Origin of the sequence: Pantoea deleyi (assembly GCF_022647325.1) — a bacterium.
Classification (GTDB): Bacteria; Pseudomonadota; Gammaproteobacteria; order Enterobacterales; family Enterobacteriaceae; genus Pantoea; species Pantoea deleyi.
This window is the reverse complement of sequence record NZ_CP071405.1, coordinates 57,672-115,342: the sequence shown is the minus strand read 5'-3', so window position 1 is coordinate 115,342 and position 57,671 is coordinate 57,672. Positions and strand designations below refer to the sequence as shown.

The following is a 57,671-nucleotide window of genomic DNA, read 5'->3' as shown; positions in this document are numbered from 1 at the left end:
CGCTCATCCCGGACGCCGGACGCCAGAAAGTCCCCGTCGCCGTCTCTCGGGCAATGCCGTCGCGTTGCCGCCGTTTTACCGGAGTCTGCTATGTTACTGACCGTTCTCTACATCATTGGTATTACCGCCGAGGCCATGACCGGCGCGCTGGCCGCTGGTCGCCGCAAAATGGATCTGTTCGGCGTCATTATCATTGCGTCAGTAACCGCCATTGGTGGCGGTTCGGTGCGCGACATCCTGCTGGGCCACTATCCGCTGGGCTGGGTGAAACATCCCGAATACATCATGATTGTGGCGGCCGCAGCCGTTGTGACCACGTTTCTGGCACCGCTGATGACGCATCTGCGTAAAGTCTTTCTGGTGCTGGATGCGCTGGGTCTGGTGGTCTTTTCCATCATCGGTGCGCAGGTTGCGCTGGATTCCGGCCACGCCATGATTATTGCCGCCATAAGCGCAGTGATCACCGGCGTCTTTGGTGGCGTACTGCGGGATATGTTCTGCAACCGCATCCCGCTGGTGTTTCAGAAGGAAATCTACGCGGGAATCGCGTTTGCCTCGGGCTGGATCTACATCCTGCTGCTGAAAACCTCGCTGGCACATGAAGCGGTCATCATCATTACCCTGCTGTTCGGCTTTTTCGCCCGTTTACTGGCGCTGCGCTTCCGTCTTGGCCTGCCGATTTTCAACTATCCCCACCCCGAGCACTGAGCTGGCGGGGATGCCCTGCTGCTGAAGAAACGTGATCAGGGCCTGCAGCCGGGCATCATGGAACTGAGCCACCAGGCGCGTTGCCAGCGCCGCCCCCACGCCCGGCAGTGTCTGCCAGGCCTTAACGTCCCGCTGTATCAGGCTCTCCCACTTCGGGTCAGGCAGGGCCTTCAGGGCCTTGCGCGGCAGTGAAACGCCGGATGCCGCCACCCAGCGACGAAACGGCTGCTGCCGGGTAAGATTAAAACGGTGCCAGAGCTGTCCGGCACGTTCCGGCGACAATCCGGTTGCTGCGGCGATCTGCTGCGGGGTTAATACCAGCCAGCCGAACAGATGTGTCATGTTGCCGCTTTCCAGCAGGCGCAGCCAGGTTCCGCGCTCAACGCCCGGAATATTCAGTACGCTTTTCTGGCTGAGAAAGCGCAGTTTCGCCAGGAGTTGTTTCTGACAGGCCGCGCTGAAAGTAAAACAGCTCAGCGGGCTATAACGGGATGGATCAGGCGGCTGAGCATAGTGCCGCTCTGCCACGCGCCAGATCACCCGCTCCAGCCGGGGAATGCCCTGACCCGCCAGGCTCAGCGTGACGACATCCCCCGCGACGATATCGCTCTCCTGGCAGCGCCGTAGCGATCCGATGTTCACCCGCCTCACCGTCCGGTCATCCAGCTGTACCGGCTGCAGATTCAGCACCGCCGCGATTTTTCCGGTCCGGCCCACCGGAAAATCCACAGAGAGCACCTCCGTGCTGACTTCAGGCGGCTGATACTTCCACGCAACGGCCCAGGTTCCCTCGCCCGGCAACCAGCGCTCTCCCGCAGGGCGCTGGCTCTGATGGACCACGACACCATCAGTGACAAAAGGTAGCGCAGCATGGAACCAGCGTTCCCGCCAGGCGGCAACCTCCTCTTCATCCTCTACCCGGTGACTCCATCGGGCCGCCAGACCCAGTTCCCAGCGGCTGAGCTGCTGAAGGCGCTCCGCCATGGTTTCCGGACCATCCGGCCAGGCCCAGATAAAAATGCCAATCGACTTCAGCAGGGGAACACGCTGTTTACTCATCATGGCTCCGGCCACCTGCGATCGCGCATTCTTACCGCCATCGACTGCCTGCTGATGACCGGTCATCGTCAGGAAGAGCTCACCCTGCAGCACCACATTCTCAAGATCGGTGTCGATATGCAGCGGAATAGCCGGGATCCCGGCGGCTTTAGATAGCCACTCTTCGCCGCGCAATCCGTCGCCGCGACTCAGCAGCGAGACCAGTCTGCCATGACGATAAACCAGTGACACGGCGATGCCGTCGACCTTCGGCTGCACCCAGAGGTCGCGCCGGCCCTGCATCCAGTAAGCCAGAGCCAGCCTGTCGCGTAGCTTTTTAACGCCCGTATGCGCCACCGGATGCAGATGCTCGCCCTGAACCGGCAGCTGCGGCGCGTAAGCGGGCTGCTGCGGACTAAAGCAGTGCTGCCAGTGATTGAGTCGCTGCTGTAGCGCATCATAATCTGCGTCCACGACCGGACTCTGGCCCTGCCGATAGTAGGCATCATCCCAGTGCTGCAGTTGCTGCTGCAGGCGACGCATCTCTTCTGTCGCCCGCACAGGGGTCCAGACCGGACACAGGGCGCTCTGCGCAGGCCCTGCGACGATCCACAACAGCATCGCCAACAGCGATCCGCCGACTCTTTTCATGCTCGCTCTCCTGAGGTTTTGGGGCATTCCACACCCCCGCCCCTTGCCCCGCCAGCATCGAGATCCGGTTCCGCGAGAAAGCCCCACGCAATCCGCGACGATTTTCAACGTGACGACAGCGGATTGCGCGAAGATGCGCAAAAGTTGGCTGTTACCGCTGCGCAAACGCTGCGTGGCAGCGGGAAGCCGTGTATACTGGGCAGGAAATCGACTCCGCTTTTAATCAATTCAAGAAAACCATGGCTCAAGGCACGCTCTATATTGTTTCTGCACCCAGCGGCGCAGGTAAATCCAGCCTGATTCAGGCACTGTTAAAGACCCAGCCGTTGTATGACACGCAGGTCTCTGTTTCGCATACGACGCGCGGTATGCGTCCGGGTGAAGTCCATGGCGAACATTACTTTTTTGTTGAGAAACATGAATTTGAGCAGATGATCGCGGAAGATGCCTTCCTCGAACATGCCCGGGTTTTCGACAACTATTACGGCACCTCGCGCCATGCAATTGAGCAGGTGCTGGCAACCGGCGTTGACGTGTTTCTGGATATCGACTGGCAGGGCGCGCAGCAGATTCGCGCCAGAATGCCCGGCGCACGCAGCATCTTCGTTCTGCCGCCTTCGAAAGAAGAGCTCGACCGCCGTCTGCGCGGACGCGGCCAGGACAGCGAAGAGGTAATCACGCGTCGTATGGCTCAGGCCGTAGCGGAAATGAGCCACTACGCCGAATATGACTATTTAATTGTGAATGATGATTTCGATCTGGCGCTGTCCGATCTGAAAACCATTATTCGCGCAGAACGTCTGCGTATGGCGCGTCAGAAGGCGCGTCACGATGCTTTAATCAGCAAACTGTTGGCAGTCTGAATACAGTTTCAGTATGATGCGCAGTCATTTCTTCATCTGTGGAGTAGCACACCTATGGCACGCGTAACCGTTCAGGACGCAGTAGAAAAAGTTGGTAATCGTTTTGACCTGGTGTTGGTCGCTGCACGTCGTGCACGTCAGATGCAGGTAGGCGGCAAAGATCCGCTGGTTCCGGAAGAGAACGATAAGCCGACCGTTATCGCCCTGCGCGAAATCGAAGAAGGTCTGGTCACCAATCAGATTTTAGATGTGCGTGATCGTCAGGAACAGCAAGAGCAGGAAGCCGCTGAGTTACAGGCCGTTACCGCTATCGCTGAAGGTCGTCGTTAACAGCCACCTGCAGGTCGCCCTTGTATCTGTTTGAAAGTCTCAATCAGCTGATTGAAAAATACTTGCCAGAGGAGCAGATCAAGCGCCTCCAGCAAGCCTACCTTGTCGCACGTGATGCCCACGAGGGACAGACACGCTCCAGCGGTGAGCCCTATATCACCCATCCGGTTGCCGTGGCCTGTATTCTGGCGGAAATGAAGCTCGACCATGAGACCCTCATGGCCGCGCTGCTGCATGACGTGATCGAAGACACACCCGCCACGTATCAGGACATGGAACAGCTGTTCGGTAAAAGTGTGGCGGAGCTGGTCGAAGGCGTTTCCAAGCTGGATAAGCTGAAATTCCGCGACAAGAAAGAGGCGCAGGCAGAGAACTTCCGCAAGATGATTATGGCGATGGTGCAGGATATCCGCGTCATTCTCATCAAGCTGGCTGACCGCACGCACAACATGCGCACCCTGGGTTCGTTACGCCCGGACAAACGTCGCCGCATCGCGCTGGAAACGTTAGAGATTTACAGTCCGCTGGCGCATCGCCTGGGTATTCACCATCTTAAAACAGAGCTGGAAGAGCTCGGTTTCGAAGCCCTTTATCCCAATCGTTATCGGGTGATCAAAGAGGTGGTGAAAGCCGCACGCGGTAACCGTAAAGAGATGATCCAGAAGATTCTTTCTGAGATCGATGGCCGCTTGCAGGAAGCGGGCATCCCCTGCCGCGTCAGCGGCCGTGAGAAGCATCTTTACTCGATCTATCGCAAAATGACGCTGAAAGAGCAGCGTTTTCACTCGATCATGGATATCTATGCTTTTCGCGTTATCGTGAAAGACCTGGATACCTGCTATCGCGTTCTGGGCCAGATGCACAGCCTCTACAAGCCGCGTCCGGGCCGCGTTAAAGATTACATCGCCATCCCCAAAGCCAACGGCTATCAATCGCTCCATACCTCCATGATCGGCCCGCACGGCGTGCCGGTGGAAGTGCAGATCCGCACCGAGGATATGGATCAGATGGCGGAAATGGGGGTTGCCGCGCACTGGGCATACAAACAGGCGGGCGAAAGTGGCACCACCGCACAGATTCGCGCTCAGCGCTGGCTGCAGAGCCTGCTGGAGCTGCAGCAGAGTGCGGGCAGTTCGTTTGAATTTATCGAAAGCGTGAAGTCCGATCTCTTCCCGGATGAGATCTACGTCTTTACGCCTGAAGGCCGCATCGTGGAGCTGCCCACCGGCGCCACGCCGGTGGACTTCGCCTATGCGGTGCACACCGATATCGGCCATGCCTGTGTCGGCGCTCGCGTTGACCGTCAGCCCTATCCGCTGTCGCAACCCCTGACCAGCGGTCAGACGATTGAGATTATCACCGCGCCAGGCGCCCGTCCTAACGCCGCCTGGCTTAACTTCGTCGTCAGCTCGAAAGCCCGCGCCAAGATTCGCCAGCTGCTGAAAAACCTCAAACGCGAAGACTCCGTGAATCTGGGTCGTCGCCTGCTCAGCCACGCGCTGGGCGGCAGCCGCAAACTGGCGGAGATCCCGGCTGAAAATATCCGGCAGGAGCTGGATCGCATGAAGCTGACCTCGCTTGACGACCTGCTGGCGGAAATCGGTCTGGGCAATGCGATGAGCGTGGTGGTGGCGAAGAACCTGTTACAGGCTGACAGCAAGGCGATCAGCAGTAGCAGCAAACGCGGTAAGCTGCCGATTAAAGGCGCAGATGGCGTACTGATTACCTTTGCCAAGTGCTGCCGGCCGATTCCCGGTGATCCGATTGTCGCCCATGTCAGCCCCGGTAAAGGGCTGGTGGTACACCATGAATCGTGCCGGAACATTCGCGGCTACCAGAAAGAGCCCGAAAAATTCATGCCGGTCGAGTGGGATAAGGTCACCGAGCAGGAGTTCGTGGCGGAAATCAAGGTCGACATGTTTAACCATCAGGGCGCGCTGGCTAACCTGACGGCCGCCATTAATACGGCCGGTTCCAATATTCAGAGCCTGAATACCGAAGAGCGTGATGGCCGCGTTTACAGCGCCTTTATCCGCCTGACCGCACGCGACCGCGTCCATCTGGCGAATATCATGCGTAAAATCCGCGTGATGCCGGATGTGATCAAAGTCCACCGTAACCGTAATTAGTGCATGAACGATCAACGTTTTGCCCGGATACAGACGATGCTGGCCCTGCGCCAGCACGATCTCACGGTCTGTATGGAGAAGGTGCATAAGCCGCATAACGTTTCCGCTGTGATCCGCACCGCCGATGCCGTCGGCATCCATGAAGTGCATGCGGTCTGGCCGAGTGAGCGGATGCGCACCCAGGCTTCCGCATCGGCCGGCAGCAACAGCTGGGTTAAGGTCGTTACCCACCCCACTATCGGCGATGCCGTTAATCAGCTCCGCCAGCAGAAGATGCAGGTGTTGGCCACCCATCTCTCCGCTGATGCCGTGGATTTTCGCGAAATCGACTATACCCTGCCGACCTGCATCCTGATGGGACAGGAAAAAACCGGTATCACCGAGGAAGCGCTGGCGCTGGCCGACAGGCAGATCGTGATCCCGATGGTGGGCATGGTGCAGTCGCTGAACGTCTCAGTCGCCTGCGCGCTTATCCTCTATGAAGCTCAGCGGCAGCGGCAGAATGCAGGACTCTACCTGCGCGACCACAGCCTGCTGGATGACGAAGAGCAGCAGCGCCTGCTGTTTGAAGGCGGCTTCCCGGTGCTGGCAAGAGTCGCAAAACAGAAAGGCTTACCCTATCCGCGCATCAATGCGCAGGGCGAAATCGACGCCGATCCCAGCTGGTGGGCGACCATGCAGTCAACCGGTAAAAAAAGATGAAAGGCCGTCTGCTGGATGCCATCCCGCTCAGTACCCTGACCGGCGTCGGTGCCAGCCAGGCAGCAAAACTGGCCAGAATTGGCCTGCACACCATTCAGGACCTTCTGCTTCACCTCCCGCTGCGTTACGAAGATCGTACCCAACTTTACGCGATTGACGATCTGCTGCCCGGCATCTGGGCCACCGTCGAGGGCGAAGTGCTGCACACCGACATCACGTTCGGTCGTCGCCGGATGATGGTCTGTCAGATCAGCGATGGCAGCGGTGTTCTGACGATGCGCTTCTTCAATTTCAACGCGGGCATGAAGAACGCTCTCTCGCCGGGCCGTCGCGTCACCGCCTATGGCGAAATTAAGCGCGGCCAGCGTGGCGCAGAGATTATCCACCCCGAATACCGTATTCAGGGCGAACAGAGCAATGTGACGCTGGAAGAGACCCTGACGCCGGTTTATCCCACCACCGAAGGCATTCGTCAGGCCACGCTGCGAAATCTCACCGACCAGGCGCTGACGCTGCTGGAGAGCTGCCCGATTGCCGAGCTACTGCCGCAGGAGCTGAGCAGCGGGCTGATCAGCCTGCCTGACGCGCTCCGCACGCTGCATCGTCCACCGCCCGATCTCCGGCTCAGCGAGCTGGAGAGTGGCCGTCATCCGGCACAGCGCCGGTTGATTCTGGAAGAGCTGCTGGCTCACAACCTCAGCATGCTGGCGGTGCGCGCCGGTGCGCAGCGTTACTACGCATTACCGATGCCGCCGCGCCACACTCTCAGCGATCGGCTGCTGGCCGCGCTGCCCTTCTCACCCACCCGCGCTCAGGCGCGCGTGGTGACGGAGATAGAGAAGGATCTGGCCAACGATTTTCCGATGATGCGGCTGGTGCAGGGCGACGTCGGCTCCGGCAAGACCCTGGTCGCCGCACTCGCGGCGCTGAATGTGATCGCGCACGGCAGGCAGGTCGCGCTGATGGCGCCGACCGAGCTGCTGGCTGAACAGCACGCCAGTAACTTCCGTCAGTGGTTTGCGCCCCTGGGTATTGAAGTCGGCTGGCTGGCCGGTAAACAGAAGGGCAAAGCCCGCCAGGCGCAGCAGGAGGCGATAGCCAGCGGTCAGGTGGCGATGGTGGTCGGCACCCATGCGCTGTTCCAGGAGCAGGTCCGGTTCAGCGGGCTGGCGCTGGTCATTATTGATGAGCAGCACCGGTTTGGCGTCCACCAGCGACTGGCGCTGTGGGAAAAGGGCGAAGAGCAGGGTTTTCATCCGCATCAGCTGATCATGACCGCCACGCCGATCCCGCGCACCCTGGCGATGACCGCCTATGCCGATCTGGATACCTCCACCATCGACGAACTGCCGCCGGGACGGACTCCGGTGACCACGGTGGCTATCCCCGACTCCCGCCGTGATGAGATCGTGGCGCGGGTTGAGCACGCCTGTCGCGAAGGGCGCCAGGCTTACTGGGTCTGCACCCTGATCGAAGAGTCAGACCTGCTGGAAGCCCAGGCCGCAGAAGCGAGCTGGGAGTCGCTGAAAACGGCGCTGCCCGGCCTGAATATCGGGCTGGTGCATGGCCGGATGAAACCGGCAGAGAAGCAGGCCGTCATGCAGGCGTTCAAGGCCAATGAGCTGCAGCTTCTGGTCGCGACCACCGTGATCGAGGTGGGCGTGGATGTGCCTAATGCCAGCCTGATGATCATCGAAAACCCGGAGCGGTTAGGGCTGGCGCAGCTGCATCAGCTACGGGGACGCGTAGGCCGCGGTGCCGTGGCATCCCACTGTGTACTGCTCTACAAAGCGCCCCTGAGCAAGACGGCGCAGAAGCGTCTGCAGGTGCTGCGCGACAGTAACGACGGCTTTGTCATTGCCCAGTTCGATCTGGAGATCCGTGGCCCCGGAGAGCTGCTGGGCACGCGCCAGACCGGGAACGCCGAATTTAAAGTCGCTGACCTGCTGCGCGATCAGGCGATGGTGCCGGAAGTGCAGCGCGTGGCGCGCCATATCCATCAACACTATCCCGAACAGGCCAGCGCCCTGATTGAACGCTGGCTGCCAGAGAACACCCGTTACACCAACGTCTGAGTCAGATCCCGCTGTTGCGGCCGGTTTATCCCCACGGGCAAACGATTGCTTTTAGCCTGCGGATGATTACAATCGCCACACACTTTTTCGGGAAGAACAGAAGATGTCCATCACTCCGCAGCCAGACCAGCCCTCCGCCCAGCACAGCGAACTGATTTACCGTCTCGAAGATCGTCCACCGCTGCCGCAGACGCTGTTTGCCGCCGGTCAGCATCTGCTGGCGATGTTCGTTGCGGTGATTACCCCCGCGATTCTGATTTGTCAGGCGCTGGGCCTGCCCGCAGAGGATACCCGGCACGTTATCAGCATGTCGCTGTTTGCCTCGGGCGTCGCCTCGCTGCTGCAAATCAAAACCTGGGGGCCGGTCGGCTCGGGCCTGCTGTCGATTCAGGGCACGAGCTTTAACTTCGTGACGCCGCTGATCATGGGCGGGATGGCGCTGAAAAATGGCGGGGCTGACGTTCCCGCCATGATGGCTGCCCTGTTTGGCACGCTGATGGTCGCCTCCTGTACCGAAATGGTGTTGTCGCGCGTCCTCCATCTGGCCCGCCGGATTATCACGCCGCTGGTTTCAGGTATCGTCGTGATGATTATCGGCCTGTCGCTGATCCAGGTAGGACTGACCTCGATTGGCGGTGGCTTCAGCGCCATCAGCGACCACACCTTCGGCGCGCCAAAGAATCTGATGCTGGCGGGAGCCGTGCTGCTGGTGATTGTGCTGCTTAACCGGCAGAAAAACCCCTACCTGCGCGTGGCCTCGCTGGTGATTGCGATGGCGGTGGGTTATCTGCTGGCCTGGGCGATGGGGATGCTGCCTGCTGCGGGCTTACCGGACAATCAGCCGCTGATTGTGGTGCCTGCCCCGCTCTACTATGGTCTGGGCTTTGACTGGAATCTGCTTATCCCGCTGATGCTGGTGTTTATGGTGACCTCCCTGGAGACTATCGGCGATATCACCGCGACGTCCGATGTCTCCGAGCAGCCGGTCAGCGGCCCGCTCTACATGAAACGCCTGAAAGGGGGCGTGCTGGCGAATGGCCTTAACTCCTTTGTTTCCGCGCTGTTCAATACCTTCCCGAACTCCTGCTTCGGACAGAACAACGGGGTGATTCAGCTGACCGGTGTGGCCAGCCGCTACGTGGGCTTTGTGGTGGCGCTGATGCTGATTGTGCTGGGGCTGTTCCCGGCGGTCAGCGGTCTGGTGCAGATGATCCCTGAGCCGGTGCTCGGCGGCGCCACCATCGTGATGTTCGGCACCATCGCCGCATCGGGGGTTCGCATCGTGTCGCGCGAGCCGCTTAACCGTCGCGCCATCATGATTATCGCGCTGTCGCTGGCGGTGGGTCTGGGCGTTTCGCAGCAGCCGCTGATCCTGCAGTTTGCGCCGGACTGGCTGAAAACCCTGCTCTCTTCCGGCATCGCGGCGGGCGGTATCACCGCGATCGTTCTCAACCTGATTTTCCCGCAGGAGAAGTAAGGCCACGGGCAGGCTCCGGCCTGCCTGCTAATTATTCGGATTTACATCCAGGCTGTTGAGCTGTAACGGGAATTCAGGCATAACAACCTCTCACCGGATTCAACTCGGGAAGGATGCAATGAAATTTCTTGGAAAGTTTTTCCTCACCATACTTTTGCTGCTGCTGTTCACCCTGGTGGTGATCTATGTTCTGCTGCAGACACAGTGGGGTGCAGGCTGGTTCAGCCGTTGGGTGAGCGACAAAACCGAATGGCATCTCTCCCTGAGCAAAATTGAACACAATTTCTCGTCGCCCTCTCACATCATTCTGGATGACTTCAGCTTTGGTCACGACGGGCAGCCTGCGGTGCTGGTCGCCAGACGGGTCGATCTGGGCCTGGCGCTGATTCAGTTCAGCGATCCGCTGCACTTCAGCAGCCTGGAACTGCGCGATGGCGAGGTCAATCTGGCCAATCTGACGGCAGGCAGCGCGCTGCCGATTCAGGCCGATCGTCTGCAACTCAATAATATGCGTGTCGACAGCCCTGATACTGCGCTGCCGCTGTTTGCCCGCCAGGTAAATGGCGGCATCATGCCGTGGAAACCTGTTGCCCTGGATATGCTGGGCCGCGATGCCCGCTTCCAGATGAGCGCGGGCAGCATGACGCTGAATGAGGTGCCGGCTGAAAACGTCCTGATCCAGGGCAGCGTGTCCCAGGGCCGGATGCGCATCGACAATATGGGGGCCGACCTGGCGCGCGGTTCCATGACCGGTAACGGTGAACGCGACGCCCAGGGCAACTGGAAAGTGAATCAGCTGCGCCTGAACGACATCCGCCTGCAGACCGCCAGCAGCCTGAAGGATTTCCTGCACAGGTTACAGGTGGTGCCCTCTCTTGCCATTACCCGGCTGGACCTGACCGATGCCCGCCTGCAGGGGCCGGACTGGGCGGTGACGGATCTTGATCTGACGCTGAGAAACGTGAACTGGCAGAACGACGACTGGCAGAGTAACGATGGTTCGCTGGCGCTGAATGCCAGCAACTTTATCAACGGCGGCTTTGAGCTGAACGATCCCATTATCAACCTGGATTTCTCTCCGCAGGGTGTGGCGCTGACCCAGTTCAGTTCGCGCTGGGCGAACGGGGTGATCCGGGCTGACGGTGAGTGGTCACGCAGCGATAAGCGTCTGACGCTGAAAAATCTGGCGGTGGCCGGACTGGAATATACCCTGCCGCAGGACTGGCGCGACCGCTGGCAGGCCACGCTGCCCGCCTGGCTGGAGAGTGTCGAGGTGACGCGCTTCACCTCGAACCGTAACCTGGTCATCGATATTAATCCCGCGTTTCCCTTCCAGCTGACCTCTCTGGATGGCACCGGCGAAAACCTGCGGCTGGCGCAGCAGCATCAGTGGGGGATCTGGTCAGGTAAACTCAGCCTGAATGCGGCCGAGTCGACCTTTAACCGCACCGACCTGCGCCATCCGTCGATTGCGCTGAGTGCCGATGCGCAGCAGATTCAGGTGACCGAGTTGAGTGCGTTCAGTAACAAAGGCCTGCTGGAAGGCACCGCTACCCTGGGCCAGCAGCCTGCCCGGCCGCTGACGCTGCAGCTGACGGGGCGTGCCGTGCCGGTCAATGTGTTACAGAACTGGGGATGGCCGGCGTTGCCGTTAACCGGTGACAGCAATATGCAGCTGCAGCTGCGCGCGGCGCTCGCCGCAGGTCAGCCGCTGCGTCCCTCGGTTAATGGCACGTTATCGGTGGTCACCGACAGTCAGCAGGTGCAGCAGACGATGCAGGCGGGCGAAGTCCGTTAATCCCATCGGGGCCGCATTGCGGCCCCGACCTTCAGTTGATTCGCGCGCCGGACCCGCCCTCCTCCAGCGGCCCGTCGGGATCGGCAGGCAGAACGATATAGACCCCTTCAAACACCGCGCCACGCTCATCATCCCCAAAGAGTTCGACTTCAAGCTGCACGCGCGCTTTACGTCCGCGCGCCAGCCGGTCGAGATCGCCGCTTAAGGAGCCGAGGTCGGCAATGGCGCCCGGTCGTCCGCTGATGGGCTGGCTGTAGCGGATGTGCGCATCCGCCAGAATGATGGTGCCGCCCAGATGGCGCTCACGCAGCAGCAGCCAGATCAGTCCCCAGCCGGTCAGCGTAGCCAGAGAGAAGAGGCTGCCAGCGAACAGGGTATGATGAGGATTCTGGTTGCCCGCTTCCGGCATGGTGGTGATAAATTTCTGCCCGGTAAACTGCAGGATACGCACCCCCATCTTCTCGCTGAGCGGGATATGATCGTACCAGGCCTGTTGCAGCTGACCGCACCAGTCGGCGCGGTGCAGGATATCGTCAAGGGTGACGACCGGTTTGATCATCAGGAAGTGGCGTACCGGCGTGGTCTGCGGTGCGGTGATCTCGCCCTGATTGATGTAGCCGAGTTTGGCGAAGAAGGCGACGGCATCCTCACGGGCGCTGCAGGTGACCCGCTTGACCCCCTCCTGGCGCGCCACCGACTCCAGCGTCATCGCCACCAGCGTCCCCAGGCCTTTGCCCTGCACCGAGGGATGGACGGCCATAAACCGGATCGCGGCCTCGTTGTCGGCATTGATGTAGAGACGACCAATGGCGACCGGGTTTCCCTGCTCATCAACCACCATCTGATGATGCGCCAGGGCATCCCACGCGTCACGTTCCGACCCCTGCGGCTGGCGCAGCGGCTTACGTAACATCTCCCAGCGGAACTGATAATAGATATCCAGCTCTTCCGCCGTCTGTGGCACACGAAGGTGATACATGTAATGTTTCTCCCGTTCGGAGCTTGCGTGGCCTGATCCCTGCCGCTCAGCTGACGATCTCACACCTGCAACCAGAACGTCACAGGCCCCTCATTCACCAGCGATACCTGCATATCCGCAGCAAAACGGCCGTTCGCCGTGGTGATGCCCTGCTGACGACAGCAGTGGCTGAAGTATTCATACAGCCGTTCCGCTTCAGCCGGCTCGGCGCCGCCTGAAAAAGAGGGGCGCATCCCTTTCTGCGTGTCGGCGGCCAGCGTGAACTGCGACACCACCAGCACGCTTCCGCCCGTCTGGCGGAGGCTCAGGTTCATTTTGCCCTGTTCGTCACTGAAGACGCGATAGCCCAGGACACGTTCTGCGAGACGTTCCGCACGCGCGTTGTCATCGCCCTTTTCCACGCCCAGCAATACCAGTAATCCGGCATCAATTTCGCCGACCACCTGCTGGTCGACGCTGACGCTGGCTCGCTGCACGCGCTGAATCAATGCAATCATGTTTCCTCGCGTTGTTCTTCTTTTTGCTGCTGTTTCAGCTGCCGGTAATCGGCTAAGGCGACGGTGATCTCCGCGCCCAGCAACACAATACACCAGGTCCAGTAGACCCAGAGAAAGAGAATCGGGATCACGGCCAGTACGCCGTAGATCAGCTGATAAGAGGGGAACATCGTAACATAGAGCGCGAAGCCCTTTTTCCCCAGCTCAAACAGTGCACCCGCCACCAGCGCGCCAATCAGCGCATCGCGCGGCGGTACGCGCTGGGTCGGAACGATACTGTAGAGCAGCCAGAAGGCGAACCACGACAGCAGCAGTGGAAAAATACGCAGCATCTGATCGACCAGGCTGGTCACGCCGGTGGCGTTAATCCAGCGCAGCGACAGCAGATAAGAGCTGATCGCCAGGCTGGCACCGGCCAGCAGCGGACCCAGCGTCAGGATCATCCAGTAGACCGCAAAGGAGTAAACCATCGGCCGCTTCTTGTTGCTGCGCCAGATGGTGTTTAGCGCGGTATCGACCGAATGCATCAGCAGTAAAGCGGTCACGATCAGGCCGATCGCCCCGACCGCCGTCATCCGGTTTACGTTGGCGACAAACTGCTCCAGATAGCGCTGCAGCGTGTTGCCTGCGGCAGGCATTAAGTTGTTAAAGACAAACTGCTTCAGCTGCACGCTGATATCGGAGAAGACCGGAAACGCGGCAAACAGGGCAAACACCACCGCAATCAGCGGCACCAGCGCCAGCAGTGAGACATAGGCCAGATTACCCGCCTGGGTCGTCATGCCGTCTTCATCAATGCGCTTCCATAACAGCCGGAGCCACAGCCAGAAGGCATGCAGCCCGGGACGACATTTACGTAACATCATGGGTCACTGTTAACCTGCAAACCAGTTGGGGACTGTCGAACTGTCAGTCACCAGTACACTTTCAATCCCCAGGGCGCGGGCCGCCTCTATATTGTCGGGATTATCATCAAAGAAGACCGCCTGATCGGCCGTCACCCCTTCCGCCGCCAGAACGTGCTGGTAAATCCGGGCTTCCGGTTTACGCATGCCCAGATCCTGCGACAGATAGAGCGTATCAGCGGCCTGCTGTACATCCGGGTACTGCGTTGGCCAGAATTCGCAATGCAGTCGGTTGGTGTTTGAGAGGATCACCACCCGATGGCCCTCCAGCCGCAGCCGGTTCATCAGCGCCAGGGTTTCCGGACGCACATCCACGAACACCGCCTGCCAGCCCGCCGCAAACTGCTCATAGCTCAGCGCAATCTCCAGTTTTTCACACAGCGCCAGTGCGAAATCTTCATCGCTGATCTCGCCGCGCTCATGCTGTTCAAATGCCTCATCCATCCGGAAATGGCTTTGCAGCGACGCCAGCGGCACACGACTCAGATCACTCCAGACACCCAGCACGCGGTTAAAGTCGATATCGATAATCACATTGCCTAAATCAAAGATATACAGCATGGTGTCTCTCCCTCGGTTCCCTGGACTATTCACTCTAGCGGCAAAAGTGCAGGCTGAACAGGCATCCGCGGAGAGAAAAGCGTAAACGCCGGAAGGCGAGCAAAACGTGCGGGAGTACAGATGAGCCGGGCGGGGTCCGGCTGAAAAAAGCGGGGCTTCAGGCAAAAAAAAAGCCCCGCATGGCGGAGCTTTTCTCAGTTAAAGACGCAATTATGCGTCTTTAGGACCACGTGAAGCACGTTTACGGTCGTTTTCTGTCAGGTGACGTTTACGGATACGTACTGACAGCGGCGTCACTTCTACCAGTTCATCATCATCGATGAACTCGATAGCCTGTTCCAGCGTCATTTTCTGCGGTGGAACCAGCGTCGTGGCTTCATCGGTACCGGAAGCACGCATGTTGGTCAGCTTCTTACCGGTCAGACAGTTAACGGTCAGGTCGTTAGAACGGCTGTGAATACCGATAATCTGGCCTTCATAGACTTCTGCACCGTGACCCAGGAACAGCTTACCGCGATCCTGCAGACCGAACAGCGCGAACGCAACGGCTTTACCCTGACCATTAGAGATCAGTACGCCGTTCTGACGCTGGCCGACTTCGCCCTGACGGATGTCATCGTAGTGGCTGAAGGTCGAATAGAGCAGACCAGTACCGGAAGTCATGGTCATGAATTCGTTACGGAAGCCAATCAGACCACGGCTTGGGATCACGTAGTCAAGACGGACGCGGCCTTTGCCATCCGGATCCATGTTTTTCAGGTCGCCTTTACGCTCGCCCATGGCCTGCATAACGGAACCCTGATGCGTCTCTTCGATATCCAGCGTAACGTTTTCGAATGGCTCCTGCTTGCGGCCTTCGAATTCGCGGAAGATAACTTTCGGACGGGATACCGCCAGTTCGAAACCTTCACGACGCATGTTTTCGATCAGAACAGAGAGGTGAAGCTCACCACGACCTGAAACGCGGAACGCGTCAGCATCTTCCGTTTCTTCAACGCGCAGTGCCACGTTGTGAACCAGTTCTTTGTTCAGACGCTCAAGGATCTGACGTGACGTCACATACTTACCTTCTTTACCGCAGAACGGTGAGGTGTTGACGTTGAAGAACATGGTTACGGTAGGCTCATCGACGCTCAGTGCCGGCAGCGCCTGCACGTTCTGTGGATCACAGATAGTGTCAGAGATGTTCAGCTCGCCCAGACCGGTGATGGCGATGATATCGCCTGCTTCGGCCAGGTCGCTGTCGATACGCTCAAGACCCAGGTGCGTCAGGACTTTGCCGACTTTACCGTTACGGGTTTTGCCTTCGCTATCGATGATAGTGACCTGCTGGTTAGGCTTCACTTTACCGCGTTTGATACGGCCGATACCGATCACGCCCAGGTAGTTGTTGTAGTCCAGCTGAGAGATTTGCATCTGCAGTGGCGCTTCAACCTCAACCTGAGGCGGAGAAACGTGGTCGACGATTGCCTGATACAGCGGGGTCATATCGTCAGCCATGTCGGTGTGCTCCAGACCCGCAATACCATTCAGCGCAGAGGCGAAAATGATAGGGAAGTCGAGCTGCTCGTCGGTCGCATCCAGGTTAACGAACAGGTCGAAGACCTGATCCACAACCCAGTCCGGACGCGCGCCAGGGCGGTCTACTTTGTTGATAACCACAATCGGCTTCAGACCATGCGCGAACGCTTTTTTGGTCACGAAGCGGGTTTGCGGCATAGGGCCATCCATCGCATCTACAACCAGCAGCACCGAGTCCACCATGGACATGACGCGCTCAACTTCACCACCGAAGTCGGCGTGTCCTGGGGTATCAACGATGTTGATACGGTAGTCATTCCACTTAATGGCGGTGTTTTTTGCGAGGATGGTAATCCCACGCTCTTTCTCCAAATCATTGGAGTCCATCACACGCTCGGTTGCTTCGGTACGGGCATCAAAAGTACCGGATTGTTGCAGCAGTTTGTCAACCAGGGTGGTCTTTCCATGGTCAACGTGCGCGATGATGGCGATGTTACGCAAATTTTCGATCACAGCTTTGCCTCAGGCATTAGAAATAGCGCGCTATTGTACACGGATTAAGCGGAAGACTGAACACGATCACACTTTTCACTGAAAGTTTATTGCATTGGCGCAAATTCGCACTGTTCCCGGTGCAGAAAATGCACTAAGTTGGTCCTGCGCACCAAAATAGTGCTCAAAGTGCACTCACCAGCACCATTTTGGTGCGCTAAAACCATCGTGGTGCAGCCGCTTTATGACAAAAAGGTGCAGCACAAGGCGATTTAAGCAACATCAAAAAAGTTGGCACAGAATTCGCTTTAGTCTGTTTAAGCGTAAACGCCAGTCAGATGTCGGTTGAAGAGCGTGCCGGAAGAGATGGAGCAGGAAGCAGTTTCCCGCCACGCCTTCCGGAAACGACGTTTCCTCGCCATGTAGATAATGAAAGACCATTTCCAGGAGAGTTGAGTATGTCCGCTGAACACGTTCTCTCGATGATGAACGAGCATGAAGTTAAGTTTGTTGACCTGCGTTTTACCGATACCAAAGGTAAAGAACAGCACGTTACGATCCCTGCTCACCAGGTTAACGCTGACTTCTTCGAAGAAGGCAAAATGTTCGATGGTTCCTCTATCGGCGGCTGGAAAGGCATCAACGAATCAGACATGGTGCTGATGCCTGACGCGACCACCGCGGTCATGGATCCTTTCTTCGAAGATTCTACGCTGATCATCCGTTGTGACATTCTTGAGCCAGGCACCATGCAGGGCTACGATCGCGATCCACGCTCCATCGCCAAGCGCGCGGAAGATTTCCTGCGCTCTTCCGGCATCGCTGATACCGTGCTGTTTGGACCCGAACCTGAATTCTTCCTGTTTGATGACATCCGTTTCGGTTCATCAACCTCCGGTTCACATGTTGCTATCGACGATATCGAAGCCGCATGGAACACCGGTAAAGAGTATGAAGGCGGTAACAAAGGTCACCGTCCAGGTCTGAAAGGCGGCTACTTCCCGGTTCCCCCGGTTGACTCATCACAGGACATCCGTTCTGCCATGTGTCTGACCATGGAGCAGATGGGCCTGGTCGTTGAAGCGCATCACCACGAAGTGGCCACCGCGGGTCAGAACGAAGTGGCTACCCGCTTCAACACCATGACCAAGAAAGCGGACGAAATTCAGATCTACAAATATGTCGTTCACAACGTCGCGCACGCGTACGGCAAAACCGCGACCTTCATGCCGAAGCCTATGTTTGGCGACAACGGTTCAGGCATGCACTGCCACATGTCCCTTTCTAAAGGTGGCCAGAACCTGTTTGCCGGCGATAAGTACGGCGGCCTGTCTGAAATGGCCCTGTTCTACATCGGCGGTATCATCAAACACGCTAAAGCAATCAACGCCCTGGCGAACCCGACCACCAACTCCTACAAGCGTCTGGTTCCGGGTTACGAAGCACCGGTCATGCTGGCTTACTCAGCCCGTAACCGTTCTGCCTCTATCCGTATTCCGGTTGTTGCCAGCCCGAAAGCCCGTCGTATCGAAGCGCGCTTCCCGGATCCAGCGGCTAACCCATACCTGGCGTTCACCGCGCTGCTGATGGCTGGCCTGGATGGCATCATCAACAAGATCCATCCTGGCGATGCGATGGATAAAAACCTGTATGACCTGCCACCGGAAGAAGAAGCTGAGATTCCAAAAGTTGCAGGCTCTCTGGAAGAAGCCCTGAATGCACTGAACGAAGACCGCGAGTTCCTGACCCGTGGCGGTGTGTTCACTGACGAATCAATCGACGCTTACATCGAACTGCGTAAAACAGAGATGGACCGCGTTCGCATGACGCCACACCCGGTTGAGTTCGAGCTTTACTACAGCGTTTAACTGGTCAGACGTTTTTGTTGCCGTGGAAACTTTTAGCCCATCTTCGGATGGGCTTTTTTCTCCGCGAATTCACCGTTCATTCGCGCCCTTTCCGGCTTAAAGAGTAAAATGCACCTATTTAGTGCAGAGGAACGTGGTATGGCAACTGGCTCTCTGCCCGATGCAGGGCAGATTCTCAACGCATTGATCAACAGTATTCTGCTGGTGGATAACGACCTGGTTATTCATTACGCCAACCCGGCAGCGCAGCAGTTACTGGCGCAAAGCTCACGCAAACTGTTCGGCACGCCGTTACCGGAACTTACCGGCTACTTCTCGCTGAATATCGAAGTGATGCGCGAGAGTCTTGAGGCTGGCCAAGGGTTTACGGACAGTGAAGTGACGCTGGTGGTTGATGGTCGGGCGCACATTATGTCGCTGACCGCCCAGCGGTTGCCTGACGGCTTAATTCTGATGGAAATGGCGCCGATGGATAATCAGCGTCGTCTCAGTCAGGAGCAGTTACAGCACGCCCAGCAGGTGGCCGCCCGCGATCTGGTTCGCGGCCTGGCCCATGAGATTAAAAATCCGCTGGGTGGATTGCGCGGCGCGGCACAGCTCTTATCCCGTGCCCTGCCCGATCCCTCGCTGAACGAATATACCAAAGTGATTATTGAGCAGGCGGACCGGCTGCGAAATCTGGTTGATCGCCTGTTAGGGCCGCAGCAGCCGGGCATGCACATCACCCAGAGCATTCATCAGGTGGCCGAACGGGTGGTTAATCTGGTGTCGATGGAGCTGCCGGAGAATGTCTCGCTGGTGCGGGATTACGATCCCAGCCTGCCCGAACTGCCGCACGACCCCGACCAGATTGAGCAGGTGCTGCTTAACGTGGTTCGCAACGCCCTGCAGGCGCTGGGTGATGAGGGTGGCACGATTATTATCCGCACCCGCACGGCTTTCCAGCTGACGCTGCACGGCACCCGTTATCGCCTGGTAGCACGTATTGATATTGAAGATGATGGCCCCGGCATTCCGGCCCAGCTGCAGGATACGCTGTTTTATCCGATGGTCAGCGGACGTGAAGGCGGAACCGGTTTAGGCCTCTCTATTGCCCGTAGCCTGATTGATCAGCATTCAGGAAAAATAGAATTTAACAGTTGGCCAGGACACACCGAGTTTTCGGTTTACCTGCCTATTCGCCAGTGAGGTTTCTATGCAACGAGGGATAGTCTGGATCGTCGATGACGATAGCTCCATCCGCTGGGTGCTTGAACGCGCGCTCACTGGAGCCGGTTTGAGCTGTGCGACTTTTGACAGCGCAGGCGAGGTGCTGGATGCCCTCTCGACCAAAACCCCGGACGTTTTACTGTCAGATATTCGCATGCCGGGTATGGATGGCCTGGCGCTGCTGAAACAGATTAAACAGCGTCATCCGATGCTTCCGGTCATCATTATGACGGCACATTCGGATCTGGATGCCGCCGTCAGCGCCTATCAGCAGGGGGCGTTTGATTATCTGCCTAAGCCTTTTGATATCGACGAAGCCGTGGCGCTGGTAGAGCGTGCGATTAGCCACTATCAGGAGCAGCAGCAGCCGCGTAATCAGCCGGTCAGCGGACCCACGACCGATATTATCGGTGAAGCCCCGGCGATGCAGGATGTCTTCCGCATTATCGGACGGTTGTCGCGCTCGTCGATCAGCGTTCTGATTAACGGTGAGTCGGGAACCGGTAAAGAGCTGGTGGCGCATGCGCTGCATCGCCACAGCCCGCGCGCCAAAGCCCCCTTTATCGCGCTGAACATGGCCGCGATCCCGAAAGATTTGATCGAGTCTGAGCTGTTTGGTCACGAAAAAGGGGCCTTTACCGGCGCGAACCAGATCCGTCAGGGCCGTTTTGAACAGGCCGATGGCGGCACGCTGTTCCTGGATGAAATCGGTGATATGCCGCTGGATGTCCAGACCCGCCTGCTGCGCGTGCTGGCCGATGGCCAGTTCTATCGCGTCGGAGGCTATGCGCCGGTAAAAGTGGACGTCCGTATTATCGCCGCGACTCACCAGAACCTGGAGCTGCGCGTGCAGGAAGGCAAGTTCCGCGAAGACCTGTTCCATCGTCTTAACGTGATTCGCGTGCATCTGCCTCCTCTGCGTGAGCGTCGTGAGGATATTCCGCGTCTGGCGCGCTATTTCCTGCAGGTCGCCGCCCGTGAGCTGGGTGTGGAAGCGAAGATTCTGCATCCGGAAACGGAAACCGCCCTGACCCGGCTGCACTGGTCGGGTAACGTGCGCCAGCTGGAGAACACCTGTCGCTGGCTGACGGTGATGGCAGCCGGTCAGGAAGTGCTGATTCAGGATCTGCCCGGCGAGCTGTTCGAGTCGAGCACGCCGGAGAATCCGGTGCAGTCACTGCCGGACAGCTGGGCCACGCTGCTGGCGCAGTGGGCCGACCGCGCCCTGCGTTCCGGTCATCAGAATCTGCTTTCGGAAGCGCAGCCAGAGATGGAGCGTACGCTGCTGACCACCGCCCTGCGCCATACGCAGGGTCACAAGCAGGAAGCCGCCCGTTTACTGGGTTGGGGACGCAACACGCTGACGCGCAAGCTGAAAGAGCTTGGCATGGAGTAAGCGGTTCAGAACGGGCTGGCAGGATTGCCAGCCCGTTTTTTCAGATCACGCGGGAGAACTGCTGCTGACGCGCTTTCTGACGCAGATAGCGATCAAAGCACATGCAGATATTACGAATCAGTAACCGGCCAATTTCCGTCACCTTCAGCCCTGTTGCATCCGATTCCACCAGCCCGTCCGCAATCAGCGGTTTCAGCAGCGCCAGATCCTCAGCGAAATAATCTCTGAAGTCGATCCCCCACTGCGCTTCTGTGGCCGCAAAGTCCAGTGAGAAGTGGCAAATCAGCGTTTTAATCACATCCCGCCGCAGGCAATCATCCTCGCTTAAGGTAAGACCGCGCCACAGGCTATTTCCCTGCCGTTCCACACTGTCGTACCAGGTATTGAGGTCTTTCTGGTTCTGCGCATAGCTGTCGCCCAGCATACTGATGGCGGAGACGCCCAGCCCGAGCAGGTCACTGTCGCCCTGGGTGGTGTAGCCCTGAAAATTGCGGTGCAGCTGCCCGTTGCGCTGCGCGATGGCCAGTTCATCCTGCGGCTTCGCAAAGTGATCCATGCCGATAAACTGGTAGCCCTGCTGCGTCAGGGTCGCGATGGTCTGCTGCAGAATATCCAGTTTCTGCTGAGCGGAGGGCAGTTCATCCTCTTTGATTTTGCGCTGCGCCGCGAACATTGCCGGCAGATGCGCATAGTTAAACACGCTCAGGCGATCCGGGTTCAGCGCCAGCACCCGCTCCAGCGTCCAGGCAAAGCTGGCAGGCGTCTGCAGGGGCAGACCATAGATCAGGTCAATGCTGGTCGAGCGGAAGCCCTGTTCGCGAGCCCGCGCCATCAGGCCGAAAATCACCGCTTCATCCTGTACCCGGTTGACGCGCTCCTGCACCGATTTATTGAAATCCTGTACGCCCATGCTCAGACGATTGAATCCCAGCGATCGCAGGTTATCGATCATATCCAGCTCAATTTCGCGGGGATCGACTTCGATCGACATCTCAGCGTCGTCGGCCACCCTGAAGTGCTGTTTCAGCAACGCCACCAGCCGCGAAACCTGCGCCTGGTCGAGAAAGGTGGGCGTGCCTCCGCCCCAGTGAAGCTGCGTAACCTGACGCTGACGGAACAGCGGCGCGCGCTGAATGATCTCCTGCTCCAGTACATCCAGATAGCGGTCCGCCTTATGGCGCTGACGCGTCACAAGCTTGTTGCAGCCGCAGAAATAGCAGAGACGGTGGCAGAAAGGGATATGAACGTAGAGCGACAGCGGGCGATCCGGATAGCGTGCCACGGCGCGCCGGAAATCGGCTTCGGCGAACTGTTCGCTGAACTCCAGCGCGGTGGGATAAGAGGTGTAGCGCGGACCGGCGTAATTGTACTTTTCAATTAGCGCCCGATCCCGGTCAGTCTGCAGCGATGGCATGCTCACTCCTTCCGGTGACGTCGTCTGAGAGAAGGTCGCGAAGAAGAAGGGATGAAAGGTGAGCGGGATGAGACCCGACGTAAACGTTGCTTCAGACGCGACAGGCGTCGTAGTTTAAACAATAACCACAGCAGATAACACGTCGCCAGCAGCGCGAAAATTGATCCAGGCCAAAACATTGTCGTTTACCTGAAAAGTGCGGCATGCGGAAACCGCATGCCGATCAAAATGACTTAACTGCCCTTCAGCAGGCGATACATATCTTCTTCGGCCTTGTCATCTTCGTCATCGTCCATCACGATGCCCAGCTGCTCCATCAGTTCATCGATGCGATCCAGCGAGGCATCCAGCCAGCCCTGATCTTCAGCGGACAGCGTTTCGCCATTTTCCAGCCGGTCCAGCAGCGCATCCAGACGCTCATCATTTTCCAGCTTCGCCAGCTCTTCCTCAGGCGTCAGGCGTACTTTTTTCGCGGCTGGTTTTTCCACGCTTTTCTTTGGCTTAACGGCTGCGGTCTTTCCGTCTGCAATCAGAGCTACCGGTTTTTTACTGCCGATACGCGGATCTTTCGCGCTGTCCGCCTGACGTCCACTGCTGCTGGCAGGCGCAGCCGGATTCGCACGGCTGCCGGATGCATGCCCGCGATGCTTTTTATCACGTTTGCGATCGCGCGCTTCGGTGTTGATTTCGTCACGCGATTTGCGTTTGGCTTTGACGGCAGGTTTGCCGTGCGCCGCTCGTGCAGGTTGCTTCATAGTGTTCGGTCCCGGCTTTTTTTATTCAGTATAGAATTGCGGCGAAATCTAGCAGAAACCAGACAAAGAAAAAAGGCGACAGCTCAAGCTGTCGCCTTATTTCATACCTTCAGAAGAAGGAATCATGTTTTAAATCCTTTTTGGCTCGTAACATCCCGGTCAATCCCGCGCCTGCTCAACTCCTGAGCTGTTCCTTATCCCTGTCTGGTCAACTCCTCTGACCGCTTCCATTCCCCTCGCTCATTGCCATCCTGACATCCCTGAGCGCATCTTCCTGATGTGTGCTGCCGTGCACTGCACACTAATGTAGACCAACTGGTAAAACCCTCAAGTCGGCATCGAAAATAGTTCGTTCAAAAAAGAAACAAAAACAGATAACCCTATGAATAGGCTATTTTTTTATTTTTAGTAATTAAAGTAAAAAGCGAAATAACCCGCAGCGGCAATAGCAAATATCTTACACCGCTTGTTAAAGAGATGTGATTGAGCACTTTCGCGCCATAACGCGTATAATCGCCGGCATTGCCTTAATGCGTTTTTTGGAGTGTCACCTTGTCTGAACTGAATTATCACGTTACCCACTTTGTCATGAGCGCGCCGGATATCCGCCATCTGCCTGCCGATACCGGAATTGAAGTGGCGTTTGCTGGCCGCTCGAACGCGGGAAAATCGAGTGCGCTGAATACGTTAACCAATCAGAAAGGTCTGGCGCGTACCAGTAAAACGCCGGGACGTACGCAGCTGATTAACCTGTTTGAAGTCAAAGAGGGCAAGCGCCTGGTCGACCTGCCTGGCTACGGCTATGCCGAAGTCCCGGAAGAGATGAAGCTGAAGTGGCAACGTGCGCTAGGCGAATACCTGCAAAAACGTCAGGCACTGAAAGGGCTGGTCGTGCTGATGGATATCCGCCATCCCCTTAAGGATCTCGATCGGCAGATGATTCAGTGGTCAGTGGAAAGCGGCATCCCGGTGCTGTTGCTGCTCACCAAAGCCGATAAGCTTGCCTCGGGCGCCCGTAAGGCTCAGCTGAATGTGGTGCGTGAAGCGGCACTCGGTTTTGCCGGCGATGTGCAGGTCGAGCTGTTCTCATCGCTGAAGAAAATTGGCGTGGATAAGGTGCGTCAGAAGCTGGACAGCTGGTTCAGCACGCTTGAACCGGCTTATGAGGATCAGGACGCCGAAGCGTAAGAGGCAGCCCCGCGCCGCTGAATCGACGGTGCCAAAAGCCCAATAAAAAACGCCCCAGTCACAGAATGACTGGGGCGGCTAAATTCAGCCAAATCCGATTACGTGAAGTAAAAGGTCTGAAAGATAGAACATCTTACCTCTGTACCCTACGCGACGAACTTTACCTGATTTTCTGTGCGTGACAAAGGCTTTTTTGTTGCTTACTTACATCAAAAAGGACTTTTTTTACCATGTCCGTCACATAATTAGCGTTGAGATGTAGTTAAATGACGAAAAAAATGTTTAGCCGATAAGCAGTTAGAAAACCGCTCTCCTGCCGCCCCTTCGCCCGCTCAGCTAAACCGGTTAACCCAACGATTTTCTTATACCTGAATCCGGGTCGATTCCTCTCCTCTGAACCGACCCGCATCAGGCAATCAGTGGGCTTCGTCCCAGTTATCCCCCACACCGACTTCCACCAGCAGCGGTACGTCGAGCTTCACGCTGCCTTCCATCAGGGCCTGGATTTTCTGGCTGGCCTCTTCAACCGCTTCCGCTTTGACCTCGAAGACCAGTTCATCGTGGACCTGCATGATCATTCTGACGGCATCGTCGTTTTGCTGCTCCAGCCACGCATCGACGGCAATCATCGCCCGTTTGATGATATCCGCTGCCGTTCCCTGCATCGGCGCATTGATCGCGGCACGTTCCGCGGCTTTACGGCGAATGGCGTTGCCCGATTTAATATCAGGCAGCCACAGCCGACGGCCTTCCAGCGTTTCGACATAGCCTTTATTCGCCGCCAGCTGACGGGTGTTCTCCATATAGCGCAGTACGCCAGGATAACGTTCGAAGTAGAGGTCCATATACTTCTTCGCTTCGCCCGCCCCGATGTTCAGCTGACGTGACAGACCAAAGGCGCTCATCCCATAGATCAGACCAAAGTTGATCGCCTTGGCACTGCGACGCTGTTCACCGCTGACCTTCTCCAGCGGCACCCCGAACACTTCCGATGCCGTGGCGCGGTGAATATCTTCGCCCTGAGCAAACGCGTCCAGTAACCCTTTATCCTGAGAGAGGTGCGCCATGATACGCAGTTCGATCTGCGAATAGTCCGCCGCTACGATGCGATAACCTTTCGCGGCCACAAAGGCCTGGCGGATCCGCCGTCCTTCATCATTACGAACCGGGATGTTCTGCAGGTTTGGATCGGCTGAAGAGAGACGTCCGGTCGCGGTCACCGCCTGATGATAAGAGGTGTGCACGCGCCCGCTGATCGGGTTGATCATCTGCGGTAGCTTATCGGTATATGTCGATTTCAGCTTGGATAAGCCGCGATGCTCCAGGATCACTTTAGGCAGCGGATAATCAAGTGCCAGCTCAGCCAGCACCTCTTCACTGGTGGAAGGCGCACCGCCGGGGGTTTTCTTCGTCGGTTTGATGCCCTGTTTTTCAAACAGGATCACCTGAAGCTGTTTGGTGGAGGAGAGATTAAAGGGTTCTCCCGCCAGCTCATGTGCTTTTAGCTCCAGTTCCGCCAGGCGCGCCGTCAGCTCTTTCGAGTGTTGCGCCAGAATGCCCTGGTCGATCAATACGCCGTTGCGCTCTATCCGGGAGATCACGGTCAGTAGCGGCATCTCGATCTGCTCGAAAACGTGCTTCGGCCCCGCTTCTTTCTCCAGTTCTGGCCACATCTTGAGATGCAGCTGCAGGGTGACATCGGCATCTTCGGCCGCATAGTGCGAAGCCTGTTCCAGTGCAATCTGGTTGAAGGTCAGCTGATTTTTACCTTTGCCGGCAATCTCCTGGAAGGTGATCGTTTTATGGTGAAGCCAGCGCGCGGCCAGGCTGTCCATATCATGCTTACCCACCACGCTGTTGAGAATGTAGGACTCAAGCATGGTGTCGAATCTGATGCCCGCCAGTTCGATATCGTAGTTCTTCAGCACGCCGCGGTCATACTTCAGGTTCTGACCCACTTTCCACGCGCTGTCATCCTCCAGCAGAGGTTTGAGCTGCGCCAGCACCGTCGCGCGATCCAGTTGATCAGGTGCATCAAGATAGTCATGAGCAACCGGCAGATAGGCGGCTTCTCCGGGCGCGACGGCGAAACTGATGCCAACGATGCTGGCGCTCAGGGTGTCCAGCGCATCGGTTTCCAGATCGAAGGCAAAGACGTCGCTGTTTTTCAGCTTCTCAAGCCAGGTCTCAAACAGCGCCTGGTCCAGAATAGTGACATACCCTTCTGATGACAGGACGCTGCTGGTTTCGACCGCAGGGGCTGGCTCATCGGCCAGGGCTTTCTGCGCCTGGGTGTTGCTTTTTTTGCCCTGCAGCCATTTGCCCTCCTGCAGATCGCTCAGCCAGCGTTTGAACTCATAACGGCTGAACAGGGCCTGCAGTGCCTCCACATCCGGTTCCGTGACCGTGAGTGCTTCACAGGGCTGCTCCAGCTCAACATCGGTCTTGATGGTCGCCAGCTGGTAGGAGAGAAAGGCCACATCGCGGTTCTGTTCGAGTTTCGTCGCCATGGTTTTCGCACCACGGAACGAGAGATCGGCAATCTTATCCAGATTGTCATAGATCGTCTTCATGCTGCCCAGACCCTGCAGCAGTGCCTGCGCGGTTTTCTCACCCACGCCCGGTACGCCGGGAATGTTGTCTGAACTGTCGCCCATCATGGCGAGGAAATCGATGATCAGCGCGGGAGGCACACCATATTTGTTCTCGACCTCTTCCGGCCCGAGGATAGTGTTTGTCATGGTGTTGATCAGCGTAATGCCTGGCGTGACCAGCTGGGCCATATCTTTGTCGCCCGTACTGATCAGCACGGAGTGCCCTTTTTTCTCGGCTTCCAGCGCCAGCGTACCGATCACATCGTCGGCCTCAACGCCGCTTACCGCCAGCAGCGGCAGCCCCATCGCCCGAACCATCTCATGCAGCGGCTCGATCTGCGCACGCAGATCGTCAGGCATCGGGGGACGGTGAGATTTGTAATGCTCAAACAGCTCGTCCCGGAAGGTTTTGCCTTTGGCATCGAACACCACAGCAACGTGACTCGGATTATATTGCGCCAGCAGGCTTTTCAGCATGTTGAGCACGCCGTACATGGCGCCAGTGGGTTCACCTGCACTATTGGTCAGCGGCGGAAACGCGTGATACGCGCGATAAAGATAGGATGAGCCATCAACCAGAATCAGGGGATTTTCTGCAATTTGCGCCATAAGTCTGTGTCGTCTTCGTTGCGATGAGTTGGGTTATAAGGATGCCACAACCTGGCAGAAATGGTGAACTAAGGCGTACTGCAGCAGGTTTTTTTCACGCTTACGGAAGCAGGATCGCAACGATCGTTCTGTGGATAACTTTGTGCGTAAAAATCATATCGGGCTTTTTTTCAGGGAAAAGAACGATCTTACATCAAATAAAAAACATTAATTTCAGTAGCTTATTTAATTTCCGTGACCCGATCGCTATTTTTAATAGCGCGATCCCTTGTGTGGATATTAAATTTATGCCCTGGAGATGGACAAAAAGCAGCCGGGCATTCAGAGCCCGAAAAAAAACGCCAGCAGCGCTGGCGTTGAATCGAAGTGTGAAGCCGGTTACTTCTGGCTTGCGAGGAATTTAACCACGTTCGCATAGTCTGCGACGAAATTATCCATAGAGCTGGTATCCAGACCGCCGTTGTTCACCATGTATTTACCATTGACGAACATGGCAGGCACACCGCGAAGGTCCACATCCGCAGCGGCTTTCTGCTGCTGTGCAACCAGCGCTTTAACGGCGAAGCTGTTCCAGGCCGCATCATAATCCGCCGCAGAGATACCGGCCGCCTGAACAAAGGTCGCTTTCAGGCTGGCAGGATCGGTAATGGTCTGCGTTTTCTGGATGCCATCGAAAATAGGCGCGGTCACTTTATCTTCCACACCCAGCGCCATCGCAACAGCCCAGGCCTGCGTTACGACCGGCCCCAGATCGCCGCCGAGGAAATCGACATGGTATTTCACCAGCTTAACGTCAGCAGGCAGATTCTTTTTCACCGCGTCATTGACGTGATAAATGCGTTCAAACTGATAGCAGTGCGGGCAGAAGAAGGAGAAGAACTCCATCACCTGAGGTTCGCCAGCCACCGGTTTCTGCAGACTCACATATTGTTTACCTTCGGTGAACTGGGCAGCAGACGCGCTGAATGCCAGCACTAACCCCATCACTGCAAACCAAATCTTCTTCATCGTGAAAAAATCTCCTGACTACGTCATTAATATTGCGGTGTCAGCTGCAGAGGAGGTTCCTGCAACAGCTTCTCCTGCTCGGTAAAGAGTGAAATCTGCCTGCGCCAGAAATCATCATCTGTCATCCAGGGAAACGCGCGCGGAAAAGCGGGATCCTCCCAGCGTCGGACAACCCAGGCCAGATAATAAACCATGCGCATGGCGCGTAAAGGCTCAATCAGTGACAATTCATTAATATCAAAGTCACTGAATTCGCTGTAAGCCTCCAGCAGGATATCCCACTGAATACGCTGTTCCTGTCGATCGCCGTTGACCAGCATCCAGAGATCCTGCACGGCCGGACCGTTACGGGCATCATCCAGATCCACGAACAGCGGCCCGTCACGCCACAGGATATTCCCCGGATGGCAGTCACCATGTAATCGTAGCGGCTGCCACGCAGTGTGCCACTGCTGCTGCAGCGTGTTTCCCAGCTTATCGACAGCCTGTAGCAGTGCGTCTTTAAGCGATCCCGGCACCAGCAGAGCGTGCTCCAGCACCCGCCGGGGTTCATGCAGATATTCCTCCAGCCCTATAGCAGGCCGATGGGGGAACTGGGCTTTACGCCCGGTCTGATGAATGCGTCCCAGAAAGCGGCCAACCCACTCCATCTGGTCTTCGTTATCGGTTTCATACTGTCGTCCGCCAAGGCTGGGGAAGACGGCAAAAAAGAAGCCTGCGTGGCTGTGCAATGTCTCGCCGTGCAACCGCAGCGGCGCGGCAACCGGCACGTCGTCAGCCAGCAGGTCATGCGCAAACTGATGCTCTTCCGCTATCTGTTCCGCCCGCCAGCGCTGCGGACGGTAGAACTTCGCGACGTAGCGGCGTTTTTCATCGTCGCTGAACTGGTAAACCCTGTTTTCATAACTGTTCAGGGCTGTCAGGCCTGATTCGACGCGGATCCCTGTCTCCCACAGCGCATCCAGCAACACATCGGGATTCAGGGTCTGGAAGTTAAAAGCAGCGTCGCTCATGATGTTACCTGTAGTTGCCCTTGCATTTAGCTGCCAAGGATAACATTACTCGTCCGGTTTAATGACCCCCCGTGCGCGCAGCAGGGCTGTTTTGAAATCCACTTCATAATCTTTTTTCAGGCCCGGGATGGCATCATCGCGGGCAGAGTCACGCATTTTGAGATGGTAAATTAATACATCGTCCGTTAATTCACTTAACGGGCCACGGAAACCAGATTCCTGTGCCAGTTTCTGCAAAAATGTGACCAGATTGAGGTCGGGCTCTTTTTGCCAGGCAGGTTGCAGCAGCTCAAGCAGCTCGTTTAAACGATGACATTTCATTTCGTTTTCTCCTTTCACAACGACGTATCAGCGAGGGCAGACGCATGACAACAGTAACCGGCATCATTCTGGCCGGAGGTCAGGGCCGCCGTATGGGTGGTCAGGACAAGGGATTAGTGCCGCTCAATGGCAGGCCGCTTTATCAGCATGTTCTTGAACGGTTCAGGCCACAGGTCAATATTGTCATGATTAACGCGAACCGTAATATTGATCGCTATCAGTTAAGCGGGTGTCGGGTGATTCAGGATCTGGTCGGGGATTACCCTGGCCCACTGGCCGGGATCTATAGTGCGTTGCGCGCGATTGACGATGAGTGGGCGGCGTTCTGTGCCTGCGATACGCCGGCCATTCCGCTTAACTTTGTTGAAAGGCTGGCCGGACAACGCGGAACGGCGCCGGCGGTCTGGGTCCGCTCCGCATCACGCGATCACCCTACGCTGGCGCTGGTCCACCGAAAACTGGCGGCACCGCTTCAGGACTATCTGGCGGCAGGTGAACGGCGTCTGATGCACTTCCTGCGTGACCATGGCGGTCATGCTGTTGAGCTGGACGATGATGAGTCGGCGTTCCGCAATATCAACACGCCAGACGATCTGAATAATCGCTCCTGAGCGAACTGAGTCAGGAATGTTTTAAATAATGTTATAACAGGGGATCTCAGAAAAAATGTCTCCTGGTTATTAACAGCGAGTGAAGCCTTTATACCATGGTTCAACATTGAGCCTGCTGCGGTGATTAAATAACAGCATTTCATCTGAGATTAATTTCCCTGAAGATGGGCAATGACGTGATAAATATCAAATTGACGAGCCAGGATGGGCAGCAACAGAAATCATTGCTGCCCGCTCTTTTCAGAAAGGGGTCAACCAGCCGTAACGATATTATTCCACACGGCATAAGCGCGGGTTAGTGAGACTGCCGTACCGTCCGCAGCACCGATGACCAGGCCAAACACAGCGCCCCAGATCGCCCCCAGAAGCCCGCCAATCAGGCCTTGTACCGGCGCCAGAATTCCGCTGGTTACACCATTGGTATTAGAAGAGATGTTATAACCCGCCCATGCAACGCCCATGCCGCCAGCAACCATTCCGATGATTGCACCACTGATGGTGTCGAAAAATCCGTTAGCGGCCGCACCTGATACGAATTCCGTTTCAGCGATAGTAAGTTCTTTCATTTCATCTTCCTTAAAATGGGTTAATGCTCAATTGAACTTCATCGAAGACATTTAATTAAATGCCTGAATCAGTTTCAGCCTGTAAGCAATAACTGTAAATAGAATAAAATCTATTCACCCCGGAATTATTGGACTGATCTTTTATCATTTCATTATTAATGATTTGATAAATTATTAATTTATAAAATATGAGAAATTTTTACCGCGGTGCTTATTCTGTAATTTTACCCGCTGACTATTATAAGAGCGGATATGAAGGTGACCTTTGATAATTCAGAGGGCAAAAATGGGAAGGTTGAGGGGATGCAGTCTGAAGATAATATTTCAGCTAAATTGAGTAAAATAAAGACGTAAAAAAGCCCCGCACTTCCGTGCGGGGCTTCTTCACTTATACAATGCCTGGCAGTTCCCTACTCTCGCATGGGGAGGCCCCACACTACCATCGGCGCTACGGCGTTTCACTTCTGAGTTCGGCATGGGGTCAGGTGGGACCACCGCGCTAAAGCCGCCAGGCAGATTCTGTCTTCCGCGCCGCCCTGGGGCCGCGCAGACTTATCCGGTTCAGGCTGAAAATCGTCTCTCAAAAAACGCCTCTGGCGTTGTAAGGTTAAGCCTCACGGGTCATTAGTACCGGTTAGCTCAACGCATCGCTGCGCTTACACACCCGGCCTATCAACGTCGTCGTCTTCAACGTCCCTTCAGGACTCTCAAGGAGTCAGGGAGAACTCATCTCGGGGCAAGTTTCGTGCTTAGATGCTTTCAGCACTTATCTTTTCCGCACTTAGCTACCGGGCAGTGCCATTGGCATGACAACCCGAACACCAGTGGTGCGTTCACTCCGGTCCTCTCGTACTAGGAGCAACCCCCCTCAATTCTCCAGCGCCCACGGCAGATAGGGACCGAACTGTCTCACGACGTTCTAAACCCAGCTCGCGTACCACTTTAAACGGCGAACAGCCGTACCCTTGGGACCTACTTCAGCCCCAGGATGTGATGAGCCGACATCGAGGTGCCAAACACCGCCGTCGATATGAACTCTTGGGCGGTATCAGCCTGTTATCCCCGGAGTACCTTTTATCCGTTGAGCGATGGCCCTTCCATTCAGAACCACCGGATCACTATGACCTGCTTTCGCACCTGCTCGAGCCGTCACTCTCGCAGTCAAGCCAGCTTATGCCATTGCACTAACCTCACGATGTCCGACCGTGATTAGCTGACCTTCGTGCTCCTCCGTTACTCTTTAGGAGGAGACCGCCCCAGTCAAACTACCCACCAGACACTGTCCGCACCCCGGATTACGGGGCCACGTTAGAACATCAAACATTAAAGGGTGGTATTTCAAGGATGGCTCCACGCAGACTGGCGTCCGCGCTTCAAAGCCTCCCACCTATCCTACACATCAAGGCTCAATGTTCAGTGTCAAGCTGTAGTAAAGGTTCACGGGGTCTTTCCGTCTTGCCGCGGGTACACTGCATCTTCACAGCGAGTTCAATTTCACTGAGTCTCGGGTGGAGACAGCCTGGCCATCATTACGCCATTCGTGCAGGTCGGAACTTACCCGACAAGGAATTTCGCTACCTTAGGACCGTTATAGTTACGGCCGCCGTTTACCGGGGCTTCGATCAAGAGCTTCTCCTTACGGATAACCCCATCAATTAACCTTCCGGCACCGGGCAGGCGTCACACCGTATACGTCCACTTTCGTGTTTGCACAGTGCTGTGTTTTTAATAAACAGTTGCAGCCAGCTGGTATCTTCGACTGGCTTCAGCTCCGGGAGCAAGTCCCTTCACCTACGCGCCAGCGTGCCTTCTCCCGAAGTTACGGCACCATTTTGCCTAGTTCCTTCACCCGAGTTCTCTCAAGCGCCTTGGTATTCTCTACCTGACCACCTGTGTCGGTTTGGGGTACGATTCTGTGTTACCTGATGCTTAGAGGCTTTTCCTGGAAGCAGGGCATTTATCACTTCAGCACCGTAGTGCCTCGTCGTCACGCCTCAGCGTTAAAAGAGTCCGGATTTACCTGGACCCTCCGCCTACACGCTTAAACCGGGACAACCGTCGCCCGGCTGATATAGCCTTCTCCGTCCCCCCTTCGCAGTAACACCGAGTACAGGAATATTAACCTGTTTCCCATCGACTACGCCTTTCGGCCTCGCCTTAGGGGTCGACTCACCCTGCTCCGATTAACGTTGAACAGGAACCCTTGGTCTTCCGGCGAGCGGGCTTTTCACCCGCTTTATCGTTACTTATGTCAGCATTCGCACTTCTGATACCTCCAGCATGCCTCACAGCACACCTTCGACGGCTTACAGAACGCTCCCCTACCCAGCAACGCATACGCGCCGCTGCCGCAGCTTCGGTGCATGGTTTAGCCCCGTTACATCTTCCGCGCAGGCCGACTCGACCAGTGAGCTATTACGCTTTCTTTAAATGATGGCTGCTTCTAAGCCAACATCCTGGCTGTCTGTGCCTTCCCACATCGTTTCCCACTTAACCATGACTTTGGGACCTTAGCTGGCGGTCTGGGTTGTTTCCCTCTTCACGACGGACGTTAGCACCCGCCGTGTGTCTCCCGTGATAACATTCTCCGGTATTCGCAGTTTGCATCGGGTTGGTAAGCCGGGATGGCCCCCTAGCCGAAACAGTGCTCTACCCCCGGAGATGAGTTCACGAGGCGCTACCTAAATAGCTTTCGGGGAGAACCAGCTATCTCCCGGTTTGATTGGCCTTTCACCCCCAGCCACAGGTCATCCGCTAATTTTTCAACATTAGTCGGTTCGGTCCTCCAGTTAGTGTTACCCAACCTTCAACCTGCCCATGGCTAGATCACCGGGTTTCGGGTCTATACCCTGCAACTTAACGCCCAGTTAAGACTCGGTTTCCCTGCGGCTCCCCTATACGGTTAACCTTGCTACAGAATATAAGTCGCTGACCCATTATACAAAAGGTACGCAGTCACCCCATAAAAGAGGCTCCCACTGCTTGTACGTACACGGTTTCAGGTTCTGTTTCACTCCCCTCGCCGGGGTTCTTTTCGCCTTTCCCTCACGGTACTGGTTCACTATCGGTCAGTCAGGAGTATTTAGCCTTGGAGGATGGTCCCCCCATATTCAGACAGGATACCACGTGTCCCGCCTTACTCATCGAGCTCACAGACCGTGTGTTTTTGTGTACGGGAGTATCACCCTGTACCCTGCGACTTTCCAGACGCTTCCACTAACACACAGGCTGATTCAGGCTCTGGGCTGCTCCCCGTTCGCTCGCCGCTACTGGGGGAATCTCGGTTGATTTCTTTTCCTCGGGGTACTTAGATGTTTCAGTTCCCCCGGTTCGCCTTGCAGCACTATGTATTCATGCTGCAATGATGCACAGAGTGCACCGGGTTTCCCCATTCGGACATCGACGGCTGTAGCGGTTCATATCACCTTACCGTCGCTTTACGCAGATTAGCACGTCCTTCATCGCCTCTGACTGCCTGGGCATCCACCGTGTACGCTTAGTCGCTTAACCTCACAACCCACAGGCGTTTTCACGCTGCGGACTGCAAGCATTGAGAGACCCGACCGTATCGCTCTGCCATCCCTTATTACGGAGGGATGACGCGCTACGTCGTTTCAATTTTCAGCTTGTTCCGGATTGTTAAAGAGCAAATATCTCAAACGCGTCTCCGCCGCTTACGCAGCCGAACCGGTTTTGAGATACTGTGGAGACACCTTTCACCTGTCACCAAGCAGGTGGCGTCCCCTAGGGGATTCGAACCCCTGTTGCCGCCGTGAAAGGGCGGAGTCCTAACCGCTAGACGAAGGGGACACGATAGTGTCACGACTTCGCAGCCGTCCTGCTCATTACTTTTTATCAGACAATCTGTGTGAGCACTGCGCGGGAAGGTATCTTAAGGTAAGGAGGTGATCCAACCGCAGGTTCCCCTACGGTTACCTTGTTACGACTTCACCCCAGTCATGAATCACAAAGTGGTAAGCGCCCTCCCGAAGGTTAAGCTACCTACTTCTTTTGCAACCCACTCCCATGGTGTGACGGGCGGTGTGTACAAGGCCCGGGAACGTATTCACCGTGGCATTCTGATCCACGATTACTAGCGATTCCGACTTCACGGAGTCGAGTTGCAGACTCCGATCCGGACTACGACGCACTTTGTGAGGTCCGCTTGCTCTCGCGAGGTCGCTTCTCTTTGTATGCGCCATTGTAGCACGTGTGTAGCCCTACTCGTAAGGGCCATGATGACTTGACGTCATCCCCACCTTCCTCCGGTTTATCACCGGCAGTCTCCTTTGAGTTCCCGACCGAATCGCTGGCAACAAAGGATAAGGGTTGCGCTCGTTGCGGGACTTAACCCAACATTTCACAACACGAGCTGACGACAGCCATGCAGCACCTGTCTCAGCGTTCCCGAAGGCACCGGGGCATCTCTGCCCCGTTCGCTGGATGTCAAGAGTAGGTAAGGTTCTTCGCGTTGCATCGAATTAAACCACATGCTCCACCGCTTGTGCGGGCCCCCGTCAATTCATTTGAGTTTTAACCTTGCGGCCGTACTCCCCAGGCGGTCGACTTAACGCGTTAGCTCCGGAAGCCACTCCTCAAGGGAACAACCTCCAAGTCGACATCGTTTACGGCGTGGACTACCAGGGTATCTAATCCTGTTTGCTCCCCACGCTTTCGCACCTGAGCGTCAGTCTTCGTCCAGGGGGCCGCCTTCGCCACCGGTATTCCTCCAGATCTCTACGCATTTCACCGCTACACCTGGAATTCTACCCCCCTCTACGAGACTCAAGCCTGCCAGTTTCAAATGCAGTTCCCAGGTTAAGCCCGGGGATTTCACATCTGACTTAACAGACCGCCTGCGTGCGCTTTACGCCCAGTAATTCCGATTAACGCTTGCACCCTCCGTATTACCGCGGCTGCTGGCACGGAGTTAGCCGGTGCTTCTTCTGCGGGTAACGTCAATCGGCGCGGTTATTAACCGCACCGCCTTCCTCCCCGCTGAAAGTACTTTACAACCCGAAGGCCTTCTTCATACACGCGGCATGGCTGCATCAGGCTTGCGCCCATTGTGCAATATTCCCCACTGCTGCCTCCCGTAGGAGTCTGGACCGTGTCTCAGTTCCAGTGTGGCTGGTCATCCTCTCAGACCAGCTAGGGATCGTCGCCTAGGTGGGCCATTACCCCGCCTACTAGCTAATCCCATCTGGGTTCATCCGATAGTGAGAGGCCCGAAGGTCCCCCTCTTTGGTCTTGCGACGTTATGCGGTATTAGCCACCGTTTCCAGTGGTTATCCCCCTCTATCGGGCAGATCCCCAGACATTACTCACCCGTCCGCCACTCGTCACCCGAGAGCAAGCTCTCTGTGCTACCGTCCGACTTGCATGTGTTAGGCCTGCCGCCAGCGTTCAATCTGAGCCATGATCAAACTCTTCAATTTAAAGTTTGATTTGCTGCAACGAGTGCAGCGATGCTCATCTGTAAAACGTCATAATGAATTTCATTATGTGTTCACTCGTGAGGCTTAATATTTTTTGCGTCCGGAGACGCTGATATCAATCCTGCGAGTGCCCACACAGATTGTCTGATAAATTGTTAAAGAGCAGTGCGAACAGTGCGTTAGCGTCCTGTCGCGAGGTGGCGTATATTACGCTTTCCTCCTTCAGAGTCAACCTCTTTTTTTTCAGAAGTTTTCTCCGGCGGCGCAGTCTCCTGTGCCTCTCAGCCCGTTTCCCGTTGCCGGTGTGCCGTGTTGATGGAGGCGCATTATAGGGAGTTTCGCCGGGCTGACAAGTGTTTCTTTGAATTAATTTACTGAGTGCCTCTTTTTTAAACGAACGGCTTAAAAAGAGACGTTTAATGACTGAATAGCGCACAAATAACGCCATGAAACGTTGTAAAGAGACCTGATGTGGCCGAAGGCTGGTGCTATTATTTTGCTTCTTCTCGCAGGAAACCCCAGGAAGGATACCCAATGATTAGATCTGCGCGCAGCATGGCCGGTTTGCCATGGATAGCGGCGATGGCCTTTTTCATGCAGTCGCTCGACGCCACCATACTTAATACTGCCCTGCCCGCTATCGCCACCAGCCTCGACCGTTCTCCCCTTGCCATGCAATCTGCTGTTATCAGCTACACCCTGACCGTCGCGATGCTGATCCCGGTCAGCGGCTGGCTTGCCGATCGCTTCGGCACCCGCCGGGTGTTTATCATTGCGGTTTCTCTTTTTACCCTCGGTTCGCTGGCCTGTGCGCTGTCGCCGACGCTCCAGGTGCTGGTCATATCGCGCGTCGTGCAGGGCATAGGGGGCGCCATGATGATGCCGGTGGCGCGACTCGCGCTGTTGCGTGCCTACCCGCGCAGTGAACTGCTGCCGGTGCTCAACTTTGTGACGATGCCGGGATTAGTCGGCCCGATACTGGGCCCGCTGCTGGGCGGCGTGCTGGTGACCTATGCGACATGGCACTGGATCTTCCTGATTAATATTCCGATAGGCATTCTGGGCATTGTCTATGCCCGTAAATATATGCCGGACTTCACCACCCCTAAACGCCGCTTCGACTTTTTCGGTTTCCTGCTGTTCGGGGCCGGACTGGTAATGATCTCGATCGGGATTGAGCTGTTTGGCGAACGTGTGGTTTCTGCCTGGCTGGCAGGCGGGATATTACTCAGTGGGATTGTGCTGTTGCTTCTTTATATTGTGCATGCCCGGCGTCACCCTTCCCCGCTGATCAATCTGCCGATGTTTAAAACCCGCACCTTCTCGGTCGGCATCGGCGGCAACATTGCGTCCCGTCTTGGAACCGGCTGCGTGCCATTTTTAATGCCGCTCATGTTGCAGGTGGGTTTTGGCTACTCAGCGATTATTGCCGGCTGCATGATGGCACCTATCGCCATCGGCTCCATACTGGCGAAGTCGACGGTGACTCAGCTGCTGCGCTGGCTGGGCTATCGTCGCCTGCTGGTCGGCATCACAACGATTATTGGTATTCTGATCGCCAGCTTCTCTCTGCAGTCTCCGGCAGAAAGCATCATCGTGCTGTTACTGCCGCTGTTTATTCTTGGCATGGCCATGTCAACGCAGTTCACCGCCATGAATACCATTACGCTGGCCGATCTGGATGACGATAACGCCAGTGGCGGCAACAGCGTACTGGCCGTGACGCAGCAGCTGGCCATCAGTTTCGGTGTAGCGGTCAGTGCGGCCGTGCTCCGCTTCTATCAGGAGTTTGAAACGAGCACCATTTCCCAGTTTCACGCCACCTTCCTGACGATGGGGGTGGTGACGGTGCTGTCGGCGCTGACCTTTATGCTGCTGAAAAACGGGGATGGACGGAATCTGATCAGCGATCGCGATAAAAAGAGAAAGCGCTAAACGGAGCCGCGCATGACCAGTTCCGGCGTCAGCACCAGCGTCTGCTGGCTGGCGTCGGGATCGCTGAGCCGATGAAGCAGGGTATCAATCGCCAGTTCGCCCAGCGCATCTTTAGGCTGATGAATGGTGCTGAGTGGCGGAGTGAGATAACGGGCCAGTTCGATATCGTCGTAGCCCATGACCGCCATCTGCTGCGGAATCTGTATGCCAGCCTGATAAAGCGCATGATAGACGCCAACCGCCATAGCGTCGTTGCTGGTGAACACCGCCTGCGGCGGCGTTTCCAGCGACAGCAGCTCGACCATACCGTTGTAGCCGCCCTGAAACTCAAAGTCCCCGCTCACCACATAGCCAGGCAAAATCTCCAGGCCATGCTTTGCCATGGCATTGCGATAACCTTCCAGCCGCATACGCGCCGGCGTTTTATCCTGCGGACCAGCGATACAGGCGATGCGGGTGTAGCCGCTGTCGATAAGATGCTGGGTCGCCAGCTCGCCCCCCAGCAGTGCGTTATCCTGAATGATGTCACCCCGCCCTTCAAAGGGCGCCCAGTCCATCATGACGGCCGGAATCGCGGGATAGCGGTTCAGAATATCGGCCGACGGCAGATGACTTTCGGTGCACATGATCAGTAAGCCATCCACGCGCTTCTGCATCAGCGTTTCCAGGCTGCGGTTCATCCGCTTCTCGTCGCCCGCCGTGTTGCAGAGGATCAGGCTGTAGCCGCGCTGGTAGCAGCTCTCCTCCACGCCCCGCACCACTTCGGCATAAAACGGGTTGCTGCTGGTTGTCAGCAGCATCCCGATCGTGTGCGTCTGATTGATTTTCAGACTGCGCGCCAGGGCGGAAGGGGCGTAATTGAGATGGCGTATCGCCTGCTCAACCTTCTCCCGCACGCCGTCGCTCACAAAGCGATTGTTGTTGATGACGTGCGAGACGGTGGAGGTGGAGACGCCCGCCAGCCGGGCAACATCTTTCATGGTGCTCAAGCGCTTAGCCCTGCTGCTGCAAAAATTCATCGATCTCCGCGCGCCACGGCACGGAGGGCTGCGCACCCGGTCGGGTAACGGCGATCGCGGCGGCGGCATGGGCAAATCGCACCGCGTCGTCGATCGGTTTCTGCTCCAGCCGCGCGGTAATAAAGGCACCGTTAAAGGTATCGCCCGCCGCGATGGTGTCGATGGCCTTCACGCTGAAGCCGGCAATACGCTGACCTTCGCCCTGTTCGCTCAGCCAGACGCCGCGGCGTCCCAGGGTAATCAGGACCGTGCCGATGCCTTTGGCATGCAGCACTGCCGCTGCGCGCGCCGCATCGTCGTCGCTGCTGACCGCAATGCCGGTCAGACTCTCCGCTTCGGTTTCATTCGGAGTGATGATGTCGATCAACGCCAGCAGCTCATCTGAGAGCGGGGTGGCGGGCGCCGGATTCAGGATCACCTGGGTCTGATGCTGTCGGGCGAGCCGGGCGGCCGCGAGGACGCTCTCCAGCGGGGACTCCAGCTGCATCAACAGTGCATCGGCCCCGGCGATCACCTGCTGATGACGCGTCACATACGCGGGCGTCAGCGCCGCATTCGCACCGGAGTAGATGCCGATATTGTTCTCACCTTCACCATTGACGAAGATCATCGCCACGCCTGTCGACTCACCCTCAACGACCCCGACCGGCGTGGTATCAATGTTGTCCTGCGCCAGCTGCTGGCGGATACGTTCGCCGATGTCGTCAGCGCCCACACAGGCGATAAAGGCGATATCGGCACCCGCACGACCGGCTGCGACGGCCTGATTGGCACCTTTACCGCCAAACGCAATCTGATACCCCTGCCCGATCACCGTTTCACCGGGACGAGGGAAGTGCGCCAGATTAAGGATGTGGTCAGCGTTAATGCTGCCAAGAACGGCCAGTTTTGCGTTTTTGCTCATAGGGGAGTCCGGAATAAGTGCGCCACCGGAAGGGTGGCGCGGTGCCCTGCTTTTCTTTGAGTTATTGAGTGACCAGCTTCAGGTCGACCGGATTGATCGCCTTCACTTTTTCACCCTTCAGCACTTTATCAGCGGTATCCACGCCGATCATGCCAATTTTGTCTGGCATCTGTGCCACGGTCGCAGACAGTTTGCCACCTTCGACGGCTTTAACGCCATCAGCGGTGCCGTCAAAACCTACCACGATCACACCGGTTTTACCGGCAGTCTGCAGCGCACGCAGTGCACCCAGCGCCATTTCATCGTTCTGAGCGAAGACCGCCTGCACATCCGGATGAGCCTGCAGCAGGTTCTGCATGACGTTCAGACCCTTGGTGCGGTCGAAATCAGCAGGCTGGCTGGCAAGGATCTGGAACTTGTGGGCCTCTGCGGCCTGCTTGAAGCCTTCGCCACGTTCACGAGCGGCAGACGTTCCGGCAATGCCCTGCAGCTCAATAATTTTGGCGTTCTCGCCCACTTTCTTCGCGATGTAGTCACCCGCCATTTTACCGCCGAAACGGTTATCTGAAGCAACGTGGCTGACCACGGTGCCCTGTGCAGCCACGCGGTCCAGCGTGATTACCGGAATCTTCGCCTGGTTCGCCATCTTCACGGCATTGCCCACGGCATCAGAATCGGTTGGGTTGATCAGCAGCAGTTTGGTGCCGCGAACCGTCAGATCCTGCACGTTCGCCAGCTCTTTCGCCGGGTTGTTCTGAGAGTCCAGTACCACCAGGTTGTAGCCCAGCTTGTCCGCTTCTTTCTGAGCCCCCTCTTTCAGCGAAACAAAGAACGGGTTGTTCAGGGTTGAGACCACCAGCGCGATGGTATCTTTTGCCATCGCACCGGTGCTGAGCGTTGCGCCAAGGATCGCAGCCAGTATGGTTAACTTTTTCATCTTATTATCCTGTGTAAGGTCAGAGTTATTTACTGCTTTTATTATCCACCAGCACCGCCAGCAGGATGACTACCGCTTTAACGATCATCTGGTAGTACGAAGAGACGCCCATCAGGTTCAGGCCGTTATTCAGGAAGCCGAGGATCAGCGCGCCAATCAGGGTGCCGAAAATACGCCCTTTACCGCCCGCCAGGCTGGTTCCGCCCAGCACCACTGCCGCAATCGCATCCAGCTCATAGCCGGTGCCCGCCGTCGGCTGTGCTGAGGAGAGACGCGCCACTTCAATCGTGCCCGCCAGCGCCGCCAGCATGCCACTCAGTGAATAGACGATGATTTTGACGCGATTGACGTTGATGCCGGAAAGACGCGTTGCCGCCTCGTTTCCGCCCAGGGCATAGATGTAGCGACCCAGGCGGGTGTGCTGCAGCATGTACCAGGCGGCGATGAAGACCACCGCCATCAGCCAGACCGGCGCAGGAACGCCCAGCGGACGACCGATACCAAACCAGCCCAGTAGATCGGCATTGGCGCTGAAGCCGGTGTTAATCGGGCTGCCGTCGGTGTACACCATGGTGACACCGCGCAGCAGCAGCATCATAACCAGCGTGGCGATAAACGCCTGTACCTTGCCGCGCGCCACAATCGTGCCGGTCACACCGCCGATAGCCGCCCCCAGCGCCAGCGAGGCCGCCACCGCGACAAGGGCATTCACTTCCATACCGACCAGCGAGGCGCCCACCGCACCGGTCAGGGCCAGCAGCGAGCCGACAGAAAGGTCGATACCGGAGGTCAGGATCACCAGCGTCATTCCCACCGCCATAATGGCGTTAACCGAGGTCTGCTGCAGGATGTTGAACAGGTTCGCCACGGTAAAGAAGTTCGGGCTCTGGCTGGCCACCACGGCGATCAGCACCAGCAGCGCAATCAGCGACTTCTGTTCCAGCAGCCAGCTTTTGCTAAACCAGCGACGGCTGGCAGGTAAAGTTTGGGTCGTCATACCACTAAATCCTCGCTGTGTTGCTTGCCTACGGCGGCGGCCATCAGGCTCTCCTGAGTGGCCTCTTCCCGGGTAAATTCGCCGCTGATACGGCCTTCATGCATCACCAGTATCCGGTCGCTCATGCCCAGCACTTCCGGCATCTCCGAGGAGACCAGAATGATGCTCAGCCCTTCGGCTTTAAACTGGTTAATCAGTTGATAGATCTCTTTCTTTGCGCCGACATCCACACCGCGCGTCGGCTCATCCAGAATCAGGACGTCCGGACGGGTCATCAGGCCGCGGGCTATCGCCACTTTCTGCTGGTTTCCTCCCGACAGCAGGCCAATCGGCTGCTCCATCGAGGGGGTTTTGACGTTGAACAGCCGGATGAAGTCACCCACCGCCAGCTGCTCCGCCGCATGTTTCAGGGTGCCGCCGCCGTGACTGAAGTAGCGAAGCGCCGTCAGCGACATGTTCTCTTTTACCGACATGCCCAGCACCAGGCCATCGCGCTTACGATCTTCGGAGATGTAGACGATGCCGTTTGCCAGTCCATCCTGCGGTGAACGCGTGACCACTTCCCGGCCATTGAGCCACAGGGATCCGGTCCGACGCGGCAGCGCGCCATAGAGCACTTTCATCAGTTCGGTCCGGCCCGCGCCCATCAGCCCGGAGATGCCCAGGATTTCACCTTTGCGCAGGCTGAAGCTGACCCCCTCCACACCCGGCCCGCTGACGTTCTCCACGTTGAGCCGCACCTCGCCGGGTGCCTGGTCGATATGGGGATATTGATCTTCCAGTTTGCGGCCGACCATCATCTCGATCAGGCTCTCTTCCGTCAGCGCACTGACCGGACGTTCAGCGATAAACTGACCATCGCGGAACACCGTGACGTCATCGCAGATCTCAAAAATCTCTTTCATGCGATGCGAGATATAGACGATGCCGCAGCCCTGCGCTTTCAGTTCGTTGATCACCCGAAAAAGCGACAGCGTTTCGGTGTCGGTGAGCGCATCAGTTGGCTCATCCATGATGATCACTTTTGACTCGAAGCTCAGCACCTTGGCGATCTCGACCATTTGCTGATCGCCAATCGACAAATCGCCCACCAGCTTATGGCTGCTGAAGCGCAGGTTGAGTCGTTTCAGCAGTGCATCGGCTTCGGCATACATCCGTGACCACTGGATACGGCCAAAGGCCGTGACATATTCGCGGCCGAGAAAAATGTTCTCCGCCACGGTTAACTGCGGGATCAGGTTCAGTTCCTGATGGATAATGCCAATACCCGCTTCCTGTGAGGCTTTTGGCCCACTGAAACGGGTCTCTTTGCCCAGCCAGCGCAGCGTACCGGCATCATACTGATAGATGCCGGTCAGCACTTTCATCATGGTGGACTTGCCTGCGCCGTTCTCGCCCACCAGCGCCATGACGCGTCCGGCCCGGACATTCAGCGACGCGCCCTTCAGGGCTTTCACGCCCGGAAAAGATTTTTCAATGCCGTCGAGTTGCAGTAAAGGTTGCATAGCCGCCTCAGAAGGTCACACCGGCGCTGAGGATGACATTCGCAAACGGAGAACACTCTCCGCTGCGAATGACCGCCTGACTACGCTGCGTTTGTTGTTTGAATGTCTCATGACTGATGTAGCGGATGGTGATGGTATTTCCCTGGTGCTGTTGCAAGGCTTCGAGCACGGCGATCAGCGCGCCATGAAGTGACGGATTGTGCTGCTTAATCTCCTCGGCGATCAGGGCGCCCTCGACCTGCATCTCCAGTGCAACGGCATTCACCACCTGCATAAAATCGGGCGTACCCGGCGTAAGCGCTAAGTCAATGCGCTGCGGTCCTGCCGGGATCGGCAAGCCAGCATCGGCAATGGTCAGCGTATCCGTGTGTCCCAGGCGGGCAATCACATGAGAGAGTTCAGCGTTTAACAGGCGACCTTTTTTCATCTTTTCACTCCATAGCGAAACGTTTCGCTTTCAGGAGTGTATGAAAAGCCGTCAGCAACTCAATCGGCAGATCAGAAATCTGTGATCGCCATCGAAACGTTTCGCTTAAGCGGGGGAAAATTTGCGTTAAGGCGGAAAGGGGCCGGGAAAGCGGGGCCGCAGAGGCGGCCCGGCAGGATGAAGAAGGGCGGCTATGGCCCCCTGAAAGGAGCCTGCACCCGGTGCGTTAAGGCAGCTTCTTAACCTGCTTCACATCCAGCTCAACGCTGTTGAAATCTTTATCCAGTTCACCCGTCAGCTCAACGTTGTCCTGCGGGGAAACGGTCTGCCCGTTCCAGTGCTTGCGATCGATCTCCACCTTCATCGTCCCGGTCTGGTCACGGAACAGATAGTCTTCATGGCCGATCTGCTTTTCCAGCTTACCGCGTACGGTGATCCAGCTGTCATCCTTCATCTCTTCTGCCTGCTTCACGGTCACTACGCTGGTGTGGTCGGCTCTGAATCCACCCTGACCCTCTGCGGTCTGCGTCTGCGCGGCGGGTGCGCTGGGATCAACAAATCCGCCCTGCTGAGCAGCAAAAACCGGTGCGGAAGCCAGCATTACGACGGCCAGAATTGCAGCGTGCTTTTTCATGGTGTACCCCTTTTTTAAGTCATGGTGCCGGTGTGAATCAGCCCAGTAGACCACAGGGTTCTTAACAGCTTCTTAAGCGGTAAAAATAAGCGTTCCGGGCCGGAATCCGCTGTACAAGCCGGAAGGGGCTTCGTATAAAACGCTATCAGCAGAGGGAGACGGGATGCGTATTTTACTGATTGAGGACGATTGCCTGATTGGCGACGGCATTAAGGCGGGGCTGAGTAAGCTGGGCTTCAGTGTGGACTGGTTTACCTCGGGTGAGACGGGCTTTAACGCCGTGACGGCGGCGCCGTGGGATGCGGTGATTCTGGATCTCTCGCTGCCTGAGCGCGACGGGCTCGATATCCTGCGGCAGTGGCGACAGCAGGGCAACGATGTGCCGGTGCTGATCCTGACCGCCCGCGATGCGCTCGACCAGCGGATCGAAGGGTTGCAGCAGGGCGCCGACGACTACCTGTGCAAACCCTTTGCCCTGACCGAAGTGGCCGCTCGCTTACAGGCGCTGATCCGCCGCCGTCACGGCCAGCTGCAGCCTGAACTCCGTCACGGCAACGTGGTGCTGATCCCGGGCAGCCACAGTGTGATGTGCGATGGCGATCCGGTGGCACTGAAAAGTCGCGAACTGGCGCTGCTGGAACTCTTTATGCGCAATCCCGGCCGGGTACTGACGCGCAGCCAGCTGGAAGAGAAGCTCTATAGCTGGGATGCCGACGTCTCCAGCAACGCGGTGGAAGTGCATATCCACCATCTGCGTAAGAAGCTGGGCAGCCACTTTATCCGTACGCTGCATGGCGTCGGTTACACCCTGGGAGCCGCCGGATGCGATCAATGAGCCTGTTTCTGCGACTCGGCCTCGGCTTTGTGCTGCTGCTGGCGATCTGCTGGGGCAGCGCCAGCCTCAGCGCCTGGCATCAGACCCGTGAAACCCTGGATGAGCTCTTCGATACTCAGCAGATGCTGCTGGCCAAGCGGCTGCTGACACTGGATTTCGCCTCGCTCGACCCGGTTACGCTGCCCACCACTAAAGCGATGCTGCGCCACCATCGCGGCGATCAGGATGATGACGCCCTGGCGTTTGCGGTCTTCACGCGCGACGGCAGGCAGGTGCTGAACGATGGTGATAATGGCCGCTATCTGCCGTTTGAGGCGGAGTATCAGGGATTTCACGAGGGGCAGCTCACCAACGATGACGATCGCTGGCGGTTCGTCTGGCTGACCACACCCGACAGGCAGTTCCGCGTGGTGGTGGGCCAGGAGGTGGAGTACCGGGATGACATGGCGCAGGATCTGATGCGCGCCAGCGTTCTGCCGTGGCTGATCGCACTGCCGTTTATGCTGCTGTTGCTGATCGCGCTGGTCTGGTCTGAACTGCAGCCACTGAAGACGCTGGCACGGCAACTGGCGCAGCGTGCGCCGGATGATGACACCCCGCTGCAGGCCGACCGCGTGCCGAAAGAGGTTCAGCCGCTGATGGTCGCGCTTAACGGGCTGTTCAGCCGCATCAGCGCCATGGTGCAGCGTGAACGGCGCTTTACCTCCGATGCCGCTCATGAACTGCGCAGTCCGCTGGCGGCGCTGCAGGTGCAAAGCGAGGTGATCCAGCTGACGGCAGATGATGAAGTGATGCGCACCCATGCGCTGCAGCAGCTGGATACCGGCATCATCCGTGCGACCCGGCTGGTGGATCAGCTGCTGACGCTCTCGCGGGTGGAAGCGGAGGATGCCCGCAGCGCCTTCGAACCGGTGGCGCTGAAACGCACGGTGCAGGAGACGCTGGCTGCCCAGTTGCCGCTGGCGGATAAAACGGGTGTCACCCTGCGGCTGCATGCGGAGGCCGATCCGCAGCTTCAGGGAAATCCGCTGCTGCTGTCGCTGCTGGTGCGCAATCTGCTGGATAACGCCATTCGTTATACGCCCGCGGGCAGTGAAGTCGATGTGCGGTTAGGGGCAAACAGCCTGTCGGTGGAGGATAATGGCGAGGGGCTGAGCGACGCCGATCGGCAACGGCTCGGTGAGCGTTTCTGGCGACCGCCGGGTCAGGCGAAGAGTGGCAGCGGACTGGGATTATCGATCGTCCGCCAGATTGCGCAGCTGCATGGGATGCATGTCGCCTTCAGCCAGCGACCCGGCAGCGGACTCTGCGTCACGCTGCGCTGGTGAGCGCCCACCCCGTAAGGCGGGCGCGGCCGATCAAATCTCGACCTGGGTTCCCAGCTCGATCACCCGGTTTGGCGGGATCTCAAACTGGTCCGGCGCACGGAGCGCGTTGCGCTGCAGTGCCAGGAAGAGTTTGCCGCGCAGGCGCAGATACCACGGACGTTTGCCGATGATCAGCGACTCGTGCGACATAAAGAAGGAGGTTTCCATCATGCGGCAGTTCAGCCCTTCCAGCCCGCACCGATGGAAAATCTCCTCGACATTGGGCGTTTCGCGCCAGCCGTAGCTCGCCACCACCCGCCAGAAGGTAGGCGACAGCTGCTCAATGGTGACGCGCCGCACGTTATGAACGTAAGGGGCATCTTCTGTCCGCAGCGTCAGCAGTACGACCCGCTCATGCAGCACTTTGTTGTGCTTGAGGTTGTGCAGCATGGCAAACGGAATCACATTCAGGGCGCGCGACATATAGACCGCCGTGCCTGGCACTCGCACCGGCGGCGACTTCTCCAGTGAGGCGATCATCGCCTCCAGGGAGTTGCCATGCTCATGCATGCGGCGCAGCAGACGGAAGCGTTCGCTTTTCCACGTCGTCATGATGATAAACATCACCATGCCGAGACAGAGCGGCAGCCAGCCACCCGAGAAGATTTTCACCAGGTTCGCCGTGAACAGCGGCACGTCGATACAGAGCATCAGCACCAGGATGACGCCGACCGCCAGCTTATGCCAGTGCCAGTTTTTCACCGCCACGGTGCAGGAGAGGATCGCGGTCAGCACCATGGTGCCGGTCACGGCGATACCATAGGCCGCGGCCAGGTTGCTGGAGTGCTCGAAGCTGATGATCACAATCAGCACCGCAAAATAGAGCACCCAGTTGATGACCGGAATATAAATCTGGCCCGATTCCCGCTCAGAGGTGTGAATGATGCGCATCCCCGGCAGATACCCCAGGCGCACCGCCTGACGGGTCAGCGAGAAGACGCCGGAGATCACCGCCTGTGACGCGATAACCGTCGCCAGCGTCGCCAGAATCAGCATCGGGATCAGCGCCCAGTCCGGCGCCAGCAGAAAGAAGGGGTTCTTAATCGCTTTAGGATCGCTGAGTAACAGCGCCCCCTGACCAAAGTAGTTCAGCACCAGCGAAGGCAGCACCACCGAGAACCATGCCAGCCGGATCGGCACTTTACCGAAGTGCCCCATATCGGCATAGAGCGCTTCAACGCCGGTAATCGCCAGCACCACCGCGCCCAGGGCGAAGAAGGAGACCGATTTATAGTGCAGAAAGAACTCGACGGCATAGGCGGGATTCAGCGCGTGCAGCACCTCCGGATTCTTCATGATGCCGAGGCCGCCAAGCACGGCCAGCACCAGGAACCACACCAGCATCACCGGGGCAAAGAGTTTTCCCACCATGCCGGTGCCATGTTTCTGGATCACGAACAGCAGCGTCAGGACCGCGATCGACATCGGCACAATAAAGGGATCCAGCGACGGCGCGGCTATCTCCAGGCCTTCAATGGCTGACATCACCGAAATAGCGGGCGTGATCACCACCTCGCCATAGAAGAAGCTGCCGCCGATCAGGCCCATGATCACCAGTATCGCCGTGGCGCGCGCCCCGGTATGCCGGCCGGCCAGCGACATCAGCGTCAGAATGCCGCCCTCACCTGCGTTGTCGGCGCGCATCACATAACTGATATATTTCAGTGAGACCACCAGCACCAGCAGCCAGAAAATCAGCGACAGAAAGCCAAATACCGCTTCCCGTTCAACACCGAAGCCAAACTGTCCGGAGAGACATTCACGCAGGGTATACAGCGGACTGGTGCCGATATCCCCGTAAACAACACCAATCGCGGCCAGCGTTAATCCACGAAGTGACTGCTTATTATCCGAGCTCATAGAGTTATCTTTTGTTGGAGTCTAAGAGGCGCATCACCCCTCGCTCAGGCCATCAAAAAGCGCACAGTATGCACGTATTGCCGAAAATTCCTATACCCGCTTCGCCTCTCAGCCCGGCTCACGGGGCCATTTCAGCGGGTAAAGTCTCATTTAACGCCACTTTTAACCAGGCAAACCTTCTGAAACAAAAAAGCTGACAGCTATCAACGCTTTCACGCATGATGATCTATAGAGTAAGGCGCTTGCTTAAGCGCGGCGGCCCGACGATCGTAAGGATATTGATGTGATTATGGCTCAACCCCACCTTTTGGCAGAAAGAATTTCTCGCCTTAGCAATGCGTTAGAAAAAGGATTGTATGAGCGGCATCACGCCATTCGCCTCTGTCTGCTGGCGGCGCTGAGCGGTGAGAGCGTGTTCCTGCTGGGACCGCCCGGTATCGCCAAGAGCCTGATTGCCCGCCGCCTTAAATATGCCTTTCAGCACGCCCGCGCCTTTGAATATCTGATGACCCGCTTCTCCACGCCGGAAGAGGTGTTTGGCCCGCTCTCGATCCAGGCGCTGAAGGATGAAGGACGCTATCAGCGTCTGACTAAAGGCTACCTGCCCGACGCGGAGATCGTCTTTCTGGATGAGATCTGGAAAGCCGGTCCGGCGATCCTGAATACCCTGCTGACCGCCATTAACGAACGTCGCTTCCGCAACGGCGACAGCGAAGAGAAAATCCCGATGCGGCTGCTGGTCACCGCCTCCAACGAGCTGCCGGAAGCCGACAGCGGCCTTGAGGCCCTGTATGACCGGATGCTGATCCGCCTGTGGCTGGATAACGTGCATGAGAAGCAGAACTTCCGCAGCATGCTGACCCACCAGCAGGATGAACACACCAATCCGGTCGCGGAATCGCTGCGCATCAGCGACGAGGAGTATGCGCAGTGGCAGCGCGGCATCGGCCAGGTCTCGCTGCCCGATGCGGTGTTTGAGCTGATTTATCAGCTGCGCCAGCAGCTGGAGAGCCAGCCCGCCGCGCCCTACATCTCCGACCGTCGCTGGAAGAAGGCCATTCATCTGCTGCAGGCGAGCGCCTTTTACAGCGGGCGCAACGCCATCGCGCCTATCGACCTGATCCTGCTGAAAGATTGTCTCTGGCACGACGTCGCCTCCATGCAACTGCTGGAGCGCGAGATCGATCAGCTGATGACGCTGCACGCCTGGCAGCAGCAGCCGATGCTGCTCAGACTGCAGCAGATCAAGGCGCGACGTCTGGCGCTGCAGCAACAGGAGAGCATCGCCCAGGCGATCACCCTGGAAAAACACAGCGGCATGTTCAGCCGCAAACCCCATTACGACATGCCGGAGAACCTCACCGATGAGCAGCTGACGCTGATGCTGCAGAAGCCGCTGACGCTGCACGATATGCAGGTGACCCATCTGGTCATCGCCCGTGATGCCCTGAATCAGTGGCTGCAGAAAGGGGGCGAGGTGCGCGGCAAGCTTAACGGCATCGGCTTTGCCCAGAGTCTGGATTTGCAGGTGGATGCACAGCACTGTCTGGCGGTCCGGGATGTCAGCCTGCAGTCGTCGCGTCTGACCCTGCCTGGCGTCAGCCCCCATGAGCCGCTGCCGGATGAGATCAGCGAGGCGCTGGATGCGCTGGAGAGCGAGCTGCGCTCCCAGCGTCATCTCTTCAGCCAGCATCAGCGCTGCCTGTTTATCAGCGATGACTGGCTGGCGCGGGTGGAAACCAGCCTGCAGGATGTGGCGGAACAGCTGAAACAGGCGCGGAAATGATCTCAGTTGAGACGCTCAGCACCCTGCTCTCGGTAGGTGAGACCGAACTGATTGAAGAGCTGATTATTGCTCTGCTGGCGTCTCCCCAGCTGGCGCTGTTTTTTGAAAAATTTCCCGGCCTGAAAAAAGCGCTGCTGCGCGACGTGCCGCGCTGGCGGGCAGAGATCAATGCGGAACTCCGGGCCACCCCCGTTCCGGCCACGCTGGCGGAGGAGTTTCAGCTGTTCCAGCGCATACAGCTGCTCAGCGATCGCGAATTCTGCCACCAGCTGGACACCACCCTCAGGGCGCTCGAAAGCCTGCCGTCCCCCTTTCTTAATGAAGCTCACCGGCTGCTGCAGCACACGGAGGCCCGTCAGCTCAGCAGCGCACAGCACCAGCTTTTTTTACAGCGCTGGCGGCTGAGCCTGACCCTGCAGACCCTGACGCTGAATCAGGATCTGCTGGAGCAGCAGCGCGAACGTCTGATGGCGGAACTGCAGCAGCGCATGGCGCTGAGCGGTCAGCTGGCACCGGTTCTCGGCGATGATGATGAAGCGGCCGCCGGCCGGCTGTGGGACATGAGCAAAGCGTCCCTGCAGCCCGGCGACCCTCAGCTGATGCTGCAGTATGGCGATTTTCTGGCGCAGCAACCGGAGCTGATGACGCTGGCCCAGCAGCTGGGACGCAGCCGCGAGGCCAAATCGGTGCCGTCGCAGGAGGCGCCCATGGAGGCCTTCCACCAGCTGGTGCAGGAGCCGGACGCCGTGCCGGAGGAGGTCAGCGGCATTCATCAGAGCGACGATGTGCTGCGTCTGCTGCCGCCGGAACTCGCGGCGCTGAGCATCAGCGAACTGGAGCTGGAGTTTTACCGGCGGCTGGTTGAGAAACGGCTGCTGACCTACAGGCTGCAGGGCGACGCCTGGCATGAGAAGGTGACGATGCGTCCGGTCAGCCACCAGCAGCATGAGGAGCAGCCGCGCGGCCCTTTTATCGTCTGCGTGGATACCTCCGGGTCAATGGGGGGCTTTAACGAGCGCTGCGCCAAAGCCTTTTGTCTGGCGCTGCTGAAGGTCGCGCTGGCCGATTGTCGTCGCTGCTACATCATGCTGTTCGCGCATGAGGTGATTGGCTATGAGCTGACCGGCGATGACGGGCTGGAGCAGGCGATCCGCTTCCTGAGCCAGCGTTTTCGCGGCGGCACCGATCTGGCCGCCTGCCTCTCCTCGGTGGTGACCCGGATGGAGGGCAGCGCGTGGCAGGAAGCCGACGCGGTGATCGTCTCCGATTTTATCGCTCAGCGCCTGCCGGAAGAGGTAATCGGCGCGATTAAAAAACGCCAGCGACATAATCAGCAACGTTTTCACGCCGTGGCAATGTCGGCCCATGGAAAACCCGGCATTCTGCGCATCTTCGACCATATCTGGCGCTTCGATACCGGCATGAAAAGCCGCCTGCTGCGGCACTGGCGGCGTTAAGTCATCTGACAGAAAAGCTTCTTTGCTATAGTAAATTACCGTTTCACTTACTCAGCAATCTGGAGCTTCCTGTGACGCTTGCTCAACCCCACCGCGATTTGCCAGCCCCGACGCGGACGTTATTGCTCTCCGGCCAGAACATTGAACAAAAACGTGCCGAATTGCTGGCCTATTTTCTTCAGACCTGGGAACAGTATGAAAGCCTGTTCACCTGTCTGGCCGATTCAAAGGCCTGGTTCAACAAAGCCATTCCGCTGCGCCATCCGTTGATCTTCTACTTTGGTCATACCGCGACCTTCTACATTAATAAGCTGATGGCCGGACGCCTGATCGACGCCCGTCTGGACGATCGCATCGAAGCGATGATGGCGATCGGGGTGGATGAGATGAGCTGGGACGATCTCAACGACAGCCACTATGACTGGCCGACCATTGACGCGGTGCGCGAATACCGCGGGCGCGTGAAGGCGCTGGTCAGCGACCTGATCCAGACCATGCCTGTCACGCTGCCGATCACCTGGGAGAGCCCGGCCTGGGTGATCCTGATGGGCATCGAGCATGAACGTATTCATCTGGAAACCTCCAGCGTCCTGATACGCCAGTTACCGCTTGAGTGGGTCCGGCCGCAGGCCGCCTGGCCGGTCTGTCCGATGGCGCGCCACCAGCGTCAGGCCGTGCCTGCCAACAGCCTGCTGCCGATGCCCGGCGGCACCGTTACCCTGGGAAAAACCGACGATACCTACGGCTGGGATAACGAATATGGCCGTCAGCAGATCACGCTGCAACCGTTTCAGGCGAGCAGGATGCTGGTCAGCAACGCGGAATATTTTGCGTTTGTCGAGGCCGGCGGCTATCAGGATCGCCGCTGGTGGGATGATGAAGGCTGGGGCTGGTGTCAGTTTGCCAGCGCGGCGATGCCGACCTTCTGGGTGGGCACGCCTGCGATGCCCGATCAGCTAAAACTGCGCCTGATGTGCGAAGAGGTCGCCATGCCGTGGGACTGGCCTGCGGAGGTCAATCAGCTGGAGGCAGCCGCGTTCTGCCGCTGGAAAGCGGCGCAGACCGGCATGGCCATCCAGCTTCCCTGCGAGGCGGAGTGGGCGCAGCTGCGTGAGCAGGTGGCCGGCGATCAGCCCGACTGGGCGCAGGCACCGGGCAACATCAACCTGGCGTACTGGGCTTCCTCATCCCCGGTCGATCTCTTTGCCCAGGGAAACTTCTTCGATATCGTCGGAAACGTCTGGCAGTGGACCACCACGCCGACCAACGGCTTCGAAGGCTTTAAAGTCCATCCGCTTTACGACGACTTCTCAACCCCGACCTTTGATGGCAAACATTCGCTGATCAAAGGCGGCAGCTGGATCTCGACCGGCAACGAAGCGCTGAAATCGGCCCGCTATGCGTTCCGCCGCCACTTCTTCCAGCATGCCGGTTTCCGCTATGTGGTCTCCTCGCATCAGGAGACCATGGCGCTGAACCCCTATGAGTCGGATGCGATGGTGTCGCAGTATCTCGACTTCCAGTATGGCCCGCACTATTTCGGTGTCGATAACTACGCCGAAAGCCTGGTCAGGCTGGCGCTGGAGCACACCCACGCGCGCGGCGAGGCGCTGGATATCGGCTGTGCCACCGGACGCGCCAGCTTCGAACTGGCCCGCCATTTCGATCGGGTGACCGGCATGGACTACTCGGCTCGCTTTATCGATGTGGCGCTGCAGCTGGCCAGCGGTGAGGACTTCCGGTATCTGTTGCCGCAGGAGGGCGATCTGGTCGAGTATCGTCAGGTTCGCCTGAAAGATTTCGCCCCGGAGAGCGAACTGGCGCAGCGGATCCAGTTTGTGCAGGGCGACGCCTGTAACCTCAAGCCACAGCCCGATCGTTACGATCTGGTGCTCGCCTCTAACCTGATCGATCGTCTGCGACAGCCGGCGCGTTTCCTGCGCGACGTGACGCCGATGCTGCGTCAGGGCGGCATTCTGCTGCTTTCATCGCCCTATACCTGGCTGGAGGCGTTCACGCCGAAGGAGAACTGGCTGGGCGGCGTGCGCGAAAACGGCGAAGCGCTGACCACACTGCAGGCACTGCAGCGTCTGCTGGCGGCCGACTTCGAGCCTGTCGGCGAACCGCAGGATGTGCCCTTTGTCATTCGCGAAACGGCCCGCAAGTTCCAGCACACCCTGGCGCAGGTCACGCTCTGGCGTAAACGTTAAGTGAACCGGCAGCGGCGCCCGCCGCTGCCGGGAGTTGCCTGAACCGCCATTTTGCTGCACATTCACCCCTGTTGACTCAAGCAGACCTATAACGAGGATGGCCATGGCCGAACACCTGCAGCTCGATAATCTGGATCGCGGCATTCTGAATGCCCTGCTGGAGAATGCGCGCACCGCTTACGCCGAGCTGGCAAAACAGTTTAACGTCAGCCCCGGCACCATTCATGTGCGCGTGGAGAAGATGAAACAGGCGGGGATCATTCTGGGCACCCGCGTAGATATCGACCCCCGCCAGCTGGGGTTCGATGTCTGCTGCTTTATCGGCATCATCCTGAAAAGCGCCCGCGACTATCCGGCGGCACTGAGCAAGCTGAACGCGCTGGATGAGGTAGTTGAAGCCTGGTACACCACCGGCCACTACAGCATCTTTATAAAAGTGATGTGCCGCTCGATCGATGCCCTGCAACAGGTATTGATCAACAAGATCCAGACCATCGATGAAATCCAGTCCACGGAAACCCTGATCTCGCTGCAAAACCCGATCATGCGCACCATCAAGCCCTGATCCCTCTCGCCTGTGCATAATCTTATCCCTGACGAATGTGGCGGCTGACAACGGCTGCGTTCGCCTTTCCCGATCGATTAACCCTGTTGTCCACAGGTGGATCACCGCTTGATCACAGCGTACAATGCTCGCCTTAATGTCCGGGAGAGCAAGATGGCCGATATTACCTTAATCAGTGGCAGTACCCTGGGTAGCGCAGAGTACGTGGCTGAACATCTGGAAGAAAAATTACAGGACGCGGGCTTCTCAACGCAGATGCTGCACGGCCCGGCGCTGGATGAGCTGCCGACCGAGGGGATCTGGCTGGTGGTCAGCTCCACCCACGGCGCGGGTGATATTCCTGACAATCTGCTGCCGCTCTTTGAGACCATCCGTGACACGCAGCCCGACCTCTCTCAGGTGCGGTTCGGTGCTGTCGGACTCGGCAACCATGAATACGATCTCTTTTGTGGCGCGATCCGCCAGATTGAAGCGCTGCTGATTGCGCAGGGCGCGCACCGGATCGGCGATCGTCTGGAAATTGACGTGCTGGAGCATGAGATCCCTGAAGATCCGGCTGAGGCCTGGCTGGAAAGCTGGAAAAGCGCGATCTGAAGGCGGTCGGGGATCGCGAAATCGTCACGATCCCCAGTGGAAGATGCTGAATTTATCCTTTTTCACTCTTTTGTTTTGTGGATAACTACCCCTCAATCGTGCGTATAACCGGTAGTTATCCAAAGAACAACCCGAGAACGTTTTTTGAGCTGTGGATAAGCGGGCTTTTTGATCCCAGCTTATACGGATCAGGATCACCGATCATTCACAGCTAACGATCCTCTTTATCCTGTTGTTTCTGCTCCGGTTCTGACAGATATCCACAGGGGGACGGGATCCTAATAAGAGATCTAACAGAAAGATCATATACAGATCTAAGATCCTTTCTTTTAAAACCTGACGATCCCGCGACTTTCACCCCAGCCGGAATTTGAGTAGAATCCACGCCCCAGGACGACGATCCTGCACGTTAATTAACCGAGGTACCACTTCATGTTTTATCAGGATCCTTTTGACGTCATCGTAATTGGTGGTGGTCATGCGGGCACCGAAGCCGCAATGGCGGCCGCCCGAATGGGTCAGCAAACCCTGTTACTCACCCATAACATTGATACGCTTGGACAAATGTCCTGTAACCCGGCGATCGGTGGCATTGGCAAAGGACATCTGGTGAAGGAAGTGGATGCCTTAGGGGGTCTGATGGCCCGTGCGATCGACCAGGCGGGTATCCAGTTCAGGATACTAAACGCGAGCAAAGGGCCGGCCGTCCGGGCGACCCGTGCACAGGCGGATCGCGTGCTTTATCGCCAGGCTGTGCGCACTGCACTGGAGAATCAGCCCAACCTGATGATCTTCCAGCAGGCGGTCGACGATCTTATCGTGGAAAACGATCGCGTCGTGGGCGCGGTCACCCAGATGGGCCTGAAATTCCGCGCAAAAACCGTGGTTCTGACCGTCGGCACCTTCCTTGACGGCAAAATTCATATCGGTCTGGACAACTACAGTGGCGGTCGCGCTGGCGATCCGCCGTCCATTCCGCTGGCAAAACGCCTGCGTGCGCTGCCGCTGCGGGTGAACCGCCTCAAAACCGGCACGCCACCACGCATCGATGCGCGTTCCATCGATTTTTCGGTGCTGACGCCGCAGCACGGTGACAACCCGATGCCGGTCTTCTCGTTCATGGGCAGTGCTGCCGAACACCCGCAGCAGGTGCCGTGCTGGATCACCCATACCAACGAGAAAACCCATGAGGTGATCCGCAGCAACCTGGATCGCAGTCCGATGTATGCCGGGATCATCGAAGGGATCGGCCCGCGCTATTGCCCGTCGATCGAAGATAAGGTGATGCGCTTTGCCGATCGCAACTCGCATCAGATCTTCCTGGAGCCGGAAGGGCTGACCAGCAACGAGATCTACCCGAACGGTATCTCTACCAGCCTGCCGTTTGACGTACAGATTCAGATCGTCCGCTCAATGCAGGGCATGGAGAACGCGAAGATCGTGCGTCCCGGCTATGCCATCGAGTATGACTTCTTCGATCCGCGCGATCTGAAACCGACGCTTGAGAGCAAATTTATTCACGGCCTGTTCTTCGCCGGCCAGATTAACGGCACCACCGGTTATGAAGAGGCGGCTGCGCAGGGTATGCTGGCCGGTCTCAATGCGGCCCGCCAGTCTGCGGATAAAGAGGGCTGGGCACCGCGCCGTGACCAGGCTTATCTGGGCGTGCTGGTTGATGACCTCTGCACACTCGGCACCAAAGAGCCGTACCGCATGTTTACCTCGCGTGCTGAATATCGTCTGATGCTGCGCGAGGACAATGCCGATCTGCGTCTGACCGAAACCGGTCGCGAGCTGGGCCTGGTGGATGATGCGCGCTGGGCGCGTTTCAATCAGAAGCTGGAAGCGATCGAACAGGAGCGTCAGCGCCTGCGCGATATCTGGGTGCATCCGAAGTCCGGACATGTGACGGAAGTGAACACG

44 protein-coding genes, 1 tRNA gene and 3 rRNA genes (1 of these 48 only partly in view) are annotated in these 57,671 nt (G+C 57.4%); 22 read left to right on the top strand and 26 right to left on the bottom strand.

Annotation, left to right across the window (positions count from 1 at the left end; all coding sequences use genetic code 11):
• Positions 1–90 precede the first annotated feature (90 nt).
• Positions 91–708: a trimeric intracellular cation channel family protein gene (locus tag J1C59_RS00510; RefSeq protein WP_111141260.1), complete on the top strand. Its 618-nt coding sequence runs from the start codon at positions 91–93 to the stop codon at positions 706–708.
• Here J1C59_RS00510 and ligB read toward each other — a convergent pair.
• The gene (gene ligB, locus J1C59_RS00505) at positions 646–2,397 is read right to left on the bottom strand and encodes an NAD-dependent DNA ligase LigB (RefSeq protein ID WP_140917004.1); all 1,752 of its coding nucleotides are present in this window, start codon (positions 2,395–2,397) and stop codon (positions 646–648) included. The two genes, J1C59_RS00510 and ligB, sit on opposite strands and share 63 nt — an antisense overlap.
• Positions 2,398–2,636: 239 nt before the next feature.
• Between ligB and gmk the strand changes: the two genes are divergently transcribed.
• The 7 genes from gmk (at position 2,637) to J1C59_RS00470 (ending at position 11,771) form a co-directional block, all read left to right on the top strand.
• Complete coding sequence (gene gmk, locus J1C59_RS00500) at positions 2,637–3,260, top strand: guanylate kinase (protein ID WP_111141262.1); 624 nt, start codon at positions 2,637–2,639, stop codon at positions 3,258–3,260.
• A 54-nt stretch (positions 3,261–3,314) separates the two neighbouring features.
• Positions 3,315–3,590: a DNA-directed RNA polymerase subunit omega gene (gene rpoZ / locus J1C59_RS00495; protein ID WP_003851346.1), complete on the top strand. Its 276-nt coding sequence runs from the start codon at positions 3,315–3,317 to the stop codon at positions 3,588–3,590.
• Between the two features lie 20 nt (positions 3,591–3,610).
• Entirely contained in the window at positions 3,611–5,719 is a 2,109-nt protein-coding gene (gene spoT / locus J1C59_RS00490; protein ID WP_140917003.1) for a bifunctional GTP diphosphokinase/guanosine-3',5'-bis pyrophosphate 3'-pyrophosphohydrolase, read from the top strand.
• Positions 5,720–5,722: 3 nt separating this feature from the next.
• On the top strand, positions 5,723–6,421 hold the full coding sequence (gene trmH, locus J1C59_RS00485) for a tRNA (guanosine(18)-2'-O)-methyltransferase TrmH (protein WP_128085001.1): 699 nt from the start codon (positions 5,723–5,725) through the stop codon (positions 6,419–6,421).
• Complete coding sequence (gene recG, locus J1C59_RS00480; protein ID WP_128085002.1) at positions 6,418–8,496, top strand: ATP-dependent DNA helicase RecG; 2,079 nt, start codon at positions 6,418–6,420, stop codon at positions 8,494–8,496. The genes trmH and recG overlap by 4 nt, the downstream gene beginning before the upstream one ends.
• Positions 8,497–8,599: 103 nt before the next feature.
• Complete coding sequence (locus J1C59_RS00475) at positions 8,600–9,973, top strand: nucleobase:cation symporter-2 family protein (protein ID WP_128085003.1); 1,374 nt, start codon at positions 8,600–8,602, stop codon at positions 9,971–9,973.
• Positions 9,974–10,091: 118 nt separating this feature from the next.
• Positions 10,092–11,771, top strand: coding sequence for an AsmA family protein (locus J1C59_RS00470; RefSeq protein WP_128085004.1), 1,680 nt, complete (start codon positions 10,092–10,094; stop codon positions 11,769–11,771).
• A gap of 31 nt (positions 11,772–11,802) precedes the next feature.
• Here J1C59_RS00470 and fabY read toward each other — a convergent pair whose 3' ends face one another.
• The 5 genes from fabY to typA all read right to left on the bottom strand — a co-directional run bounded on the left by fabY (position 11,803) and on the right by typA (position 16,747).
• A complete protein-coding gene (gene fabY, locus J1C59_RS00465) occupies positions 11,803–12,750 on the bottom strand; it encodes a fatty acid biosynthesis protein FabY (protein WP_128085005.1) in 948 nt (315 codons plus the stop codon).
• A gap of 59 nt (positions 12,751–12,809) precedes the next feature.
• Complete coding sequence (gene dtd / locus J1C59_RS00460) at positions 12,810–13,247, bottom strand: D-aminoacyl-tRNA deacylase (RefSeq protein WP_128085006.1); 438 nt, start codon at positions 13,245–13,247, stop codon at positions 12,810–12,812.
• Positions 13,244–14,113 (bottom strand): virulence factor BrkB family protein, encoded by an 870-nt coding sequence (locus tag J1C59_RS00455; protein WP_128085007.1) that lies wholly within the window; start codon positions 14,111–14,113, stop codon positions 13,244–13,246. The genes dtd and J1C59_RS00455 overlap by 4 nt, the downstream gene beginning before the upstream one ends.
• A gap of 9 nt (positions 14,114–14,122) precedes the next feature.
• Positions 14,123–14,713 (bottom strand): glucose-1-phosphatase, encoded by a 591-nt coding sequence (yihX, locus tag J1C59_RS00450; protein ID WP_128085008.1) that lies wholly within the window; start codon positions 14,711–14,713, stop codon positions 14,123–14,125.
• A 210-nt stretch (positions 14,714–14,923) separates the two neighbouring features.
• On the bottom strand, positions 14,924–16,747 hold the full coding sequence (gene typA, locus J1C59_RS00445; protein WP_128085009.1) for a ribosome-dependent GTPase TypA: 1,824 nt from the start codon (positions 16,745–16,747) through the stop codon (positions 14,924–14,926).
• 437 nt (positions 16,748–17,184) lie between these two features.
• On the opposite strand from typA, the gene glnA reads away from it, so the two are divergent.
• From glnA to glnG, 3 genes are all read left to right on the top strand, one after another.
• Positions 17,185–18,594, top strand: a complete 1,410-nt coding sequence (glnA, locus tag J1C59_RS00440; RefSeq protein ID WP_009088151.1) for a glutamate--ammonia ligase — start codon at positions 17,185–17,187, stop codon at positions 18,592–18,594.
• A 138-nt stretch (positions 18,595–18,732) separates the two neighbouring features.
• Positions 18,733–19,782, top strand: a complete 1,050-nt coding sequence (gene glnL / locus J1C59_RS00435; protein ID WP_111142116.1) for a nitrogen regulation protein NR(II) — start codon at positions 18,733–18,735, stop codon at positions 19,780–19,782.
• Between the two features lie 7 nt (positions 19,783–19,789).
• Positions 19,790–21,199 carry a nitrogen regulation protein NR(I) gene (gene glnG, locus J1C59_RS00430; RefSeq protein WP_128085010.1) on the top strand — a complete coding sequence of 470 codons (1,410 nt, stop codon included), beginning with the start codon at positions 19,790–19,792 and terminating at the stop codon, positions 21,197–21,199.
• Between the two features lie 40 nt (positions 21,200–21,239).
• Here glnG and hemN read toward each other — a convergent pair whose 3' ends face one another.
• Both hemN and yihI read right to left on the bottom strand, forming a co-directional pair.
• Positions 21,240–22,613, bottom strand: a complete 1,374-nt coding sequence (hemN, locus tag J1C59_RS00425; RefSeq protein ID WP_140917002.1) for an oxygen-independent coproporphyrinogen III oxidase — start codon at positions 22,611–22,613, stop codon at positions 21,240–21,242.
• A gap of 233 nt (positions 22,614–22,846) precedes the next feature.
• A complete protein-coding gene (yihI, locus tag J1C59_RS00420) occupies positions 22,847–23,368 on the bottom strand; it encodes a Der GTPase-activating protein YihI (protein ID WP_128085011.1) in 522 nt (173 codons plus the stop codon).
• 552 nt (positions 23,369–23,920) lie between these two features.
• On the opposite strand from yihI, the gene yihA reads away from it, so the two are divergent.
• The gene (yihA, locus tag J1C59_RS00415) at positions 23,921–24,556 is read left to right on the top strand and encodes a ribosome biogenesis GTP-binding protein YihA/YsxC (protein WP_140917001.1); all 636 of its coding nucleotides are present in this window, start codon (positions 23,921–23,923) and stop codon (positions 24,554–24,556) included.
• 84 nt (positions 24,557–24,640) lie between these two features.
• Here yihA and spfP read toward each other — a convergent pair whose 3' ends face one another.
• From spfP to J1C59_RS00395, 5 genes are all read right to left on the bottom strand, one after another.
• Positions 24,641–24,688, bottom strand: a complete 48-nt coding sequence (gene spfP, locus J1C59_RS21925) for a small protein SpfP (protein WP_071892919.1) — start codon at positions 24,686–24,688, stop codon at positions 24,641–24,643.
• 284 nt (positions 24,689–24,972) lie between these two features.
• On the bottom strand, positions 24,973–27,759 hold the full coding sequence (gene polA / locus J1C59_RS00410) for a DNA polymerase I (RefSeq protein WP_128085013.1): 2,787 nt from the start codon (positions 27,757–27,759) through the stop codon (positions 24,973–24,975).
• A gap of 378 nt (positions 27,760–28,137) precedes the next feature.
• Positions 28,138–28,767 carry a thiol:disulfide interchange protein DsbA gene (dsbA, locus tag J1C59_RS00405; protein WP_128085015.1) on the bottom strand — a complete coding sequence of 210 codons (630 nt, stop codon included), beginning with the start codon at positions 28,765–28,767 and terminating at the stop codon, positions 28,138–28,140.
• A 26-nt stretch (positions 28,768–28,793) separates the two neighbouring features.
• Positions 28,794–29,780, bottom strand: a complete 987-nt coding sequence (locus J1C59_RS00400) for a serine/threonine protein kinase (protein ID WP_128085016.1) — start codon at positions 29,778–29,780, stop codon at positions 28,794–28,796.
• 45 nt (positions 29,781–29,825) lie between these two features.
• Positions 29,826–30,101 carry a YihD family protein gene (locus J1C59_RS00395; protein WP_128085019.1) on the bottom strand — a complete coding sequence of 92 codons (276 nt, stop codon included), beginning with the start codon at positions 30,099–30,101 and terminating at the stop codon, positions 29,826–29,828.
• 44 nt (positions 30,102–30,145) lie between these two features.
• On the opposite strand from J1C59_RS00395, the gene mobA reads away from it, so the two are divergent.
• Positions 30,146–30,712 carry a molybdenum cofactor guanylyltransferase MobA gene (mobA, locus tag J1C59_RS00390; RefSeq protein WP_128085017.1) on the top strand — a complete coding sequence of 189 codons (567 nt, stop codon included), beginning with the start codon at positions 30,146–30,148 and terminating at the stop codon, positions 30,710–30,712.
• 251 nt (positions 30,713–30,963) lie between these two features.
• On the opposite strand, the gene J1C59_RS00385 is transcribed toward mobA, so the two are convergent.
• The 5 genes from J1C59_RS00385 to J1C59_RS00365 all read right to left on the bottom strand — a co-directional run bounded on the left by J1C59_RS00385 (position 30,964) and on the right by J1C59_RS00365 (position 36,716).
• A complete protein-coding gene (locus J1C59_RS00385) occupies positions 30,964–31,278 on the bottom strand; it encodes a hypothetical protein (RefSeq protein WP_128085018.1) in 315 nt (104 codons plus the stop codon).
• A gap of 397 nt (positions 31,279–31,675) precedes the next feature.
• Positions 31,676–31,791: ribosomal RNA gene (rrf, locus tag J1C59_RS00380) — 5S ribosomal RNA — on the bottom strand.
• A gap of 90 nt (positions 31,792–31,881) precedes the next feature.
• Positions 31,882–34,788: ribosomal RNA gene (locus tag J1C59_RS00375) — 23S ribosomal RNA — on the bottom strand.
• Between the two features lie 225 nt (positions 34,789–35,013).
• Positions 35,014–35,088, bottom strand: a tRNA-Glu gene (locus J1C59_RS00370).
• An 88-nt stretch (positions 35,089–35,176) separates the two neighbouring features.
• A 16S ribosomal RNA gene (locus tag J1C59_RS00365) occupies positions 35,177–36,716 on the bottom strand.
• Together the 16S, 23S and 5S rRNA genes with 1 tRNA gene alongside form the textbook arrangement of a ribosomal RNA operon.
• A 534-nt stretch (positions 36,717–37,250) precedes the next feature.
• On the opposite strand from J1C59_RS00365, the gene mdtD reads away from it, so the two are divergent.
• Entirely contained in the window at positions 37,251–38,651 is a 1,401-nt protein-coding gene (mdtD, locus tag J1C59_RS00360) for a multidrug transporter subunit MdtD (protein WP_128084211.1), read from the top strand.
• Here the strand turns inward: mdtD and rbsR are convergent.
• The 7 genes from rbsR to J1C59_RS00325 all read right to left on the bottom strand — a co-directional run bounded on the left by rbsR (position 38,648) and on the right by J1C59_RS00325 (position 45,074).
• Entirely contained in the window at positions 38,648–39,631 is a 984-nt protein-coding gene (gene rbsR / locus J1C59_RS00355; protein WP_140917368.1) for a ribose operon transcriptional repressor RbsR, read from the bottom strand. The two genes, mdtD and rbsR, sit on opposite strands and share 4 nt — an antisense overlap.
• 13 nt (positions 39,632–39,644) lie before the next feature.
• A complete protein-coding gene (gene rbsK / locus J1C59_RS00350) occupies positions 39,645–40,574 on the bottom strand; it encodes a ribokinase (RefSeq protein ID WP_128084212.1) in 930 nt (309 codons plus the stop codon).
• A gap of 61 nt (positions 40,575–40,635) precedes the next feature.
• The gene (gene rbsB / locus J1C59_RS00345) at positions 40,636–41,511 is read right to left on the bottom strand and encodes a ribose ABC transporter substrate-binding protein RbsB (RefSeq protein WP_140917334.1); all 876 of its coding nucleotides are present in this window, start codon (positions 41,509–41,511) and stop codon (positions 40,636–40,638) included.
• Between the two features lie 25 nt (positions 41,512–41,536).
• Positions 41,537–42,508 carry a ribose ABC transporter permease gene (gene rbsC, locus J1C59_RS00340; protein WP_128084213.1) on the bottom strand — a complete coding sequence of 324 codons (972 nt, stop codon included), beginning with the start codon at positions 42,506–42,508 and terminating at the stop codon, positions 41,537–41,539.
• Positions 42,505–44,013 (bottom strand): ribose ABC transporter ATP-binding protein RbsA, encoded by a 1,509-nt coding sequence (rbsA, locus tag J1C59_RS00335; RefSeq protein ID WP_128084214.1) that lies wholly within the window; start codon positions 44,011–44,013, stop codon positions 42,505–42,507. Before rbsA ends, rbsC begins: the two co-directional genes overlap by 4 nt.
• 7 nt (positions 44,014–44,020) lie before the next feature.
• On the bottom strand, positions 44,021–44,440 hold the full coding sequence (rbsD, locus tag J1C59_RS00330) for a D-ribose pyranase (protein WP_111140937.1): 420 nt from the start codon (positions 44,438–44,440) through the stop codon (positions 44,021–44,023).
• 226 nt (positions 44,441–44,666) lie between these two features.
• Positions 44,667–45,074, bottom strand: a complete 408-nt coding sequence (locus tag J1C59_RS00325; protein WP_128084215.1) for a YgiW/YdeI family stress tolerance OB fold protein — start codon at positions 45,072–45,074, stop codon at positions 44,667–44,669.
• 163 nt (positions 45,075–45,237) lie between these two features.
• Here J1C59_RS00325 and qseB point away from each other — a divergent pair, with 163 nt between their 5' ends.
• Positions 45,238–45,909, top strand: a complete 672-nt coding sequence (gene qseB / locus J1C59_RS00320; protein WP_128084216.1) for a quorum sensing response regulator transcription factor QseB — start codon at positions 45,238–45,240, stop codon at positions 45,907–45,909.
• Positions 45,897–47,237: a quorum sensing histidine kinase QseC gene (gene qseC, locus J1C59_RS00315; RefSeq protein ID WP_208721885.1), complete on the top strand. Its 1,341-nt coding sequence runs from the start codon at positions 45,897–45,899 to the stop codon at positions 47,235–47,237. Before qseB ends, qseC begins: the two co-directional genes overlap by 13 nt.
• A gap of 30 nt (positions 47,238–47,267) precedes the next feature.
• Here the strand turns inward: qseC and kup are convergent, their stop codons facing one another.
• On the bottom strand, positions 47,268–49,136 hold the full coding sequence (kup, locus tag J1C59_RS00310; protein ID WP_128084218.1) for a low affinity potassium transporter Kup: 1,869 nt from the start codon (positions 49,134–49,136) through the stop codon (positions 47,268–47,270).
• Positions 49,137–49,425: 289 nt separating this feature from the next.
• On the opposite strand from kup, the gene ravA reads away from it, so the two are divergent.
• The 6 genes from ravA to mnmG all read left to right on the top strand — a co-directional run.
• The gene (gene ravA / locus J1C59_RS00305; RefSeq protein WP_128084219.1) at positions 49,426–50,922 is read left to right on the top strand and encodes an ATPase RavA; all 1,497 of its coding nucleotides are present in this window, start codon (positions 49,426–49,428) and stop codon (positions 50,920–50,922) included.
• Entirely contained in the window at positions 50,919–52,379 is a 1,461-nt protein-coding gene (gene viaA, locus J1C59_RS00300) for an ATPase RavA stimulator ViaA (protein ID WP_140917335.1), read from the top strand. The genes ravA and viaA overlap by 4 nt, the downstream gene beginning before the upstream one ends.
• A gap of 71 nt (positions 52,380–52,450) precedes the next feature.
• Entirely contained in the window at positions 52,451–54,589 is a 2,139-nt protein-coding gene (ovoA, locus tag J1C59_RS00295) for a 5-histidylcysteine sulfoxide synthase (protein WP_128084220.1), read from the top strand.
• 103 nt (positions 54,590–54,692) lie between these two features.
• Positions 54,693–55,154 carry a transcriptional regulator AsnC gene (gene asnC / locus J1C59_RS00290; protein ID WP_111140944.1) on the top strand — a complete coding sequence of 154 codons (462 nt, stop codon included), beginning with the start codon at positions 54,693–54,695 and terminating at the stop codon, positions 55,152–55,154.
• A gap of 153 nt (positions 55,155–55,307) precedes the next feature.
• The gene (gene mioC, locus J1C59_RS00285) at positions 55,308–55,748 is read left to right on the top strand and encodes an FMN-binding protein MioC (protein ID WP_140917336.1); all 441 of its coding nucleotides are present in this window, start codon (positions 55,308–55,310) and stop codon (positions 55,746–55,748) included.
• 432 nt (positions 55,749–56,180) lie between these two features.
• On the top strand, positions 56,181–57,671 hold the 5' portion of the coding sequence (mnmG, locus tag J1C59_RS00280) for a tRNA uridine-5-carboxymethylaminomethyl(34) synthesis enzyme MnmG (protein ID WP_140917337.1). It continues 399 nt past the right edge of the window; the window shows 1,491 of its 1,890 coding nt (coding positions 1–1,491); it begins with the start codon at positions 56,181–56,183; the stop codon falls past the right edge of the window.

Coding starts and splice junctions, on each gene's coding strand:
- J1C59_RS00510 (WP_111141260.1), top strand. CDS start 91: ATGTTACTGACCGTTCTCTACATCATTGGTATTACCGCCGAGGCCATG.
- ligB (WP_140917004.1), bottom strand. CDS start 2,397: ATGAAAAGAGTCGGCGGATCGCTGTTGGCGATGCTGTTGTGGATCGTC.
- gmk (WP_111141262.1), top strand. CDS start 2,637: ATGGCTCAAGGCACGCTCTATATTGTTTCTGCACCCAGCGGCGCAGGT.
- rpoZ (WP_003851346.1), top strand. CDS start 3,315: ATGGCACGCGTAACCGTTCAGGACGCAGTAGAAAAAGTTGGTAATCGT.
- trmH (WP_128085001.1), top strand. CDS start 5,723: ATGAACGATCAACGTTTTGCCCGGATACAGACGATGCTGGCCCTGCGC.
- recG (WP_128085002.1), top strand. CDS start 6,418: ATGAAAGGCCGTCTGCTGGATGCCATCCCGCTCAGTACCCTGACCGGC.
- J1C59_RS00475 (WP_128085003.1), top strand. CDS start 8,600: ATGTCCATCACTCCGCAGCCAGACCAGCCCTCCGCCCAGCACAGCGAA.
- J1C59_RS00470 (WP_128085004.1), top strand. CDS start 10,092: ATGAAATTTCTTGGAAAGTTTTTCCTCACCATACTTTTGCTGCTGCTG.
- fabY (WP_128085005.1), bottom strand. CDS start 12,750: ATGTATCACCTTCGTGTGCCACAGACGGCGGAAGAGCTGGATATCTAT.
- dtd (WP_128085006.1), bottom strand. CDS start 13,247: ATGATTGCATTGATTCAGCGCGTGCAGCGAGCCAGCGTCAGCGTCGAC.
- J1C59_RS00455 (WP_128085007.1), bottom strand. CDS start 14,113: ATGATGTTACGTAAATGTCGTCCCGGGCTGCATGCCTTCTGGCTGTGG.
- yihX (WP_128085008.1), bottom strand. CDS start 14,713: ATGCTGTATATCTTTGATTTAGGCAATGTGATTATCGATATCGACTTT.
- glnA (WP_009088151.1), top strand. CDS start 17,185: ATGTCCGCTGAACACGTTCTCTCGATGATGAACGAGCATGAAGTTAAG.
- glnL (WP_111142116.1), top strand. CDS start 18,733: ATGGCAACTGGCTCTCTGCCCGATGCAGGGCAGATTCTCAACGCATTG.
- glnG (WP_128085010.1), top strand. CDS start 19,790: ATGCAACGAGGGATAGTCTGGATCGTCGATGACGATAGCTCCATCCGC.
- hemN (WP_140917002.1), bottom strand. CDS start 22,613: ATGCCATCGCTGCAGACTGACCGGGATCGGGCGCTAATTGAAAAGTAC.
- yihI (WP_128085011.1), bottom strand. CDS start 23,368: ATGAAGCAACCTGCACGAGCGGCGCACGGCAAACCTGCCGTCAAAGCC.
- polA (WP_128085013.1), bottom strand. CDS start 27,759: ATGGCGCAAATTGCAGAAAATCCCCTGATTCTGGTTGATGGCTCATCC.
- dsbA (WP_128085015.1), bottom strand. CDS start 28,767: ATGAAGAAGATTTGGTTTGCAGTGATGGGGTTAGTGCTGGCATTCAGC.
- J1C59_RS00400 (WP_128085016.1), bottom strand. CDS start 29,780: ATGAGCGACGCTGCTTTTAACTTCCAGACCCTGAATCCCGATGTGTTG.
- J1C59_RS00395 (WP_128085019.1), bottom strand. CDS start 30,101: ATGAAATGTCATCGTTTAAACGAGCTGCTTGAGCTGCTGCAACCTGCC.
- mobA (WP_128085017.1), top strand. CDS start 30,146: ATGACAACAGTAACCGGCATCATTCTGGCCGGAGGTCAGGGCCGCCGT.
- J1C59_RS00385 (WP_128085018.1), bottom strand. CDS start 31,278: ATGAAAGAACTTACTATCGCTGAAACGGAATTCGTATCAGGTGCGGCC.
- mdtD (WP_128084211.1), top strand. CDS start 37,251: ATGATTAGATCTGCGCGCAGCATGGCCGGTTTGCCATGGATAGCGGCG.
- rbsR (WP_140917368.1), bottom strand. CDS start 39,631: ATGAAAGATGTTGCCCGGCTGGCGGGCGTCTCCACCTCCACCGTCTCG.
- rbsK (WP_128084212.1), bottom strand. CDS start 40,574: ATGAGCAAAAACGCAAAACTGGCCGTTCTTGGCAGCATTAACGCTGAC.
- rbsB (WP_140917334.1), bottom strand. CDS start 41,511: ATGAAAAAGTTAACCATACTGGCTGCGATCCTTGGCGCAACGCTCAGC.
- rbsC (WP_128084213.1), bottom strand. CDS start 42,508: ATGACGACCCAAACTTTACCTGCCAGCCGTCGCTGGTTTAGCAAAAGC.
- rbsA (WP_128084214.1), bottom strand. CDS start 44,013: ATGCAACCTTTACTGCAACTCGACGGCATTGAAAAATCTTTTCCGGGC.
- rbsD (WP_111140937.1), bottom strand. CDS start 44,440: ATGAAAAAAGGTCGCCTGTTAAACGCTGAACTCTCTCATGTGATTGCC.
- J1C59_RS00325 (WP_128084215.1), bottom strand. CDS start 45,074: ATGAAAAAGCACGCTGCAATTCTGGCCGTCGTAATGCTGGCTTCCGCA.
- qseB (WP_128084216.1), top strand. CDS start 45,238: ATGCGTATTTTACTGATTGAGGACGATTGCCTGATTGGCGACGGCATT.
- qseC (WP_208721885.1), top strand. CDS start 45,897: ATGCGATCAATGAGCCTGTTTCTGCGACTCGGCCTCGGCTTTGTGCTG.
- kup (WP_128084218.1), bottom strand. CDS start 49,136: ATGAGCTCGGATAATAAGCAGTCACTTCGTGGATTAACGCTGGCCGCG.
- ravA (WP_128084219.1), top strand. CDS start 49,426: ATGGCTCAACCCCACCTTTTGGCAGAAAGAATTTCTCGCCTTAGCAAT.
- viaA (WP_140917335.1), top strand. CDS start 50,919: ATGATCTCAGTTGAGACGCTCAGCACCCTGCTCTCGGTAGGTGAGACC.
- asnC (WP_111140944.1), top strand. CDS start 54,693: ATGGCCGAACACCTGCAGCTCGATAATCTGGATCGCGGCATTCTGAAT.
- mioC (WP_140917336.1), top strand. CDS start 55,308: ATGGCCGATATTACCTTAATCAGTGGCAGTACCCTGGGTAGCGCAGAG.